The 57,273-nt window shown below is 54.1% G+C and carries 50 protein-coding genes and 1 pseudogene (1 of these 51 only partly in view); 20 read left to right on the top strand and 31 right to left on the bottom strand.

The window, feature by feature from the left end; translation table 11 throughout:
• From B3P58_RS06570 to B3P58_RS06555, 4 genes and pseudogenes are all read right to left on the bottom strand, one after another.
• A pseudogene (locus tag B3P58_RS06570) lies at window positions 1–584 on the bottom strand (nitrate ABC transporter substrate-binding protein); the annotation flags it as partial.
• Between the two features lie 270 nt (window positions 585–854).
• Window positions 855–1,313 carry a hypothetical protein gene (locus tag B3P58_RS06565; RefSeq protein ID WP_145469785.1) on the bottom strand — a complete coding sequence of 153 codons (459 nt, stop codon included), beginning with the start codon at window positions 1,311–1,313 and terminating at the stop codon, window positions 855–857.
• A gap of 23 nt (window positions 1,314–1,336) precedes the next feature.
• Window positions 1,337–2,422 (bottom strand): peptidase M42, encoded by a 1,086-nt coding sequence (locus B3P58_RS06560; protein ID WP_145469786.1) that lies wholly within the window; start codon window positions 2,420–2,422, stop codon window positions 1,337–1,339.
• A gap of 109 nt (window positions 2,423–2,531) precedes the next feature.
• Window positions 2,532–2,708: a PA3496 family putative envelope integrity protein gene (locus tag B3P58_RS06555; protein WP_186435965.1), complete on the bottom strand. Its 177-nt coding sequence runs from the start codon at window positions 2,706–2,708 to the stop codon at window positions 2,532–2,534.
• A gap of 392 nt (window positions 2,709–3,100) precedes the next feature.
• Between B3P58_RS06555 and B3P58_RS06550 the strand changes: the two genes are divergently transcribed.
• From B3P58_RS06550 to B3P58_RS06535, 4 genes are all read left to right on the top strand, one after another.
• Window positions 3,101–3,715 (top strand): TMEM165/GDT1 family protein, encoded by a 615-nt coding sequence (locus tag B3P58_RS06550; RefSeq protein ID WP_145469787.1) that lies wholly within the window; start codon window positions 3,101–3,103, stop codon window positions 3,713–3,715.
• Window positions 3,716–3,867: 152 nt separating this feature from the next.
• Window positions 3,868–4,518 (top strand): 2OG-Fe(II) oxygenase, encoded by a 651-nt coding sequence (locus tag B3P58_RS06545; protein WP_230332677.1) that lies wholly within the window; start codon window positions 3,868–3,870, stop codon window positions 4,516–4,518.
• Between the two features lie 134 nt (window positions 4,519–4,652).
• Window positions 4,653–6,386: an ABC transporter substrate binding protein gene (locus tag B3P58_RS06540; RefSeq protein WP_286716561.1), complete on the top strand. Its 1,734-nt coding sequence runs from the start codon at window positions 4,653–4,655 to the stop codon at window positions 6,384–6,386.
• A 184-nt stretch (window positions 6,387–6,570) separates the two neighbouring features.
• Window positions 6,571–8,199 (top strand): methyl-accepting chemotaxis protein, encoded by a 1,629-nt coding sequence (locus B3P58_RS06535; protein WP_145469789.1) that lies wholly within the window; start codon window positions 6,571–6,573, stop codon window positions 8,197–8,199.
• 73 nt (window positions 8,200–8,272) lie between these two features.
• Here B3P58_RS06535 and B3P58_RS06530 read toward each other — a convergent pair whose 3' ends face one another.
• From B3P58_RS06530 to B3P58_RS06500, 7 genes are all read right to left on the bottom strand, one after another.
• Window positions 8,273–11,419, bottom strand: a complete 3,147-nt coding sequence (locus tag B3P58_RS06530; protein WP_286716559.1) for an efflux RND transporter permease subunit — start codon at window positions 11,417–11,419, stop codon at window positions 8,273–8,275.
• The gene (locus tag B3P58_RS06525; RefSeq protein ID WP_286716558.1) at window positions 11,400–12,887 is read right to left on the bottom strand and encodes an efflux RND transporter periplasmic adaptor subunit; all 1,488 of its coding nucleotides are present in this window, start codon (window positions 12,885–12,887) and stop codon (window positions 11,400–11,402) included. The genes B3P58_RS06530 and B3P58_RS06525 overlap by 20 nt, the downstream gene beginning before the upstream one ends.
• Window positions 12,888–12,893: 6 nt before the next feature.
• Window positions 12,894–14,291, bottom strand: coding sequence for a TolC family protein (locus B3P58_RS06520; protein WP_286716557.1), 1,398 nt, complete (start codon window positions 14,289–14,291; stop codon window positions 12,894–12,896).
• An 86-nt stretch (window positions 14,292–14,377) separates the two neighbouring features.
• Entirely contained in the window at window positions 14,378–14,668 is a 291-nt protein-coding gene (locus tag B3P58_RS06515; protein WP_286716556.1) for a hypothetical protein, read from the bottom strand.
• Between the two features lie 196 nt (window positions 14,669–14,864).
• Window positions 14,865–15,239, bottom strand: a complete 375-nt coding sequence (locus B3P58_RS06510; RefSeq protein WP_145469794.1) for a SirB2 family protein — start codon at window positions 15,237–15,239, stop codon at window positions 14,865–14,867.
• Window positions 15,240–15,447: 208 nt separating this feature from the next.
• Window positions 15,448–15,882, bottom strand: a complete 435-nt coding sequence (dtd, locus tag B3P58_RS06505; protein WP_145469795.1) for a D-aminoacyl-tRNA deacylase — start codon at window positions 15,880–15,882, stop codon at window positions 15,448–15,450.
• Between the two features lie 75 nt (window positions 15,883–15,957).
• Window positions 15,958–17,928: a methyl-accepting chemotaxis protein gene (locus tag B3P58_RS06500; RefSeq protein ID WP_145469796.1), complete on the bottom strand. Its 1,971-nt coding sequence runs from the start codon at window positions 17,926–17,928 to the stop codon at window positions 15,958–15,960.
• Between the two features lie 86 nt (window positions 17,929–18,014).
• On the opposite strand from B3P58_RS06500, the gene B3P58_RS06495 reads away from it, so the two are divergent.
• From B3P58_RS06495 to ntrC, 3 genes are all read left to right on the top strand, one after another.
• On the top strand, window positions 18,015–18,545 hold the full coding sequence (locus B3P58_RS06495; RefSeq protein WP_286716553.1) for a DUF4124 domain-containing protein: 531 nt from the start codon (window positions 18,015–18,017) through the stop codon (window positions 18,543–18,545).
• A 325-nt stretch (window positions 18,546–18,870) separates the two neighbouring features.
• Window positions 18,871–19,947, top strand: coding sequence for a nitrogen regulation protein NR(II) (glnL, locus tag B3P58_RS06490; protein ID WP_186435967.1), 1,077 nt, complete (start codon window positions 18,871–18,873; stop codon window positions 19,945–19,947).
• Between the two features lie 2 nt (window positions 19,948–19,949).
• Complete coding sequence (ntrC, locus tag B3P58_RS06485) at window positions 19,950–21,380, top strand: nitrogen regulation protein NR(I) (RefSeq protein ID WP_145469798.1); 1,431 nt, start codon at window positions 19,950–19,952, stop codon at window positions 21,378–21,380.
• A 20-nt stretch (window positions 21,381–21,400) separates the two neighbouring features.
• On the opposite strand, the gene B3P58_RS06480 is transcribed toward ntrC, so the two are convergent.
• The 15 genes from B3P58_RS06480 to B3P58_RS06410 form a co-directional block, all read right to left on the bottom strand.
• A complete protein-coding gene (locus tag B3P58_RS06480; protein ID WP_286716551.1) occupies window positions 21,401–25,243 on the bottom strand; it encodes a DUF6701 domain-containing protein in 3,843 nt (1,280 codons plus the stop codon).
• 429 nt (window positions 25,244–25,672) lie between these two features.
• Entirely contained in the window at window positions 25,673–26,485 is an 813-nt protein-coding gene (locus B3P58_RS06475; RefSeq protein ID WP_145469801.1) for a type II secretion system protein, read from the bottom strand.
• Window positions 26,485–26,970, bottom strand: coding sequence for a type IV pilus modification PilV family protein (locus tag B3P58_RS06470; RefSeq protein ID WP_286716550.1), 486 nt, complete (start codon window positions 26,968–26,970; stop codon window positions 26,485–26,487). The genes B3P58_RS06475 and B3P58_RS06470 overlap by 1 nt, the downstream gene beginning before the upstream one ends.
• Window positions 26,971–27,031: 61 nt before the next feature.
• On the bottom strand, window positions 27,032–27,496 hold the full coding sequence (locus B3P58_RS06465; protein ID WP_286716549.1) for a prepilin-type N-terminal cleavage/methylation domain-containing protein: 465 nt from the start codon (window positions 27,494–27,496) through the stop codon (window positions 27,032–27,034).
• 12 nt (window positions 27,497–27,508) lie between these two features.
• On the bottom strand, window positions 27,509–28,003 hold the full coding sequence (locus B3P58_RS06460) for a type II secretion system protein (protein ID WP_145469804.1): 495 nt from the start codon (window positions 28,001–28,003) through the stop codon (window positions 27,509–27,511).
• Window positions 28,004–28,021: 18 nt separating this feature from the next.
• Window positions 28,022–28,636: a hypothetical protein gene (locus tag B3P58_RS06455; protein ID WP_286716548.1), complete on the bottom strand. Its 615-nt coding sequence runs from the start codon at window positions 28,634–28,636 to the stop codon at window positions 28,022–28,024.
• Between the two features lie 108 nt (window positions 28,637–28,744).
• Window positions 28,745–29,971: a type II secretion system F family protein gene (locus tag B3P58_RS06450; RefSeq protein WP_225692159.1), complete on the bottom strand. Its 1,227-nt coding sequence runs from the start codon at window positions 29,969–29,971 to the stop codon at window positions 28,745–28,747.
• Complete coding sequence (locus B3P58_RS06445; protein WP_145469807.1) at window positions 29,964–31,685, bottom strand: GspE/PulE family protein; 1,722 nt, start codon at window positions 31,683–31,685, stop codon at window positions 29,964–29,966. Before B3P58_RS06445 ends, B3P58_RS06450 begins: the two co-directional genes overlap by 8 nt.
• 3 nt (window positions 31,686–31,688) lie before the next feature.
• Window positions 31,689–32,645 (bottom strand): tetratricopeptide repeat protein, encoded by a 957-nt coding sequence (locus B3P58_RS06440; RefSeq protein ID WP_286716547.1) that lies wholly within the window; start codon window positions 32,643–32,645, stop codon window positions 31,689–31,691.
• Window positions 32,642–33,550 (bottom strand): ExeA family protein, encoded by a 909-nt coding sequence (locus tag B3P58_RS06435; RefSeq protein ID WP_225692157.1) that lies wholly within the window; start codon window positions 33,548–33,550, stop codon window positions 32,642–32,644. The genes B3P58_RS06440 and B3P58_RS06435 overlap by 4 nt, the downstream gene beginning before the upstream one ends.
• Before the next feature lie 2 nt (window positions 33,551–33,552).
• The gene (gene mshL, locus B3P58_RS06430; RefSeq protein WP_286716546.1) at window positions 33,553–35,175 is read right to left on the bottom strand and encodes a pilus (MSHA type) biogenesis protein MshL; all 1,623 of its coding nucleotides are present in this window, start codon (window positions 35,173–35,175) and stop codon (window positions 33,553–33,555) included.
• Between the two features lie 9 nt (window positions 35,176–35,184).
• Entirely contained in the window at window positions 35,185–35,529 is a 345-nt protein-coding gene (locus B3P58_RS06425) for a hypothetical protein (RefSeq protein WP_286716545.1), read from the bottom strand.
• On the bottom strand, window positions 35,522–36,199 hold the full coding sequence (gene gspM / locus B3P58_RS06420; RefSeq protein WP_230332660.1) for a type II secretion system protein GspM: 678 nt from the start codon (window positions 36,197–36,199) through the stop codon (window positions 35,522–35,524). The genes B3P58_RS06425 and gspM overlap by 8 nt, the downstream gene beginning before the upstream one ends.
• Window positions 36,196–36,882 carry a hypothetical protein gene (locus B3P58_RS06415; protein WP_286716544.1) on the bottom strand — a complete coding sequence of 229 codons (687 nt, stop codon included), beginning with the start codon at window positions 36,880–36,882 and terminating at the stop codon, window positions 36,196–36,198. Before B3P58_RS06415 ends, gspM begins: the two co-directional genes overlap by 4 nt.
• Window positions 36,882–37,847: a hypothetical protein gene (locus B3P58_RS06410; RefSeq protein WP_286716543.1), complete on the bottom strand. Its 966-nt coding sequence runs from the start codon at window positions 37,845–37,847 to the stop codon at window positions 36,882–36,884. Before B3P58_RS06410 ends, B3P58_RS06415 begins: the two co-directional genes overlap by 1 nt.
• A 129-nt stretch (window positions 37,848–37,976) precedes the next feature.
• On the opposite strand from B3P58_RS06410, the gene trmL reads away from it, so the two are divergent.
• Entirely contained in the window at window positions 37,977–38,441 is a 465-nt protein-coding gene (trmL, locus tag B3P58_RS06405; RefSeq protein WP_145469814.1) for a tRNA (uridine(34)/cytosine(34)/5-carboxymethylaminomethyluridine(34)-2'-O)-methyltransferase TrmL, read from the top strand.
• Window positions 38,442–38,457: 16 nt separating this feature from the next.
• Window positions 38,458–39,546 (top strand): PQQ-dependent sugar dehydrogenase, encoded by a 1,089-nt coding sequence (locus tag B3P58_RS06400; protein WP_286716541.1) that lies wholly within the window; start codon window positions 38,458–38,460, stop codon window positions 39,544–39,546.
• Between the two features lie 97 nt (window positions 39,547–39,643).
• Here B3P58_RS06400 and secB read toward each other — a convergent pair whose 3' ends face one another.
• A complete protein-coding gene (gene secB / locus B3P58_RS06395; protein WP_145469816.1) occupies window positions 39,644–40,117 on the bottom strand; it encodes a protein-export chaperone SecB in 474 nt (157 codons plus the stop codon).
• Window positions 40,118–40,156: 39 nt separating this feature from the next.
• The gene (locus tag B3P58_RS06390; RefSeq protein WP_145469817.1) at window positions 40,157–40,570 is read right to left on the bottom strand and encodes a rhodanese-like domain-containing protein; all 414 of its coding nucleotides are present in this window, start codon (window positions 40,568–40,570) and stop codon (window positions 40,157–40,159) included.
• Window positions 40,571–40,926: 356 nt separating this feature from the next.
• Here B3P58_RS06390 and gpmI point away from each other — a divergent pair, with 356 nt between their 5' ends.
• From gpmI to B3P58_RS06355, 7 genes are all read left to right on the top strand, one after another.
• Complete coding sequence (gene gpmI, locus B3P58_RS06385) at window positions 40,927–42,471, top strand: 2,3-bisphosphoglycerate-independent phosphoglycerate mutase (protein ID WP_286716540.1); 1,545 nt, start codon at window positions 40,927–40,929, stop codon at window positions 42,469–42,471.
• A 1-nt stretch (window position 42,472) separates the two neighbouring features.
• Window positions 42,473–43,597 carry a murein hydrolase activator EnvC family protein gene (locus tag B3P58_RS06380; protein WP_186435969.1) on the top strand — a complete coding sequence of 375 codons (1,125 nt, stop codon included), beginning with the start codon at window positions 42,473–42,475 and terminating at the stop codon, window positions 43,595–43,597.
• A gap of 81 nt (window positions 43,598–43,678) precedes the next feature.
• Entirely contained in the window at window positions 43,679–45,058 is a 1,380-nt protein-coding gene (locus tag B3P58_RS06375; RefSeq protein ID WP_286716539.1) for a S41 family peptidase, read from the top strand.
• Window positions 45,059–45,895: a divergent polysaccharide deacetylase family protein gene (locus B3P58_RS06370; RefSeq protein ID WP_286716538.1), complete on the top strand. Its 837-nt coding sequence runs from the start codon at window positions 45,059–45,061 to the stop codon at window positions 45,893–45,895.
• A 125-nt stretch (window positions 45,896–46,020) separates the two neighbouring features.
• The gene (locus B3P58_RS06365) at window positions 46,021–46,317 is read left to right on the top strand and encodes a c-type cytochrome (protein ID WP_145469820.1); all 297 of its coding nucleotides are present in this window, start codon (window positions 46,021–46,023) and stop codon (window positions 46,315–46,317) included.
• A gap of 2 nt (window positions 46,318–46,319) precedes the next feature.
• Window positions 46,320–47,741: a D-arabinono-1,4-lactone oxidase gene (locus B3P58_RS06360; protein ID WP_230332654.1), complete on the top strand. Its 1,422-nt coding sequence runs from the start codon at window positions 46,320–46,322 to the stop codon at window positions 47,739–47,741.
• A 269-nt stretch (window positions 47,742–48,010) separates the two neighbouring features.
• Entirely contained in the window at window positions 48,011–48,787 is a 777-nt protein-coding gene (locus B3P58_RS06355; RefSeq protein WP_286716537.1) for a substrate-binding periplasmic protein, read from the top strand.
• Between the two features lie 16 nt (window positions 48,788–48,803).
• On the opposite strand, the gene B3P58_RS06350 is transcribed toward B3P58_RS06355, so the two are convergent.
• The 3 genes from B3P58_RS06350 to B3P58_RS06340 all read right to left on the bottom strand — a co-directional run bounded on the left by B3P58_RS06350 (window position 48,804) and on the right by B3P58_RS06340 (window position 51,741).
• Window positions 48,804–49,535 (bottom strand): tRNA-uridine aminocarboxypropyltransferase, encoded by a 732-nt coding sequence (locus B3P58_RS06350; RefSeq protein ID WP_286716536.1) that lies wholly within the window; start codon window positions 49,533–49,535, stop codon window positions 48,804–48,806.
• A gap of 73 nt (window positions 49,536–49,608) precedes the next feature.
• Window positions 49,609–50,388 (bottom strand): TIGR01458 family HAD-type hydrolase, encoded by a 780-nt coding sequence (locus B3P58_RS06345; RefSeq protein ID WP_286716534.1) that lies wholly within the window; start codon window positions 50,386–50,388, stop codon window positions 49,609–49,611.
• Between the two features lie 132 nt (window positions 50,389–50,520).
• Window positions 50,521–51,741 (bottom strand): cytochrome-c peroxidase, encoded by a 1,221-nt coding sequence (locus B3P58_RS06340; RefSeq protein ID WP_286716533.1) that lies wholly within the window; start codon window positions 51,739–51,741, stop codon window positions 50,521–50,523.
• A 189-nt stretch (window positions 51,742–51,930) separates the two neighbouring features.
• Between B3P58_RS06340 and B3P58_RS06335 the strand changes: the two genes are divergently transcribed.
• The 4 genes in view from B3P58_RS06335 to B3P58_RS06320 are tightly spaced (at most 21 nt apart) and all read left to right on the top strand, a layout consistent with a single transcriptional unit that may run on beyond the window.
• Window positions 51,931–53,466, top strand: a complete 1,536-nt coding sequence (locus tag B3P58_RS06335; RefSeq protein WP_286716531.1) for an imelysin family protein — start codon at window positions 51,931–51,933, stop codon at window positions 53,464–53,466.
• Between the two features lie 21 nt (window positions 53,467–53,487).
• Window positions 53,488–55,023, top strand: a complete 1,536-nt coding sequence (locus B3P58_RS06330; protein WP_286716530.1) for a di-heme oxidoredictase family protein — start codon at window positions 53,488–53,490, stop codon at window positions 55,021–55,023.
• Complete coding sequence (locus B3P58_RS06325) at window positions 55,023–56,186, top strand: DUF1513 domain-containing protein (protein ID WP_286716529.1); 1,164 nt, start codon at window positions 55,023–55,025, stop codon at window positions 56,184–56,186. The genes B3P58_RS06330 and B3P58_RS06325 overlap by 1 nt, the downstream gene beginning before the upstream one ends.
• A 15-nt stretch (window positions 56,187–56,201) precedes the next feature.
• On the top strand, window positions 56,202–57,273 hold the 5' portion of the coding sequence (locus B3P58_RS06320; RefSeq protein ID WP_286716528.1) for an imelysin family protein. It continues 2 nt past the right edge of the window; the window shows 1,072 of its 1,074 coding nt (coding positions 1–1,072); its start codon is at window positions 56,202–56,204; only part of the stop codon is in view: it crosses the right edge, with 1 base visible at window position 57,273.

The raw sequence follows: 57,273 nt of genomic DNA, 5'->3' as shown, positions 1-57,273 counted from the left end.
TCCGGCATCCATTTCAGATTCACATCACTCATCTTCAGGCCGGCCTGGGTCAGCAACGTGGTCATAAAATCCACATGGGGACCATAAGCCTGAATAGCGATGGTTTTTCCTTTTAATTCACCAACGCGGACTATGCCGTTTTTAGCAACCAGGGTGTCGCCACCGCGCGACCAGGTGAGCTGATAAATCACCACCGGGCGGGTACGCGGATCTTTATTAATCAGATCCAGCGCCTGGTTGCACATACCAATGGTACAGCGCAGATAAGGGGAAGCGCCGGATAAATAATCCTGCAGCTGTTTATCAAAGTTATCCTGCAAGACAAATTCGTAATTCAATCCGGCCTTGGCTATGGCACTGCCAGGCTGAGTGCGGGTATTCATACCATTGGCCAGAATACTGATCATATCGCCGCCCCAGGTAATCATCGGCACCCGCAGTGGCTGAGTATTCTTTACCGGGCCCACTGCCGTATTAATACGCGCTGCCAGCGGTTCAGGCTCAATAAACTCGGGCTCCGCAAAGACACCCCGCGCGAACAGCAGGGCCAGAACGGCAGCAGAGAACAACAGTATTGAACGCACGATGGTATTTCCTATTAACTGATTAATGAACGTCACTGGGCTTTAGCAAACATGATGCCATTGCTAGTGATACGCCTCACATCAGCGCAAATTCGTGAGCAACTGCACAATTAGAAAGCAAAGGGAAAAATAAAGCGGAAATACCTACGAATAAAAGCACCACCATGATGCTGATATTTTTTACAGCGCACGGTAATAAGGCACAAATAATCATCTGACAAAGCAGAATAGGATTCCGGAAAAGCGGCTGAAATACTGCTGGCGAGTAGGTTATTCTGCCTGATGCAGAAACAGACGCAGCGCCTGACTGGCACTCTGACAATGATACAGCGTGGCTTTAAGCTGATATTCACGGCACAGAACTTCACAGCGACGGCCGGGAACGCTGAGTAAAAAATGGCACTGATCCTGACCCAAACCTGCGCCGGAATTAATTAACTGAAAACAGCCATGCTGCAGCATATTGCCTTCGGTATCGTAATCAATGCCGTCGTATTCCAGCACACTGTTCAGCTCCACTGCATCGGTATCAGCAGAGATCAGCGCCAGCACAACAAAGGCTCTGGGGGCCGATAAAAAATCCCGTGCCCGCTCATACACCAGAATATGCGGATCGGCTGCCGTGGCTGTGGCATAAAAAAATGCATAAGCGCCACCCGGCCCGCTGATGGAATCATCAGCCGGGGGTGGTAAATCGCTTAACAACTGCAGCTCAACAGGTTCGTTCATCAATCCATTACCGGCTAATGGCCTCAGGCCATCGGATCATAGGTCCAGAACGGGTAACGCAGACCAGCCATGGCACAGAGTACACGTAAAAATGCATCACAGGCTTCAACGCCCGCACTTTCGTCCATGGTGTGGTAACCCGTGGTCGGAATCTGCAGCGTGGTGCCATCCACCAGACCGTTAGAAGCCGCAATAATGCGGCCCATCTCGGTACTGCCCATGGATTTGGCAGCAATACCCTGACGGGCATTTTCTTCGTTCTGACGGCGGATATAGTCATCTTTAAAACTGTAACGGATGCCCAGTTTTTTACATTTTTCCGCCAGCCGGTTGGTTAACTCCGTATTAAAGGAAGCGTTGGCATCGCAATGACGTAACACCAGCAACTGCTCGTTAGCCGCCGGTACATCCGGATACGGGCTGGTATCCACCACCACCAGCTGGTTGGTGGAGCCACCAAAACGGCGGAACCATTCGAGCAGGTAACGCCAGCTGCGTCCGGCTTCTTCCTGAGCGGTAAAAAAGGCGGTGCCCTGAAAACCCAGTTCAAATAAATACACCAGCATGGCGGCGGTCAGTACGTTATCGAGCTGGCCCAGATAACGGCCATTTTCGATACGCAGCTGATCACGGAAAGCCACCGGCGTACCCGCCACCAGATGTTCCATACCGGACAGCTCAAAAATCAGGTTATTACGGTGCGGACAGATATAGGTACGCTCGATTTTGCCACGCCCACGGTAAGCACCGGACCAGGGTTCATAGGCAAACACGCCGACATCGCCGAAACGGTCGACGATCATTTTCATCAGTTCTTCCGACACCGAGTTACCCAGCAGGTCGGAACGGCCGCCGGAGACAAAGGCCGCGTACTGAAACTCGTTCGGGCCGGTACAGACCAGACCGTGACGGTCGATGTGGGCCGAAAACATCAGGCTCATCGGATCTTTGCCCTGCGCGACCAGCACGCCTTCGTACCAGGTTACCTGCGCCCCACGCTCTTCCAGTTCGCGCTGCAATACGCGGAAAAAGGAATGCTCCGCGCCAACCACCGAAGGGCTGCGCAGCAGACTTTTTAAAATATCGAGAAAGGCGGTACGGTCGCTCATGGATACCCCGCAGAGCTGCTACAGATTGAAAAGCCGATGAAAGCACGGTTAGAAAAAGGGGTGCAAGAGAAGTTACACCCCGGAGGAAGGAAATCGGCGCGTTGCGCGCTCAGTCCTGATAATCGATATCGAAGCCCAGCAAATCGCGCAGACGTGCCTGCTCCAGAATACGCTCGGCGCGACGACGTTTTTTATCGTAATCGACACTGCGTCCTTTGGGCTTGCTGCGGGATTGTGGCTGGTCGTCGAGATCGTCAAAATCTTCGTAGTCTTGTGGCTGACTCATACCCACCTCAGATGTTCAGATACTGCCCGCCCCTTACCGGCAAAGGCACCGGGGCGAAAACGGCGGCATAATTTCACCAGTTCCGGCTGTGGTAAATTGAAAAAAATTATTCTTCTGGATCAGTTTTTTTTGTTGTTTTGACAAAGAACACCATAACGTCTTACGGGGTGACGTGTGTCGCTTAAGCCGTTATAATCGCCGCGCTCTTGGGGGAGTAATCTGCCCTGACCCATAAAGTCAGCGGCGCCCGTGTCAACATAATTGAGCCTCATGCTCATGGCACCGGCGACCATCTCACGATGGTTTGATGAGACCTGAGACAAACAGCAGGATGACCAGGGCGGCATCGTGCCGTTTGTCTTTGGTTAACGATCTCCGCCCGGACTATAAACATGACTGATACCCTGATTAGCCTGCCGGCTCTGAACGACACCTTCGCTCATTCAGCCTTCCTGACCTCTTCCGTTGCAGTTGCCATTGCCGAAATCGGCGATAAAACCCAGCTGTTGTCTCTGCTGCTGGCAGCCCGTTTCCGTAACAAGAGTGCAATTGTGCTCGGCATTCTGCTGGCAACCCTGCTGAACCACGCAGCCTCGGCCTGGCTCGGCGCCTGGCTCGGCAATTCCCTGACCGAATGGCTGAATGGCAGCACCGGCCGCCTGCTGCTGGCCGCTGGCTTTGCTGCCATGGCGATCTGGGTGCTGGTGCCGGACAAAGAAGACGACAGCACTGACACCCATCAGGCCTGGGGCGCTTTTCTGGCCACCACGGTGCTGTTTTTCCTGGCTGAAATCGGCGACAAAACCCAGGTAGCCACCGTATTGCTGGCCGCCGAGTTTAACTCAGTGCTTTGGGTAACTCTGGGTACGACCTGCGGAATGCTGCTGGCCAACGTACCGGTGGTGATTTATGGCGAACGTCTGATGCGCCGTATGCCGCTGCATCTGGCCCGCTACGCTACCAGCCTGCTGTTTGCCATACTTGCACTGTGGACATTGCTCAGCTGAGCCGCTGTGCTGTCAGGGCCGTACCCGGTGCGGCCGCTGGCACTTATTTCCAGCAATAAACGGGATCGAAACGATCTGTATTTTTTGTTTTTACTGCCGCCGGGCTTTGGGTAAAACGCCAGTCCCTTTGTGTTTTGCTCCGGAGTACGTCCTTGCAGTTTGCTGAAGCCAGCCATGATGATCTGTTTGAAAGCATTGCCGCCGATCTGCAGACTCAGGGCTATGCCATCACCCATGATGCACTGCCTCTGCTGATGTCTTCCGGCCTGCTGAACCGTGTGGTGAGACTGCAGCACGATGATTTCAGTGCCGCAGGCACTGGTCGCCAGCAACAGCATCAGCTCAACCAGTTTGTCCGTCGTGACAAAATCCGCTGGCTCAGCAATGACGATCCGGCCGAAGCCGCGTGGCTGGATTATATGGCCGAACTGCAGCGCTATATGAACCGCCGTTTGTATCTGGGTCTGTTCAGCTACGAAGGCCATTTTGCCCATTACCAGCCCGGTGATTTTTACAAAAAGCATATGGATGCATTCAAAGGGCAGGCCAACCGCGTACTGACCACCGTGCTCTATCTGAACCCTAACTGGGAAGTTCAGGATGGCGGTGAACTGGTGATCTATCAGGCTGAAAACCATGAACAGGAACTGCTGCGCGTCAGTCCGCGTTTCGGCACGCTGGTTACCTTTCTCAGCGAAGACTACCCACACGAAGTGCTGCCCGCCAAACGCGACCGCTACAGCATTGCCGGCTGGTTCCGTCTGAACAGCTCAACCACTGTCCGGGCCGACCCTCCGCGCTGAGCCTCCACGCTTCCGCTGTACGATTAAAGAGCAACAGAAAGGCAAAGAAAAATACGCTATGCTCTGACTTCGGAGATGAGGAATCTCCGTTGTATAGCCACGGATATCCGGCTGCATAATTTGCGGGAGCAACCGTGCTGATCAGGCATATTTTATTCGTTATTTTTATTACTATCATTTATAGCCCGGTATTACAGGCCGATAGCCAGCGCGCGACATTCCTTCCCCAGCCTGACATATTAATTATCCACTCGTATCACCTGCAGTTTCCCTGGACCCGCCTTCTTAACGACAAGATACTCAGTAATCTTGAGCCGCTGCTGCCCGGTGAACAGATTCATGTCGAATTTATGGATGAACGGCGCTATAGCGACAACCCGCAGGTCCGTGCCGAATTACTGCGCCTGTATGATCTGAAATACGCAGAACAACCGCCGGATGTGGTGGTAGTCAGCGACGATGCGGCACTGAATCTGGTGCTCAATGCTGAACTGCCCTGGCTGAAGAATACGCCACTGGTATTTTTAGGGATCAATGTTCCCGAAGGTCACGATCTCAGCCGCCATCCGCAACATACCGGAGTACTGGAAGGTATGGCGATTGAAGAAAATATCGAATTTATCCGCACACTGCTGCCAGCCACCCGCGAAATTCTGTTAATTGCCGACCGCTCCGGACTGGGCGCCCTGATGGGCAACGAAGCCCGCCAGCTGATCCGCAGTCAGCGCTTTCACGATATAAAATTATCTGTTTACGACGATTTTACCTTCGCCGAACTGGAACAGCGCCTGAGTAATATGCCAGCCAACAGCGCGGTGTTGTTTCTTGCCATTCATAACGACCGTAATGGCGAATATTTTTCTTACGCCAAACATTTACCTGTGCTGAGCGCAAAAACACCGGTACCGATCTTCGGCATGTGGGGCGACCTGATGATGGGTCAGGGCAGCGCCGGTGGCATGATGCACAACGCCAGCAGTCAGGCGGAAATGGCCGCACAGATAGTGCGCAAGATTCTGAGTGGAGTTCCTGCCGCTGATATTCCCGTATTACCAAAAACCCGCTTTACGCCACAGCTGGATGAGCGCCAGCGCCTGCGTTTTAATATTCCGCTGAGCAACCTGCCCACCGGAACCGAGCTGCATTTCCGGCCACAAAGTTTTCTCGCGGCCCATGCCGTACTGATCGGTGTCAGCCTGAGCATTATCGTTTTTCTGTCGCTGATTATTTTAGTGCTGAGCCTGAATATTCGTCGCCGTCAGCATGCCGAGCAGCAATGGCAAAGCCTGCGTCTGACACTTGAACAACGTGTATCGCAACGCACCAATACGCTTAACCGCCAGAATCAGCAGCTGACCGAACTCAGCCAGCAGCTGGCCTTACAGGCCAATACCGATGTGCTTACCGGAATAAGCAACCGCCGCCATGGTGATATACAACTGCATAAGGCAATGGAGAACGCTCTGCAGCAGAAAACTCCGCTGAGTCTGGCTCTGATCGATGTGGATTATTTCAAGCGTATCAATGATCAGTACGGCCACGAACGCGGCGACCAGATATTAATTGAGCTGAGCGATTTACTGACTAAGCATATCCGCCCCCAGGATCTGCTTGTCCGCTGGGGCGGCGAAGAATTTATGCTGTTGCTGAACAACTGCACGCCAGAACAGGCAGCAGTACTGTGTGAGCGTCTGCGCCAGCAGGCACGCACTATCCGGATCAGCGCTGACAATACCCTCAGCATCAGCATAGGAATCAGCAGCAGCACCAACGCCGACAATACCGCACAGCTGTTGCGCCAGGCCGATCAGAATCTCTACGCCGCCAAAGCCGGTGGCCGCGACCGGGTTATCGGCGCTGATAATTAAATAACGCCGACATGCTGCACAGTTCACATAATGCGCCATCCTCCCGGGCCGGTTGTTACTGACATGGTAGATAACGGCCCCTGATCTACACTTCCCTGTAATGAAGGCCAGATATTCCGCCGGATAACTGAGCCATTTCGTATCAGGATCTGCCCATATTAAGCAGGCCTAACAGGAGAATAATATGAACTGGTCCGACCTTGGCCTTGCCAAAAAGCTGACATTACCGATTGCCGTTCTTGCGATTTTACTCGCCACACTGTCCGTTATTCAGATCTCGAACCTGAACACAATTACTGCCGAATACAGCCATATTAATGAGCAATATCTTCCGGCGCTGGAACTGACCCTGAACGCTGACCGCGATTTATATCAGGCACAAATTGCCGAACGTTCGATGGCCTTAGGTCTTACAGCAGACACATATAAGCAAATGCATAAGGAAAATCTCGATCAGGTTGCCACCCGCCTGAAAAAAATTCAGGTACTGGATATTTCTGCCGATGCGAAAAAACTGTCTCAATCTTTTCTGACGGCTTTTGAACGCTGGCGCCCGAAAAGTGAAGCGATGGTACAGCAGGTTCTCGGCGGTAGTCTGAGTACCCGCCAGGCAACAGAAATGAGCACAGGCTCGCTGGAAAATGAATTTGAGGGCATCCGCGAAACGCTCAACGTTCTCGGCGAAAAGCTTGGTGAAGAAGCCAAATCCTTACAGAAAAAAGCAGAACAGGCCAAAAATGCAGCACTGCGCAGCATTTTTATTCTGGTCGGTGTGGCCCTGCTGATTGCATTGCTGGTTGCCGTCTATTTCCCACGACTGATTACCCGCCCGGTTAACGAGCTGGCCAGAGTGCTTGGCCAGATGGCCGATGGTAAAGGCGATCTGAGTAAACGCATGCCGGATCTCGGGCGCGATGAAATTGGTTTGCTCAGCCATAACTTCAACCGTTTTCTCGGCGGCATGCAGCAGATGATCGGCACCATTCAACAGGTCGCACTGGATGTTGCTTCCACCACCAATACCCTGAAAAAAGGTGCCGGCGACAGCCAGCGCATCAGCGGCGAATATGCAGGTTCGATGGAGCTGGTTGCCACCGCCAATCATGAAATGGGACTGGCGATTCAGGAAGTATCATCCAACACCCAGCAGGTATCAGAAGAAGCCAAAGCGGCCGACCAATCGGCGCGGGCGGTATCAAAACAATTCCGTCAGGCCATGGAAGAGATTCAGGCACTGGCCGAAAATGTTGATAACTCAGGTGCCGTTATTCAGGAGCTGGTCGCCGAAACCACCAATATCGCCTCGGTGCTGGATGTGATTAAAGGCATTGCCGAGCAAACGAATCTGCTGGCGCTGAACGCAGCCATTGAAGCGGCCCGTGCCGGTGAGCAAGGCCGGGGGTTTGCCGTGGTGGCCGATGAAGTACGGACTCTGGCCAGCAAAACCCAGCAGTCGACCGGCGATATTAATGTCATGATTGAGAAGCTGCGCAGTGGTGTTAACCGTGCCGTCAGCAGCATGAAAGAGAGTCAGGAAAAAGCGGTCAGCACCGTCGAATATGCCAGCAAGTCGGAAGAAAATATCCGCAATATTTCCGGCTCACTGCTCAGTATCAGTGACCGTATTCTGCAGGTTGCCTCTGCTATTGAAGAGCAGACATCCGTTATCAATAACATTAATGAAAACCTCAGCAATGCCAAACATCTGAGTGATCAGGGTATGCAGAGTGCCAGCAGTATCCGCCAGGCCGTTGACGGGCTGAATCATCAGGCATCCAGTCTGCGTGATGAGGTGTCCAGCTTTTCACTTTAACCCGCGTAAAGCGGAAATAATAAAAGCCGGCGACTGTCGCAGTCGCCGGCTTTTATTTTATCGCGTTGATTAATTATGCGGTTTCACGCTTACGCCAGAGAAAATACAACACCGGAATCACCACCAGCGTCAGCAACAGAGCACTGGCAGTACCACCGACCATAGGTGCGGCAATACGGCTCATAATTTCCGAACCTGTGCCCTCTCCCAGCATGACCGGCAATAAGCCCACAGCAATAGTAGCCACCGTCATCGCTACCGGACGCAGACGTAAACCGGCACCATTAATAACCGCCTGACGTAATTCACTTTCCGTAACCCTGCGCTGCTGCTCCTGTGCCAAAGCCAGAGCAGCCTGATATGACTGATTTAAATACACCAGCATAATCACACCGATTTCTACGGCGACACCGGCAAGAGCAATAAAGCCCACACCGACAGCCACAGAAAAATTAAAACCCAGCGCCCACATCAGCCACAGGCTGCCAACCAGTGCCAGTGGCAGAGTCAGCAAAATCATCGCGACTTCGGTCAGCCGGCTGAAACTCAGATACAGCAGCAAAGCAATAATGGCGATGGTTAACGGCACCACATACTGCAGTTTTTCTTTCGCACGCTGCATATATTCATACTGCCCCGACCAGCGCAGCGAATAACCCGCTGGCAGCGTCAGTTCGCCGCTGTCCAGCGCCTGCTGTACCCGGCTCTGGGCAGAATCAACATAGTGGCCAACATCCACACCGTCGATATCAACAAACAGCCAGCCATTAATACGCGCATTTTCACTTTTAATGGCTGCAGGCCCCGCTTCACTGCGGATATCAACCACATCACCCAGCGTCACCAGCTGGCCATTCGGCGCGACAAAAAACAGCTGTTTTAAAGCTTCCGGTGAATCACGGTAAGCCTGTGGATAACGCAGATTAACGCCGTAACGCTCCAGTCCTTCGACGGTTTCAATAATATTTTTACCGCCAATGGTGGTGGTAATAATCTGTTGCAGCTGCGCCACGCTCAGGCCATAACGCGCGGCCTGCTCACGGCGGATATCCAGCGTTAAATAGCGGCCACCCGCTACCCGCTCAGCATAGGCTGATACCGTACCCGGTACTGTTTTAATAATGCCTTCAAGCTGCTGACCTATTGCCTGAATCTGCTGCAGATCCGGCCCCGCTATTTTCACCCCGACCGGGGTTTTAATACCGGTCGCCAGCATATCAATACGGGTCTTGATCGGCATAACCCAGGCATTACTCAGCCCCGGAAACTGTACTTTATTTTCCAGCTCCGCACGGATATCGGCGGTCGTAATTCCTTCACGCCACTGATCTCTGGGCTTCAGCTGAATAAAGGTTTCGATCATGGTTAATGGCGCCGGGTCGGTCGCCGTTTCCGCACGGCCGATTTTTCCCATAACAGTTTCCACTTCCGGAACACTGCGGATTAATTTATCGGTTTGCTGCAATATCTGCCGCGCTTCACCGATAGACAAACCCGGATAGGTGGTCGGCATATACATTAAATCGCCTTCATCCAGTGGCGGCATAAATTCGCTGCCGATTTTTGTCAGCGGATACAGGCTGGAAAGCGCCACCAGCAGCACCAGTGCCAGCAGTGTTTTCGGACGCGCAAGAACCCGTTGCAACAGCGGCAGATACAGTGCCTGCAGAGCACGGTTAAGCGGGTTTTTATCTTCCGGCTGAATATGGCCGCGAACAAAATAGCCCATTAATACCGGCACCAGGGTAATGGCCAGAATAGCAGCCGCCCCCATGGCATAGGTTTTGGTAAAGGCCAGCGGGGCAAACATCCGCCCTTCCTGCGCTTCGAGGGCAAACACCGGCAGAAAACTCAGGGTAATAATCAGCAGACTGAAAAACAGCGCCGGGCCAACTTCCTGCGCCGAGCGGCTGATCAGCGCCCAGCGTTCACTGCGTTCGGCGGGTGGCTTTTGTTCTTCGGCTTCCAGGTATTTGTGCAGGTTTTCAATCATCACAATGGCACCATCGACCATGGCACCAATGGCAATGGCGATACCGCCAAGGGACATAATATTGGCGTTAATTCCCTGCCATTTCATCAGTACAAAGGCGGCCAGAATACCCACCGGCAAACTCAGTACAATGACCAGCGACGAACGCAGATGAAATAAAAACAACGCACAGACAATGGCAACCACAACGAACTCTTCGCTGAGTTTTTGCCATAAATTATCGATAGCATTATCGATCAGCCGGGTACGGTCATACACCGTGGTAATTTCGATACCGGCCGGCAGTGAGCTCTTTAAACGCTCAATACGCTGTTTAACGCCGGCAATGGTCGCCTTGGCATTTTCGCCAAAGCGCATCACCACAATGCCGCCAACCACTTCGCCATCGCCATTCAGCTCGGCAATACCACGACGCATCTGCGGGCCGGTACTGATACTGGCAACATCTTTCAGTAATAACGGCACGCCGGCACTGTCGATACCCAGCGGAATATTTTCCAGATCGGTAATGCTGCGTATAAAGCCGGTGGCGCGCAGCATGGTTTCCGCTTCGGCCATTTCAATCACCGAGGCACCGCTTTCCTGATTCGATAACTGCAGCGCATTCACCACCAGCGACAGCGGAATTTTATGTGCCGCCAGCGCCACCGGATCGAGCTGAATCTGGTATTGCTTCACCATGCCGCCTAATGGCGCAATTTCGGCGACACCGGGCAGACTCTGTAATTCGAATTTTAAAAACCAGTCCTGATAAGCGCGCAGATCCGCCAGCGAATGCTGTCCCGTAGGGTCGCTCAGAGCATAAATAAATACCCAGCCGACACCGGTCGCGTCCGGGCCTAACTGCGGCCGTGCCGCTTCCGGCAGGCTGGGCGCAATCTGGCTTAAATACTCCAGCACACGCGAGCGCGCCCAGTACAGATCGGTGTCGTCATTAAAAATAACGTACACATAGGAATCGCCGAAAAAGGAAAAGCCGCGCACGGTTTCTGCACCCGGCACGGACATTAATGCCGAGGTCAGCGGATAGGTTACCTGCTCCTGCACAACCTCAGGTGCCTGGCCGGGGTAACTGGTTTTAACAATCACCTGCACGTCGGATAAATCGGGAATAGCATCCACCGGTGTACGCGATAAGGCGTAAAAACCGCCACCAACCAGCATCAGACTGAGCAGCAGCACCAGCAGGCGGTTGCGTACCGACCAATCAATGATGGCTGTGATCATGCATCACCTCCGCTGGCTGGTTATCGCTTTCCATCTGCTCATGATTCATCTGTGAATGATCCATGTTCGAATGATCCATATTCGAATGGTCCATCTGCGAGTGATCCATATTCGAGTGATCCATATTCGAGTGATCCATGTTCGAATGATCCATGTTCGAATGATCCATGTTCGAATGATCCATATTCGAATGATCCATATTCGAATGATCCATATTCGAATGATCCATATTCGAGTGATCCATCTGCGAATGATCCACTTCATCGTCAAAGCGGCTCAGGTCGGCACCGATGGCGGATTCCGAATCCAGCATAAACTGCGCACTGGTCACCACCTGCTGGCCTTCTTTCAGGCCACGCAGAATTTCGACGTTATCCTGTCCGGTGCGGCCAACCATAACCGCCTGAGAGCGGAAGCGGCCATCACCCAAAGCCAGCACAACCCGTGGCTGTACGCCGTCATCAATCAGGGCGTTACGCGGCACCTGCAGTACCGGTTCACTCTGTTTCTGCAGTTGTGCCTGGGCAAAATCCCCCGGGCGCCAGTTACCGCTCTGGTTATCCAGCTGCAGGCGTACCGTCTGGCTGCGCAGCTCGCTGTTCAGCAGTGGATACACACTGTCGGCCATAAGCTCGGCCGACACCCCGTCACGCCGTTGCAGCACAACCCGATCACCAGCGCTGAGCCAGCCGGCCAGCGACCCCGGCAAACGCACGTCCACCCACAGGCGGCTTAGATCCGCGATCCGTAATAACGCCTGCTCCGGCATTACCCGTGCTCCCGGCATCAGATTCAGCTGGGTAATCACGCCATCCTGCGGCGCCACGATCGCCACCTGCTGCCGCACCTTGCGATCGCGGCGCAACTGCTGCAGCCAGCCGGCATCCACACCCAGTGCTAACAGACGGCTCTCCGCCGCGCGGATCAGCGCTGGCTGACGGGCTTCCAGTGCGCCCAAAAGTTCTTCCTGTGCGCTGATAATGCGCGGGCTGTAAAACTCAAACAGCGTCTGTCCGGCGCTGACGCGCTCGCCCACGGCAAACACCTGCTGGCGGCTGATCCAGCCTTCGCTGCGCACCTGGATCTGCTGTTCGTACTGTGGATTCACCTGAATTTCCGCCAGCGCCAGCGCCTGCTGCACCAGCGGCACCCGCTCTGCTGCAGCGCTCTGTACGCCCAGATTCTGTTCTACCGCAGGACTGATGCGGATGGTGCCCGGCGCGTCTTCGGCACTGCTGTTGTCATCGGCGTAGACCGGCACCAGTTCCATCCCCATCGGCGACAGGCCGGGTTCAGGGCGGCGATAGTTAGGGTCCATAGGCGCAACCCAGTAAAGTGGCTGCGGCTCGGCACTGGCCTGTGTTTCTGCCGCTTCTGTTTGTGGTTGCTGTACCGACATCAGGCCGGCGCTGAGGCCGGTACCTACAGCCAGAGCCAGTAATAACGGCCATTGTTGTTTTATCGTCATATCGTTTTATTCCTGTTCAGTGCCACGCCCGGATTTGATGCCTGGCTGCGCAGCAGAGGCGGCAGGCGACGGTGCAGAAAATCCGGGGGCATAAAATTCAAGGCGGATTGCGGTTTTGTGCAGTTCACGCAAAAGGTTAAGGCGTTCGATATCGCCGTTGAGGCGCTCCATCACCGCACGGATCACATCGTTAAAGTCATCTCTGTCCTGGCCGTAGCTGTTCTTTACCGCCTGTAGCTGGCGGCTGATCTGCGGCAACAGAGTCTGATCGTAAAATTCCAGCCGCTGGCGCTGCAGCTGATACTGAGCCCATTCGTTGCGTACTGCGCTGAGCAGCTGGCGTAACAACAGCTGCTGCCGGGTTTGTTCGGCTTCGCGGCGGCGTACACTGGCGGCCACCTTGCGCTCGTTGCGTTCGCCGTTAAACAACGTCAGGTCGACGCTGACACCAACGGAAACAAAATCCGCACGGTCGTTACCCATCGCATCATCGCCGCGATAGCCGTAGCTGGCCTGAATGCCCCACTGCGCTTTGTCTTCCTGACGCGCCAGCTCGATATCAGCGGCGGCGCTGGCGACGCGGTTTTCAGTCTGGGCCCACAGCGGGTGCTGCATCAGCACGGCGGCTAACGCCTGATCGTCAGGCATTGCATTTACCAGCTCTGCTGCGGGCTCAAAGCGGGGAGCATCTTCCAGCGCCAGAGCCGTCATCGCCTCACCCGGCGGCAGCCATTCATTCAGACGCTGACGCGCAGCCTGATACTGTTGCTGCAGATTCAGCAGGCGCTCACGGATACGCTGGGTTTCCAGCTCAACGCGCAGCAAATCCTGTTGCTGTGGCCCGCTGTCAGCATTCAGCCCGCTGGCATTACGGTAACGGCGGTTCAGTACGGCGGCCTGCTGTTGCAAGTGCTGCAGGTGTTCGGCGGTCAGCTTTTCGGCCGCCTGAGCACGGGCGGCTTCCAGCCATAACAGTGATACTTCACGGCGTAACTCACGCGCACGCAGCGCCTGATTTTCACGGCTGAGGCCGGCCATCAGACTTTGCTTCTGCGCCTGCAGATCAAGGCTGTCACCGCGCGGCAGCATCTGGCTGATACCCAGCTGGATCTGGGTCATGGGTTCCTGCTCAAACGACCAGGAGTCGGTAGGAAGATTTTGCGCATTCAGCGCGATTTTCGGATTAGGCCAGTAGCGGCTGGCGGCGCTGTCCTGGCGATAGGCCTGCTCCAGCTGACGCTGACTGCGCAGTGCCGGGTCCGACTGCAGCGCGTAGCCGCGGGTCTGCTCCAGACCCAGACCCAGGCCCGGCTCCGTGGCCAGTACCCTGAGCGCAGGCCAGCACAGCAGCACAAACACAATGGCCTGCGCAGCGGGGTGGCGGCCGGTAAAAAACAACATCATGGAAATGCTCCACTTTCAGCAAATCAAAAAGACACAAAGATAGGGGGCTGTTACCACCAATACCTGTGCGGTTCTGTAGCAATGATTCAGCTGAAAATGGGGGGACGTTGCGGCAGGGCCAGCACCACGGCAGCAGCCGGGCGTGGGTCGTAGCGGGAAAAACTCTGCTGTTTGCTGCGTATCGCACGCGGCATGTCCAGCGTCATAGCAAAAGAAGAACAGGCACCGGCACAGCAGGGGCAGGATGCATCACAGTCGGCCATCGTGGCGCTACTATGTGTACCGGTGTGCATACTGCTGTTGTCTGAAACGTGCTGAGCGTCGCCGCTCATATCGTTCATCGGCATCATATCGTGACAGGCAGACATGGTATGCATTACTGCCGGCGCCTGAGAGTCTCCTCTGTACCTGCTCATTCTGCGCTGCCATTTGCCAGAGCATCAGAGCCTGACTGTTGGCACTCAGCACTACTCCAAACACCAACGACAGCACCAGCAGCCCCTGAAGAGGGCCGCGCAGCCGGCGGTTAATGGATGAAAGGCTCAGTGTCAGCAAGTTTCTGTCCTGTATTGATCAGAAATACGAAAACCAAGATACAACATTATGCGTTTTTGCCACGCCAAGAACATAGGCATAACTCAATAACGCCATAAAAAATGCACTGCGGCTGGCGCGCTTGATCGCGGCGGTGCCAAAACCGATGTACAGCAGCAGACCAATCACTTTACCGGTCAGCCAGGCATCAGTCAGCGGGTACTGAGCAATGCGGATACACAGCATAATGGCAAACACCAGCAGCAGGGTATCGAGCACATGAGGCAGTATTTTCAGCAGTTTGTTCCGGCGCCATACCGGCGCGAAATAAAACAGCATAAAGCGGCCGGCAAACAGCAGGACGGTTAAATAGGCCAGGCCTGCGTGCGAGTGTTTCAGTACAGAGTAATCCACGGCAATCTCCGTTATCGCAGCCGTTACCTGCCCGGAATCGGCAGAGGCTGGCAGCGGTCTGATAAAAAAGTGGCGGCGAGCATAGCAAGAAGTGTCCGACGATTCACCCGCACAGCCAAAGACAGAACCGATATGGCCCGATGGGCAACACAGAGCAAACAGAAATCGCGCGCGTCTAGCAGGCTGCTAGACACTAATTAAACAGGCCCTAGACCTCCAGCCAGAAGGTTACCGGGCCATCATTCGTGAGGGATACTTTCATATCGGCGCCAAAGCGGCCGCTGGCGGTGGTTACCTGTAACGCGGCCTGCTGCAGAAAATAGCGGTATAACTCATCCGCCAGCTCCGGCGCTGCGGCGCGGGAAAAACCAGGGCGGGTGCCTTTGCCGGTATCAGCCGCCAACGTGAACTGCGACACCACCAACAATTCATAACCACAATCGAGCAGGCTGCGGTTCATACGCCCCTGCTCGTCGGCAAAAATACGGTAGTTCAGTACTTTATTCAGCAGCTTATCGGCACTGGCGCTGCTGTCGTCACGCTGTACACCAAGCAATAACAGAATGCCTTCACCGATGGCACCAGTGGTTTCGCCATCCACCACCACGCTGGCGTTGCTGACGCGCTGAATCAATCCGATCATACAAACCCTGCCCTGCAAACAAAGGCGCAGAGAATAACCGCTCAGCCTGCGCGCGCAAACCTGCACGCGCTGGCGTCAGTGACGGCTGATGGCGTGCAGACGCTGCGCCACGGCGGTGTAATCACGGCTCATATCATTCAGATGACTGGCATCCTGTGCATTCTGCTCCGACAAATTGCGGATACGCTCGGCCAGCTGATGAATTTCCTGCGCAACCCGCGTCTGTTCATCCACGGCGGTGGCAATGGTCGCCGTGCGGCCCTCAATATTACTGAAAGCGCTGACAATATCGGCAAAGCTGTCGCGCGCTTCCTGCGCCCGTTCGATTGACTGACGCGACAGCTCACGGCTGTTTTCAATCACCTGCACACCAGAGCCTGCGGCCTGCTGCAGCTGGGTGATCATCTGTTCGATCTCGCTGGCGGAGGCCTGGGTTTTACCGGCCAGAGTACGTACCTCATCGGCCACCACGGCAAAACCGCGCCCCTGCTCGCCGGCCCGGGCCGCCTCAATAGCAGCGTTCAGCGCCAGCAGGTTGGTCTGTTCAGAAATAGCCTTAATCACCGCCAGTACGGCTCCGACCTGCTGCGAATCGGTGGCCAGACGTTCAATCACCTGCGAAGCATTGCTCAGCGCATCGGCCAGCCGGCCAATGGCTTCGCTGTTTTCGGTGACCACCCGCTGCCCCTGATCAACCACGGTGCGCGCTTCGCTGGCGGTCTGCGCGGCGGTGGCGGTGTTCTGGGCCACCTCTTTGGCGCTGGAAGCCATTTCGCTAACGGCGGTTGCCAGAGTGTTGTTTTCATCCAGCTGGGCATGGGCGCGGCGGGTCAGGGTATCGCTGAGACCGTTCAGACCATCGGCACCTGTGCGGATACCTTCGGCTTCGGTGCTGATGTTACGGAGGATGCCGCCCAGATAATCGGCGTAATCATTTACCGCCTGACGTAAGCGCCCGACTTCGTCATCACGGCTGACGGTAAGACGGGTACTGATCTGACCGTTAACCAGACTGCGGACCTGCGCCGTGGTTTCTTCCAGCCAGCCGATAATCTGCCGGCCAAAGACAATCATCACCAGCACAAACAGCAGAATCAGCGGAACCAGACTGGAATACAGCATCAGCGACAGTGCACTCATGGTCTGCAGAGCAACGCTCTGCGGCAACAGCATGCCCACCTGCCAATGCTGTTCCTCCAGACTGCTCAGAACCAGCAAAGCCTCGTCGTCCGGCACCACGCCGGCAGGTACAGCAACGCCACTGCGGCCGGCACTCAGCAGTGTTTTCAGCGGTGCCAGGCTGCGGTCTTTGGAGGCCAGTTCATCCAGTGTTTTCATGTCCAGAGACTGCGCGCGCAGACCCGGTGCAGCGACCACGGTACCGGTCTGATCAACCACAAAGGGATAAGCCTGAGCAATTTCGCGATGCCCCTGCAGTAATTTACCCAGACCGCTGAGCATCAGATCGACAGTGGCAACACCCCAGAATTCTCCCTGACGACGAATAGCCACGGTACAGGTGACCATTGGCGTGCCGGATACCGGATCGGCATAGGCTTCCGACCAGGCACACTGCCCCGGCGCCAGCGTGCGCCCGATGCTGTACCAGCCCTCGTTGTGATAACCCGACCCCGCCGGATCGTTATAATCGTTCAGCAGTTGCAGACGACCCTGACTGTCACGCGCCCAGAACAGCGAGGCACGCTCCCGCGCCGGGTCCAGACGTTGCGGCTCTGGCCAGATACCGCCACCGGCAATGGCACCATTACCAAATTCGTCCACCAGATCGCGTAAATGAGTAATAAATGTTGTCTCATCCAATGGCAGTGTTGCACCCAGTGCCGCCATACTGCGCGTCAGTGATGCTGTGGCCTGCAGTACGCCATGGATTTCGGCAGCAATGCCCTCGACCCGCAGCTGCGCACTATCCTGCGCTTGCTGATACAAACGTGGCTCGGCAAGATAGTGGGTAAGAAGGTAGATACAGAGAACAGCGCCCAGCAGCAAAGATGCACCGGCCAGCCAGAGTTGTTTACGAATTAACATAGAATACGCCCGGAAGGTGATTATTTTCAGTCTAGTGAGAATTCCTGACTCTTCCGGATAACCGCCCTCAGCACAGCAGGATTACCATGACAAAGAAGACACTGATGTCACTCATTCTTTTATTAACAGCCTGCACCAGTCTGGCGACCGAGGTGTACATCAGCCGCGACGCTAACGGTAACGTCATCTTCAGTGATAAGCCGGGACAGAACTCCGAAAAACATGCGGTTAAAGAGCTGCCGTCCATCCCCGCCTATGTGCCTCCCCCCAGTGCACACCAGCCGGCCAAGGTGAACGAACCCAGCTTTAACTACACCAGTCTGAGTATTATCACCCCAAGCAATGGTCAGGATATTCCGACCGGTTTCGCCGGTAATGTTGAGGTGTCCGGCGTACTCAGTCCCGGCCTGCGCGAGGCCGACACACTTTATCTGCTGGATAACGGCGAAGTGTTACGTCAGGGACGCCAGACATCCTTCCAGCTCACCAACCTCAGCCGTGGCGAGCATGGCCTGCAACTGGTCGTGCGTGATAAAGCCGGCAACACCATTATCAGCAGTAATCTGGTGACCATTTATGTTCAGCGCGCTTCGGTTCTGAACCGTTCAGGCCGCTAAGGCCTGTTAACGCGGCCGGCACTGGCCTTAAAACCAAAGCACCAAATTCGAGCACAAAAATACTGCTAAGCACTGTTTTTGTGCACTTAATTCTCCTGTATGTTCGTTCATGTTCGACTTAGCAACATGAATCGCCTACCCCGGCGCTAATATTGTGCATCCCTCCCATGACCTCTGATATATGGCTCAGTTTTTGCTGAAAGCCAGTTGCACAATGTTTTAGCGGCCTGACAGATGGCCACGACTGCCCTCTGGATAAGTACTGGTGGTGCGGTCTGACCCACGCCTCACGCGGCGTTTTTACAGGCAGCAAACGGAGACAAGCATGCTGGCCAGCCCGATCATCAATCAACGCTTACTGGAACACCTGAATACCGGTGTTCTGCTGCTGGACGCCGATCTGACCGTTCTTTATATGAACCCCGCAGCCGAAGCCCTGCTGGAAATGAGTGGCAAGCGCTGTCTGGGCGTGCCCTTTTTTGAACTGGCCATCGAATCTGAAGAAGCGACCAGCGCGCTGGAGCAGGCGATTATTACCGGCCACTCCTATACCAAACGTGAAGCCACTATTCAGCTGCACAATCAGCAACAAATGACGCTGGATTACAGTGTCAGCCCGGTATCCCATCCGGAAAGCCGCCTGCCTTCGCTGCTGATCGAGCTGCAGGGGCGTGACCGGCTGATGCGCATCAGCCGCGAAGAGCAGCTGATCGCCAAACAGGAAACCACCCGCTCGCTGGTACGCGGACTAGCCCACGAAATTAAGAACCCTCTCGGTGGTATCCGCGGTGCCGCGCAACTGCTGGAGCGTGAATTACCTTCGGCCGAGCTGAAGGAATACACCAACATCATTATCGAAGAAGCCGACCGCCTGCGTGATCTGGTCGACCGTCTGCTCGGCCCGCGCCAGATTCCGAAACAGGAACAGGTTAATATTCACGAAGTGCTGGAACGTGTCTGCCAGCTGATCGATGTTGAATCGGCCGGCCGCATCAATATTGAGCGCGATTATGATCCATCCATTCCGGAGCTTGAGGCCGACAAAGGTCAGCTGATTCAGGCCCTGCTGAATATCTGCCGCAACGCCATGCAGGCAATGCTCGAAGCACAGCCGCCACTGGCACAGCCACAACTGAGTTTACGCACCCGCACGGTGCGCCAGTTTACCATTGGCCATCATCGTCACCGTCTGGTCGCACAGATCGATATCAGCGACAACGGCCCGGGAATTCCCGAAGAATTACGCGAAAATCTTTTCTACCCGATGGTCAGCGGCCGCGCCGACGGCACCGGGCTGGGATTATCGATTTCGCAATCCATTATCAATCAGAAGAACGGCATCATTGAGTTTGTCAGTGATGCCAGTAAAACCGTCTTCTCTATTTATTTACCTCTGGAATAACTATGAGCACTGTCTGGATTATCGACGACGACAAATCAATCCGCTGGGTTCTGGAAAAAGCTCTGGAACAGGCCAATATCACCACCCGCGTCTTTGAACAGGCGGAGCCGGCACTGGCAGCGTTAAAGCGAGAACATCCGGATGCCATTATTTCCGATATCCGGATGCCCGGCATGGATGGTCTGGCGTTATTACGTCATGCTCATGAAGCTCACCCGGATTTACCGGTAATTATTATGACCGCCCATTCCGACCTGGAAAGCGCGGTATCGTCCTATCAGCAGGGTGCGTTTGAATACTTACCCAAGCCATTCGATGTGGATGAAGCAGTCAGCCTGATTCATCGTGCGATTGCACACTTCGCCGAATTAAATGCCAATGCGCCGCAAAGCGAAGAAGAAACCGAAGAGCATGAAATTATTGGCGAAGCGCCGGCCATGCAGGAAGTTTTCCGTGCCATTGGCCGCCTGTCGCAATCCAATATTACCGTATTAATTAACGGTGAATCCGGTACCGGTAAAGAACTGGTTGCCCATGCCCTGCATAAACACAGCCCACGTTCGGCGCAGCCGTTTATTGCCCTGAATATGGCGGCTATTCCCAAAGACCTGATCGAATCAGAATTATTCGGCCACGAAAAAGGCTCCTTTACCGGTGCCGGCGGTCAGCGTCGCGGACGCTTTGAACAGGCTAATGGCGGTACTTTATTTCTCGACGAAATCGGTGATATGCCGGCCGATACCCAGACCCGTTTATTGCGTGTTCTGGCCGACGGTGAATTTTACCGCGTAGGTGGCACCACGCCGGTCAAAGTGAATGTACGGATTATTGCCGCAACTCACCAGAACCTTGAAGGCCTGGTTAAAGAAGGACGTTTCCGCGAGGATTTATTCCACCGCCTAAACGTTATCCGTATTCATCTGCCACGTCTGGCGGATCGTCGTGAAGATATTCCGAAGTTACTGTCACACTTTTTAAAGCGTGCCGCCGAAGAGCTGGAAGTCGAAGCCAAAACCCTGCGCAGTGAAACCGAAGATTATTTAAGCTCGCTTGACTGGCCGGGTAACGTGCGTCAGCTGGAAAATACCTGCCGCTGGATTACCGTTATGGCGTCCGGCCGTGAAGTATTAATCAGCGATCTGCCTCCGGAGCTTTTGGAACAGCAGGGCAGTATTCATACCTCCGGCAACTGGGAACAGGCTTTACGCTACTGGGCAGATCAGCAACTGGCCAACGGTGTTACCAATCTGCTGGATACCGCCGTACCGGTGTTTGAACGCATTATGATTGAAACGGCACTTAAGCATACCGCCGGACGCCGTCGTGATGCCGCCAACCTGCTGGGCTGGGGACGCAATACGCTGACCCGTAAAATCAAAGAACTGAATATGGATGGCCACGGTTCTGATGATGACGATGACAGCGACGAATAACGTCGCTTTGCAGTCAGGCCTCAGGGCCTGACTTCGCGCCAGTAAATCACCCGGTCATGGCCACGGTAAATACCAAAGGTGGCCGTCGCCTGCGGATCGTCCAGCGAACCATTATTATCAAAATCATCCTGCAGCCATACAGGCACATTAAAGCCAACCGTTGCCGTGCCGGTATCCGGTGTACCGGCGTGTAAAACCGGTGCCTGCAGTAACACCGCATCCGTATTACGGCCACTGATTAACGTACGACTATTACCCAGCACACTGGTCAGCGTTGACGGCAAGACACTGGCATCAACGCTGCTGTCGTAACTCCAGCAGCTGTCATCGCTGTTCAGCACAAAGCGTCCGCCAGAAAAATATTCTGCCCGTGCCGGTATCCGCAGAGTTTGCGTTTCCGGGCCGTAGCTGTCTTCCAGCCATAAACGCCCGTAACGCAGCTCAAAACCAGAAGAAATATTAAGCGTTAATGAACCAGTCATATTAACCTCATCGGTATCTTTAAAATCGCTCAAGGTTAAAATCGGCTTCGGTTGAAAAGGGGACACTTTTGCTCTTAGTTCTTTACTGTAGGTAAAGGTATCATTCAGCACATCAAGGGTATAATTCAGAATACCTGCCGAAGCGGTAGTCAGGTTTCCGGCATTAATCACCGCTGACAGCGAAACAGGCAAACCATCATTGGCCAACGCACTACTGTCTGTGGCCGGCAGAGAAAATATGGCCGGGTTCAGCGGTAATTTCATAAACCCAGTCTGGGTATAATTCTGCGTCAGATTATTCAGCGCATTCCGGGCCTGAATTTCCAGCACTGGGGCAAGATCCCAGTGAATATCCTGGCCGCTGTAAGCAAAACCAGAAGCCGTACTGCAATAGGGCTGCAACTGTCCGGCGACCAGTTCAGTGACGTTAAAATGATGTGGATAAAAACGTCCGGTCGGAGTACTGACCGCCGCTGATAATGTTAGGCCATGATAATTACTGACCGGTGTTAAGCGGATATTAAATACACCGACTTCTGATACATTCGCTGCCAGAATGTTTTTATTATCCGTGGCGGCACTGTGATTATATTGCACCGGATTTAATACAGCATTAACGCCTGCCGAAGGGGCAACCAACTCCGTACTCAGAGTCATATTATTCATTGCAAAGCTTGGGGTTGGTGTATTGTTACAAAAATCAGAATCACTAGCCGTCTGCCAGCCGACGGCGGAAATATTCAAATTAAAATTATCTCCGGCTTTGACGAAGGCATCACAGTCACTATAGACAGGAAGACCACATTCACCATTGTTGCCATTATTGTCATCTGCCTGAATACAGAAGCCCGCCGGGTAACTGACAAAACGGTCGTTGCCACTCATGATTAATCCGCTTTCCGTACCCGTTCCGCTGTATTGCACATTCAGCTGCATCAGCCCGGCATCGGCATAGTTAATCGTCAGCGGAGTCTGTCCATTAGCATCAAAACTCAATGTTAAGGTTACTGCTGGTGCAGAAATATCGGCGATATTATTTCCGTTAACACTGACCGGCCAGGACACTACACGGGAAGTATTATCAGGATCAATATATTGTGAGCTGAAAGCGATATCGCGACTGACACTGGCAAATCCTGGCACACAGGCCCTGGTCACATCGTCTTTTTTAACGGCTTTCAGCAATACATCACTGGCGCCAAGCCCTGCAGGAAAATCCGGAATATCCAGCACAAAACCAGAGTCTGCAAAGGTCATACTGCAGGTGGTCGATAATGCCCCACCGTCACGCGAGCAAAGATTAGACGTAAACGCCTGCGATACCGGTACCGATGACAACACCTGAAGATTAACCGTTGCCGCCGTATTCTGGCGTAAAGAAAGTGTGGCAGAACCACCACTGAAGGTTTGTACATCGCCCCCTTCCCAGCCGGAAGGGCCAAGTGTAACGGCCACCGGATCGGTATATAAACTGGAACAGCTGGCATTGGCGCAGGCTTTAATCTCTACTTCCTGTGGAGAACAGGTCAATCCACTGCTGGCGTAGCTCATTTCAAAATGATGAACGATGGGGCCAATCGGATTAATGGTATTGGCACACACCCTTAGCAGATCTATTTCGTGATAATTACTGGAGGCTCCGGTTGATCCTGTAAATGAGAGTAATAAATTCTGTGGAATCGTCGCCTGGCCATTCAGGTTCGCAACATTAACCGGCGCGACCAGGGGTACAAAACCAGCACCACTGTCGCGCTCGACACTGACGATGGACTGCCCGGCGATACGGGAATCAATAACAAAACGATAACGGTGAGCCGGGCCACCAGCTGAGGATGTTGGCCGTTGATCCACTCCCGGAGATAAGCTGCTGGTGCCGGTCAGATAACGATAGCCACTGCTGCCACTGCCCGAACCACGAATGGTTACGCTGTCGGGTCTGGCACCCGGCCCCCCAATCCGGCCTTCGGTCGGATTGGAAAAGTTTCCGTACTCATCCAGACCAATCCCCAGCCAGCCACCGGCAAAACCGGGGTCACCATTATCCCGCTGGGCATACCCCAAAGAACCACCAAAACTACCAGACTGCGGGGTAATGGTGGCATCGGAGAAGACCACCGAAATACCGTCAGCACCGGTACCAAAAAAGGAAGTTGACCAGGCGTAATGGGTGAATTCAATCACCACTATATTATCTGCCGCCGGAAATAAACGCTGTAATGTCGATGCTGTGGATTGGTAGGTAACATCCTGCGTCAGACGCAGACGGTTATTCACTAATGAGGGGGTAAAACCACCGGCCACCGCTGATGTGATCCAGTCGCTACCATTGCCGGTGCGATCAAAATCATCATTAAAACAGGTTAAAGCAGCACTGTCTGAGGTGATACGCAGGTCATCCAGATGGAAGTAATCATTTCCTCCGCTGTTGCCGCCGGTCTGGCGAAAACGGAACTGAAAATTACTGCTCAGTGCCCCGGAAGGGAGAGCAAAAATACTGTTACCGCTCGCACCCGCGGTACCATTTCCGCTAATAGTTTCCAGTGGCGTCCAGCCTCCGGAACCGGTACGGAATTCTGCAACCAGATCCTCACCGATATCAGGATCTTCACTGAAAGAATCAGCTCCCCGCCGCCACCAGTACTCAAGAGTAACGCCACTGTACACACTTAAATCCAGGGTTTTTAGCTGTACATTGACCACACCACTGCTGGTATAGAGTGAGCGCGTCGGACTACTGGCTGTCGCAGAAGAAATTCCGGCATCACCACCAGAAGACGTCGTCACACTCCAGTCGCTACCAAGAAAATTGCGCTCAAAATCGTCGCAGAAAATAATATTACTGCCACCACAATAACCTGCAGTCTCCGTCAGTTTTACGTCATCAATATGCCAATAGTCGTTATCCGGACCATTTCCCCGGTCAAGCTGAAAGCGGACGCGTAAACCGGTATACATAGCCGCTTCGGGTAATTCGTATTCAGCCAGCCCTGATTCTCCGGGAGTACCATTACCGTCAAAGCGCTCAAGCTCTACCCAGGTAGTATTATTTAATAAAATCTGTACTGTCAGATCTTCATTACTGTCAGGGTCTTCACTGAAACTGTCATCGCCACGCCGCCACCAGAAGGATAACGTAGCACCGGCTTTACCCGCCAAATCAAACGCCAGCGTATCGACCGTTACCGTATCCCAACGCAGGAATAAACTGCGGGAAGGTGAATTTGCTGTTGCATTGCTGATGCCGGTGTTCGTGCCGCTGCTGGCAGCCCAATTGCCACCAAGATTGGTACGTTCAAAATCATCACTGAAAATAACATCGCCGGGAGCAGCATAAACCCCGGCACTGCACAGTAAAAAAAACAGCCGTAAAATAATCTGCATTATTTCACTCTCACTTCAGTGGTACGTTGTGCGCTGTCAGTGCCACTACCACAAGTTCCCGTCGAGGTCAGCGTAAAATATACCTCACTGTCAACCGTAACCGGCTGGCATTCAACACGAACACTGCAGTTGCTCAATCCGTACAAAGAATTCGTTGAAGAAAAATCATGAGCATAGAACGGTACTGATGCACAGCTTCTGCCTGCACTCCCATCCGGAGGCAGAAGTAAATTAAGGCTGAGCTGTAACCCGGATTCGGCCGCATAAAACGCACGCTGCGACTGTAACTGCAGGCTGCTGCCCTCACTGCTGCTTTGCTGTAATTGCGCCATAGCAGCGATAACCAATGCCAGCACCGTGATTACAAACACAGCCATTGGTAAGCCAAAACCCGACTGCCTGGCCGTTATTCGGGCATTTAATATTCGCTCAGGGCACATTACGGAGCTGTACCTCCTGTGTCTGTTGCAACTGGTCATCAGAGGATGGGTTTTCCAGAATATAAGAAAAGGTAACCAGACCATTGCGCCGCAGTGTCGGGGGTAAATAACGAAAATTCAGCGAGTTATTTTGCAGGGGATAGGCCAGAACATCCCGCCCGGCGGCCTGTGATGCTGGCAGCGACGACTCCAGCGAGGCGATATTGGCAATAAAACCGTAATTCCGGAAATGATAAAGAAAGCTGCCCTGCTGACAAACCGCTTCCGGCGTAGTAACCAGATAAAAGCGCCTGACAGGCGAATCCGATAAAAATTCGTGAGCTGACGACAGGCTTACCGTTACCGCAGCAGTGCCAGCCGGCAAGGTAGCAATGGCCTGCGTTAATGCACCACTGGCAGACGGACTGTAAAGTTCGTTCTGATTGATAGGATAAATAACTGCGTAGCCACTGTTAACTTCTGATGCCGAAACCGGCACGGCAGAAAAATCGGTAATTGCCATATTCAGGGCAAGACTTGTGTAAACGGAGGCAACCTTTACCGGAATAAACTCAATACAGCGGCCATTGGCTGTTACCCGGATACTCCCGGGCAACGCCGGGCGTAATAACCGGCTGATCTTTTCATTGATGACACTGCCTGTCGCAGCCAACTGCTGACGCGCGCCACTGTCGAGCAGCATGCGACCACTTTCGCTGATAAAACGTACAGAAATAATGGCCAGAACACTGCCGACAACAAGTACAATCAGCAATTCAATCAGAGTAAACGCCTGTAATCTTGATCTGGCCGGAAGCAGCATCAGAAATTACCTTTATAAGCGGTAAAACGGCTTACCTGCCCATTGGGCGCCATAACACTCAGATCAATTCTTTTTGCGCCTTCAGCATTAATGCCCAAAGAATTATCGCAATGAACCTCAATGCTGACGCTATAGCCGTTATACAAACCTGCCAGGCTCTGATCCATTAATGCCGGATCTTCGGTATTAATACCGTTGTAGTCATCCACATCATCGTATTGAGTACGGCTTTCGCCATCATCGGTGATACGGCATACGCCATTATAAGGTGGTACACCGGCAGGCCCGGTTGTTTCGTCAAACTGGCGGGCGAGTATTTCGTCCAGATAAATTTGCGCCAGATTGGTTACACGGCTTTGCAACAGCGCATCAGCACTACGGCCGGATAGCAGCGAAAATACCCGCAAGCTACCCACCAGTGCCACGCTGATAATAATCAGCATGATCACCAGCTCGACCAATGTCAGTCCCTGTTGCCTGTTCATATTATCGCGCCTGAAATATTAGGGCCTGTTAACACTGAAACTACCTTCTAAGTTTAGCTGATCAGGGCTGACAGGTTGCCGGATAAGCAAAACCACTGGCAGCCAGGCACAATGGATGAGTCGTTTCGGAGGAGAAGACAAACTGATAGTTGCTGCCTACAGAGGTATCGCTGGCAAAGGTAAAGTTGCTGGTCTGACCATTGCTGAAGGCCGAGCCATTAAGGCTGAGAGTAGCGTTATGACGGGGAGCCTGACGCTCCTTAAATGACACCGTTCCCTGACTGAGATTAAACCGCCAGTTCGCATTGTCCTGCATCACGCTAAGAACAACTGCAGAATTACTGGTATTGGCCAGTGCACGCTGCTGGGCCAGTAAAATCATAGCCTGTAATTGATCACGCGCACTTAACGCAGAAAAACTATCCGGGCGGGCAAAAAGACTGCTGCCAATCGCACTGAGCACCCCCAGCAGAACCAGTACCATCACCAGTTCTACCAGGGTAAAGCCCGAGACATGCGGCTTCATTGCAGAAGCGGATTAGCAACCACTGGCAGTAACCACGACTACCGGAGAGGCGGTAATCGGGGCGGTATTATCGGTTGCTGCAGTTGCTGCGGTATAGGCAGCGGTGCAGTTTGCACGCAAAGTATATGTCAGGGTACTGCCACCTGTTGCACCACCACCGCTGACCACATAATCCACAGTGCCAGCATCAAAAGCAGCCTGAAGACCCGCCGAAACCTGAGCAGCTACCGTAATACCGGCGGCATCGGCAGTCGGATAACCGTTCACCATAGTAATGGCACTGCCTTCCAGTGTAACGCTGGCGCCCAGCGCTGCCCCATTCGCCAGTTGCTGAGCGTGGGCAATATTTGCTGCCGAGCGCAGTGCACCTGCCAGCGCATTAACACTGGCCGTACGCGCGTCACCGCCAAAATCTGCAAAGCGGGGCAAAGCAAAAGCCGACAGCACGCCGAGAATCACAATTACCATGATCAGTTCGATCAGTGTAAAACCTGCTTGTTTCTTCATATTCCGACTCCTGCTTGCTTATCGGATAAACCAAGTGACCCGGCCATTGGCCGCGTTATATTCAATGTAAGACTGACTTCCGTTTTCTTCCTGCCCGCCGGCGTCTTTGCCTGCAGTTTTCCCACTGTTTGCCGCCGTTACTTTTACGTAGCGACAAACACCGGAGATCCAATACACACGATAGCTGTCTGCCGGCGCGTGCTCATAAGCGGTATACAACGGTGGTACCGGGTCCTGCAGCAGTGCCCGCCAAAGGCGGATACAAGGTGCTGTTGCGGCCACCACATCTGACGATACCGGCGTATTCTGCTGTTCATCAAAACCCGCATCCGCTGAGGTTACTGCTGCATCCACCGGCCAGCCGGAAACCGATACGGCAATATCATTACGTCCAAAACCGCTCAGCTGTTCGACAGCTCCGGGCTGACCATCCAGAAACCAACGTTCATGCACTTTCATGACGGCGGCTTTTAAGCTACTTCCCTGGGCAATAACTTCTGCCTTTCTGGCATCATCCAGCAAACGGTTATAACGCGGTAACAACAGTGCAGGCAGTAGTGCCAACAGAGCGACCGCCGCCGCAAATTCCAGTTTGGTATAAGCATGTAAAGAACAGATGCGGCCATCATTCATAAGCCTACTGAAACCTTAGCTCAGTGATTTTTTTTTGCCGTTTATATTTACGAAACAAAACATAAATCCGCCTGTTTTCAGTGATTTAATGCGCCGGATCAAAGAATCCTAACGCCCTGTCGCCACACGGCTGAGATCCCAGATAGGCAGGAAAACCCCCAACGCCAGAACCAGTACCATTAAGCCGAGAAAAACCAGCAGAACCGGCTCAATCGCATCAGCCAGGCGCTTCAGATCGTAATCAATTTCCTGCTCATAAAAATCCGCAACCTCATCGAGCAAACTATCAACCGAACCGGTTTCTTCTCCCACCGACATCATCTGTAAAACCAGTGGGGTAAACAGCCCGGTCGCAATTGCTGTATTCGTCAGGCGATCGCCGCGCTCAATACCATGCTGCATACTCTTAACCGCTGCACCGATAAAGCGATTACCGACACTCTCGGCAACAATAGAAAGTCCCTGCAGAATTGGCACCCCCGCCGCCATCAGCATGGCGAAAGAGCGGGAAAACCGCGCCAGAGCAATACGCTCGAAGATTCCGCCCAATATCGGAATTTTCAGCTTTTTCTCATCCCAGAACAGGGCACCCTGCGGTGTTCTTACGTAGCCCCGGAATGCCCAAAAGGAAACGCTCAGCATCACCAGTAAGAACAACCAGTAATCCTGCATAAATTGTGATGTGCCCATTAATACGCGGGTAGCCCAGGGAAGCTGGGCGCCAAGATTATTAAACACCCCACTGAAGCTGGGTATCACAAACATCGTGATCACGACCATCGCAATACTGATACTGCCAACAACCATGGTTGGGTAGCGTAATGCGGCTTTAATCCGCTTACGGGTTTCACGCTCCATTTCCAGGTGCGAAATCAGTTTCAGTAATGCATCCGCCAAATGCCCCGTAGTTTCACCGATATGCACCATGCTGATAAAAATGGGAGAGAAGTACTGCGGGTATTGACGGAAAGCAGTCACCAGATCCGACCCGGATACCAGAGAACGATTGATACCATTCAGTGTATTTTTTATGGCGGGGTTTACCGATGACTCTGCCAGCCCGGTTAAGGCACGGATAATAGGAACACCTGCTTTAGTCAGCGAGTAAAGCTGCCGTGTCAGCAGAATTAATTCGTCCGCACTGATACGCTCGCGCGCCCACAGCTTCATGTTTAAGCCGGATGATTCCCGGACCTCTTCGGCCTCATCCAGCGCAAGTACAATGATCTGCTGTTGCTGCAACTGATCCAGCGCCGACTGGCTGCTGCCGGCGGCAATAATTCCATTCACCGCCTGGCCACGGTTATCACGGCCACGGTAAATAAATTCAGCCATTGGCCAGATCCTCTTCCAGAGTTGCTGACACCCTGAACACCTCTTCCAGCGAAGTTACTCCGGCACGGGCATAATCCAGTGCGCACAAAGCCAGGGAACGGAATCCGCTCTGGGCGGCAGCTTGTTCAGCAAACAACTGCGCATCATCATGACGCAATGATGCAACCAGCTCGGGAGTCATTTCCAACAGCTCGTAAATACCAATACGTCCCTGATAACCGGTATTGTGACAGTGATGACAACCACGGCCACTGAGGTAATTGTGAGCCGAAGATCCCGGTTCCAGTACATCCAGCCAGGCCTTTTCTTGTGCGTCCATAACATGCGGCTGCTGGCAATGGCGGCATAGCTTTTTGACCAGACGCTGAGCCACCACCGCGCGCAGCGATGATGCCACCAGATAGCGGTCAACCCCCATATCCATTAAGCGTGCGACCGTTGATACCGCATCATTGGTATGCAACGTTGATAACACCATATGGCCGGTCATGGCTGCACGCAGACCAATTTCAGCCGTTTCGTGGTCACGAATCTCCCCGACCAATACAATATCCGGGTCCTGGCGTAATGCGGCACGTAATACCGTAGAAAACTCCAGGCCGACTTTACTGTTCACCTGCACCTGATTTACCCGCGGCAAGCGGTATTCAATCGGGTCTTCGGCGGTAATGATCTTTTTTTCCGGCTGATTCAGCACACTGAGAGCAGCATAGAGGGTAGTGGTTTTACCACTACCGGTCGGACCTGTGACCAGTATCAGGCCATGAGGCCTGTGAATCAGATATTCAAAACGCTTCTGTAGTTTTTCCGGCATCCCCAGTGTTTCCATACTGAGAATTCCGGCACTCTGATCCAGCAAACGCATCACCACCGATTCACCGAACTGCACAGGCATGGTCGAGACCCGCACATCAATATTTTTATTCGACACGCGGATATTAAAACGCCCATCCTGTGGTAAACGTTTCTCAGAAATATCAAGACCAGACATAATTTTCAGGCGTGATACTAATGCCGAAGCAACACGCTTTTCTTTCATAACCTGTTCCTGAAGTTCACCATCGACGCGCAGACGAATACGCAGCTGGTTTTCTTCCGGTTCGATATGAATATCCGATGCTTTAATCTGTACCGCATCTTCAAACAGGCTTTGCAGTAAGCGTACAACCGGCGCTTCATTAACATCGGATGACTGTGCCATCTGATCAATATCAAATTCACTGCCACGCAGCTCGCCTTCCAGCTCACCGGCGATGGTCGCCATCTGCTCCTGACGGCGGTAAACCGTATCCAGAATAGAGAGGAGCTCCTGCTCACGGATAAACGCAGGGAAGATCGCTGTCTTGAGGATTCGCTGCAGATCATCAATCACCATCAGATCGGTAGGGTCTGCCATACCGATCAGTAAGCCATTATTTTCCTCAGACAAAACCAGACAGCGATAACGCCGGGCATGGGTTTCCGGCAGACGCTGTACCAGATGATTATGAATACGGAAACGGGCCAGATCGATAAACGGATAATTAAAAAAATCGGCCAGCGTCCTCAGCAGTTCATCTTCTTTAACAAAACCCAGATCAGTAATCGCCCGGCCCAGCTTTTTCCCGGTTTTTTTCTGCTCTGCCAGAGCCTGATGCAGCTGATCTTCGCTGATCAGGCTCTTTTCCAGCAGCAGATCTCCGACACGGACACGTTTACGACTCGGCGTTTCCATAACTCACCTTAAACTCTTTAATCTTTGCTCAACCCAGCGCTGCTGATCAGGGGTCAGACGATTCTGCTCATAAAGACTCTCCAGCACGCTACGTGCCTGCTGATTTCGCCCGGCAGAATGCAAAGCCTGAGCTAACGCCAGTGGCCAGTTAACAACATCCGGCTGCGCAAGGATCAGCTGCTGGTAAACCCGGACAGCATCGTCATAACGGCCAAACAAATGCAGACCCGGTGCTGCAACAGCAAGCCAGTAAGAATGGAGAACAGAGGCATGCTGCGCATAAAACTGCAGAAATTGCTCCCGTTCCTTTTGTTCAAGGTAAATACGCAGTTTGATGGCGAGATAGTCTTCCCGCCCGGCCAGAGCCAGTGCCTGATTTATATGCTCCAGTGCCATGGAAAACTGCTGACTGGCAAGATCATCCAGCGCCTGCAAATAATGTTGTTGCGCTTCCTGATCGCTGCGCACCACCGAGGCAGCACCTGCTGACGCAGCCGGTTCTGCTTTCTCTTTTACAGGTTTTTCTGCAGCAGTGAGGACTGACAGCTGAGGCTGAGTTTCCTCTGCAAAAGTATTCTGCGCTCCGGCCCGAATCTCATTATTTGAAGTAATGACAGCCGTAATCTCTTCTGCTGCGGCCGGCTGAGTATTTTCAGTATTGGAATCCGCCGGAATATCTGCATTTTCCGGAATATCTGCGTTTTGTATTGCAGCAGGCGCTGCAGCCTCTGTTATAACCTTTTCAGGGCCGTTTTCTGTTAACCGCTCAGACAGATAAAAAAAGACCGGAATTAAAATCAGCAACAGCCAGAACACAGGCTGATAACGGCGAAAACGTAATTGCGCCGGGAAATAGGCTGCAGCAGGTGTTTCATGATCCAGCTGCAAAGAAGGTGGTAACACCGGCTGTACGGCGTCACGTTTATCGATATCCTGCAGAACCTGATGCAGCAAGCTCATATAAGCACCAGAACCACAGCAGCAAACAGAGTAGAAAGGCGCAGCCATGACCAGTCCGGCGCAGATGGGTAAGCACCTTCGGTATCGGCCACCGCTTTTGCCACATGACGGGATTCCAGCTGATGGCTGCCATTGCCATACCCCACCAGCAATGTTTTTGCCGCAAGAATATTAACCAGTCGCGGAATTCCGCGGCTGGCCTGCCACAGATGCTTAAGCGCCGATGCCTGAAACAGCGGCATGCCACGATACCCGGCAATACTCAGGCGTTGTTGCAGATACACCGCCAGAGCTTCGCTGTTATTTAACGGCCGCAGATCTGCACTGTAAGTAATACGCTGTAATAATTGGCGAAAGCGGGGTTGAGCAAGCGTCAGATTAAGCTCAGGCTGGCCGAATAAAACAATCTGAACCAGCTTCTGCCGTTCGGTTTCCAGATTGGAGATCAGCCGCAGTGCTTCCAGCGTATCCTCCGGCATGCACTGCGCTTCATCAATAATCAGCACGACCGGCTGAGCGTTCAGTGCAAACTGCAGCAGACACTGCTGAATATCTTCCTGCACCTGAAGATCGCTTTTATTTTCCGTGTTTAATCCAAGCTCACGGGCAATGGCGCGCCATAACCCTTCTGCGCCTAATGCCGGATTGGGAATATAAGCAGTGCGCACGCCATCAACACTGAGAGCATTGAGCAGACGGCGGCACAATAATGTTTTGCCGGTTCCGACTTCACCGGTAACTTTTATAAACCCTTCACCGGACGACAATGCAAACAACAGCAGTTCGAAGGCCTGCTTCTGACTGGGCAATTCCACATAAAATTCGGTATTGGGCGTCAAGCCAAAGGGTGGCTGTTTAAGGCCATAAAATTGCTCACAGGCCTGGGTCAGCTGAGTCATATCCATACTCACCTCCGGGCGGGCATCAGCCGTGAATAGCGCCGGTTAAGCTCATCCACCTGCTCACGACTCAGTGCGGAATCAATGACCTTGGGCTGAATCAGGATGACCAGTTCGCTCTGCACAATTTCTTCCCGGGTCTGACGGAAGAACCAACCCAGAACAGGAATGCTCCCCAACCAGGGAACGCTGGCATCTGTACGCACTTTGCGGTTCTGCATCAGGCCACCAATAACCACCACCTGACCGGAGCGGGCACGGACAATTGAATCGGTTTCGCGCACGGTACTGTACGCCAGAGGCAGAGTGTAATCGTCGTTATTCAGCTGCACTGTTTTTACTTTTTCTTCTACCTCGGTCACGGTGGGGTGAACGTGCAGAGTCACTTCCTGATCGGAACCGATCTGCGGTGTAACGTCCAGAGCAATACCGGAGAAGAATGGCGTCAACTCAATATCCGGTGTATTGGAACTGCCGGTTGTTGTTGACGTTGTTGTGTTGCTGACGTTGGTAACAAAAAACTCGTCTGATCCTACTTTAATGACCGCTTTCTGATTATTAACAGTGGCAATGCGCGGGCTGGACAAAACTTTTACATCACCCTGTGTTTTTAATAACTGCAGCGCTGCAGTAAAGTCGGTTGCAGTAATATTGAGCGAGAAAATACCATCAATTAAATCGGGGTTGGTTAATGCGGTCGCAGACTGAGTCGCATTGTAGGTATAGCGGCTTCCCTGCTTACCAAAGGCTCCCCAGTCAATACCCGACTGAAAGCCATCACTCAGTGTCACTTCAACAATTTTTGCTTCAATCAAAACCTGTTTCTGTACGCTTAGCTCCGCTTTTTCCAGATAGCTGGCAATATGATTTAACGTTCCCGGCATGGCTTTTACCACCACGATACCGGCATGAGCATCAACCACCACCTGTGCATCGGTTTCCTGAGCCAGCATCAGTTGCAGGGTATTTTTTAATCCCTGCCAGAAATCAGTATTGGACTCGGTATCAACTTCACTGCTGTTAATGGTTTGCGAACTGCTGCCCGAGGTGGTGGTGTTGGTCTGAGTGCTGCTTTGACGCGAGTCGGTCGATGTCACCTGGCCGCTGCTGACATGCATGCCGGAACGTCCGGCACGTTTTACGTTAAGGTAATTAATCGGAAAAATACGCGTTTGCTGCTGACGCGGTAAAATCTGCACCCCATAGGCTGACTGCACAAAATCAAAGCCGTAGATATCACGCACGGCCTGCAGAGTTTCCAGCAAAGTTACGCTTTTTAAATTCAGACTGATATCGCCGCTGACTTCGGGATGAACCACCAGGTTATAACCCGTTCCATCCACCAGGCTGTTAAAAAAGGCGGTGGCCGGTGTACGGTCGGCCAATACGTCAAAATGCTGCGGTGGCGAAGACGGCTGCTGATTCAGCGGTGGCAGCAGTTGCTGCAGATCGAGATCAGCCTGCACAGGTTCCGCTTCAGTCTGCAGCAGCAGATTATCAGCCGTTTCTTTATCCTGTTGGGTTTTAGGCGCAGACGCAGCGCAGCCACTCAGCCACGGCATAAATAAAGCCAGAGTCAGCAGAGAAAGAATGCGCAATGGTGCAGAACGACTGGCAATGACAACAGACAAAATAAATACCTATTCAGAAATACGTCGTGTATTAACAAGTAAAGACAGTTCATGCCGTTTCTGCCGGATTTTCACCACAACCTTATCCGCATAAATCGCCATAACCTGAGCTCCGTCAACAACATCGCCGGCTTGCACCAGACGGTTATTAATAACAGCGCGGTTATCGCCTTTACGGATCAGGATCTGCTGTACCCGCAGAGGCACATCCGCTGCTGCTGCCGAAACCGGCGCCCGCTGCAGCCAGGGCGGTGGCTGCGTCGGATCGGCGGCAAAGACGGCAGCTGCAAGCCCCAGCCAAAGCATCGGTAACAGACGAAACTGCTTTTTCAGCATGAAAGAATATTCAGCCACCCAGTACCTCCTCACGCATACTCAGGGTATATACCTCAAGCGTCAGTTCGCCACGGGGATGCTGATCAACGGTAAAATTCAGCTCTTGCCAGAACAATCGCCAGGGCATGGCATCCAGCCGTTGCAGATACGCCAGCAAGCCATCGTAGCTGGCATCAAGAGTCAGGCGCAGGCCGTGACGGTAGAGTTGTACATCGGCAAATTCTTCCCCCAGGCCGAGCCGTTCACGCGGCAGATTGACCAGGCTTTTCAGTTGCAGGCGCTTGTCCTGCTTCAGCATTTGCTCCAGCAGGGGCACCATCTGCGCCGGAGATACCAGGGCATCGGTCAGGGTAGCGATACGCCGGTTCATATCAGCCTGCTGCACCTGCAAACGGGCAAGCTCATCCCGTAAAGGCTGGTTGGGATCGGTCATCACCTGCAGCTGCAGCTGTGCCAGCTGCTCCTGTAATTGTTGATTCTGTTGCTGCTGGCTGGCGGTTGTTTGCTGCAGCACTTCGCTGCGCTGCCACAAAGGTTGCAGCAGGAATAAGGAAAACAGAGCAAGAATGACGGCATGCAGAATAATCTGCAGCAACAGCTGCTCACGCGGGAGCAGTTTTTTATAAGCAGTAATAAGCTTTTGCGCGAGCGGATGACGCCACCAGTACACTTTGTTGCGGGAGCTCATAAACGCCCCCCGCTACTTATCTGTTGCTGATTGCGTGTGAGATTCTGTCTGGTTGTTAACTCTGCAGTGCCCTGCTCTGCTGCGGGAGCTTCTGTATCCAGCACAAAGCTGAGCCAGCGCTGTTCGCTGCGCTGTATATCAATCTGACTGAATGATTTACCCGCATAGGCGCTGCGCTGAAGCAGCTCAACCACATAACGGGACAGTTTCTCTGGTTCATCAACAAACCCCCGCAGCTGTACCTGCTGACCGCCTCCGCGCACGCTGAAGCCCTGCAGCCAGACACCGCGAACCTGCTGCTCTCCCAGCTGAGCAATCAACGGGGTAAACGACTGGCTTTGCTGCAATTGCTCGCGCCCCAGATAAAGCAAAATTTTCTGACTGTCAGCCAGCTGTCGCCTTGCCTGTTCAAGCTGCTGCTGCAAACCGTTATCGACCACCAGTGGCGGGTGACGTGCCATTTCGTCTTCCAGCTGCCGGGTCAGATTCTGCGCAAACTGGTTTATCTGCTGCTGTTCGTGCTGCAGCCACCGGGAGTAGCCCAGCAGCACAAGTGCAGCCACCAGCAGCAGTACAGCAGTCAGCCCGAGCTGCAGTAACAGCTGCCTGACATCACGCGGCAAAGCCGGTGGACGGAATTCTTCAAGGTAAAAATTAACCCGCTGCCGAATCTGCCAGGTCATCAGGCCACCTTTCCGGCAACAGGCAATGCCGCGTCGTTCTGTTCAAAAGAAAGAGCATTACCCAGAGCAATAGCGAGTGAAGCGGTCAGTGTTTCCTGGCCGCTGTTACTGAATGCCGACTCCAGCAACAGGCTGCGTACCGGAATATTCACGCTGCGCTCCAGCTCCGGTAATAACTCACTGACATCAGCATTATCAGGCACCAGAACCCAAAGCTGGCCAACGACACCCATGCCCAGTTGGCTGTCGAAATAATCCAGAGAGCGTTGAATATCCAGTGCCAGAGCATCAACCCGGCTGTCGGTTTCCAGGCTGAGTTCACCTTCACCAGCAGAGGCTAAACCCAGCGCGCGGGTGCCGGTATTCAGCCTCCGGGAAAGATACAGTCCGCCATCGCGGTAGAGATAAATCATGCCGTCGTCAGCATCCAGACGCAGTACACCAACGGCGGTTTCCGGCTCCATTTCAGCCACCAGATGCAGCAGACTGAGCTCCGGAATGATAATGCTGTGCAACTGTAACTGCTGATGTTTGCACCAACGCACAAGTTCTTTAATCCGGCGATGATCGACCACCACCGCAAAGGCCATCTCCAGCCGCCGGCGATAAGCATCAGCGGGCATACGGAAACCCTGAATGATTTTTTGTTCTGAGCCTTGCGGCAGAAGATCGCGCATGCGGAAACGCAGAGCATCGCCGAGTTCGTCATCGCTCACTGCCGGCGCCTCGACCAGATGCAGTTCATAATCCAGAGCATCCAGTGACAACACCACCGGAACCCCCTGCAACTGCTGACGGCCAACCCAGGCTGCCAGACCATCCAGCCCCTGCTCTGTATCTGCAGGACGGTAACACTCCCGCACGACATCCGCTTCACGCAACACAGCAAAGCCTCTGCCCTGATGCAATTCGATGCCCAGACAGCGTGAATCCTGAAGACTTTTTTTCTGCCAGGGCCAGCGCATCGCCACCTCTTTAAAACAAAATAATCTAAAGAGAGTGTAGACCATGATTCTGGCGCAGGATGGCCAATGTCTGTATTCAGTCAGAGCCGGGGAATCTATAATGCCCGACTGTTTTTAAGGCCAGGTACTATGTTTAATATTGTTCTGTTCGAACCCGAAATTCCGCCTAATACCGGCAATATCATCCGCCTGTGTGCCAACACAGGCTGCCGCCTGCATCTGATTGAGCCTCTGGGCTTCAATATGGAAGAAAAGAGCCTGCGCCGTGCCGGACTGGATTACAGCGAGTGGGCCAGCGTAAAAATCCACCCCAACTATGACGCCTTTCTCGAAGCCGAACAGCCACAGCGTTTGTTTGCCCTGACCACCAAGGGCCGCCGCACCCATTCCGACGTCGCCTTCAGCGCCGGCGATTATCTGATGTTTGGCCCGGAAACCCGCGGCTTACCGGAAGATGTGCGCATGAGCCTGCCGTTTGAACACTGGCTACGACTGCCGATGATGCCCGACAGCCGCAGCATGAACCTGTCCAACGCGGTGGCGGTGATGGTTTATGAAGCCTGGCGACAACTTGGGTATACTGGCGGCTCCTGATCCGGGGAGTAAGTCCATGAAATTCCTGCTGCTGATCGCCACCCTCCTTACCCCGCTGCTGCATGCAGCAAGCCCCCACGAAGTACTCACCGACAAACTCAGCCGCCCCTGGGGCATGGCCTTTGTCGCCCCCGGCCAGCTGTTAATCAGTGAACGCAGCGGCCAGCTTAAATTATTCGACACCGGGCAACGGCAATTACATGCGGTACAGGGCGCCCCCAGGGTGTGGTTCGATGGTCAGGGAGGGCTTTTGGACGTTGCCACTGCCGCCGACTATCAGCCCGGCGGCTGGATTTATTTCACCTGGAGTGCCCCGCTGCCAGAGAATCGGGCCGCCACCGCTCTGGGGCGGGCCCGTCTTGATGTCAGCCAGCGCCCTCTGCACCTCAGCGACTGGCAGACACTGCTGATCAGCCAGTCGGCGAGCAGCAGCGGCCAGCACTTCGGCAGCCGCATTGCCTTCGATGCACAACACGTATTTTTCAGCATCGGCGACAGAGGCGAGCGCGACAACGGCCAGCGCCTGGACACACACGCCGGAAAAATTCTGCACCTGACCCGTAACGGCAATATCCCCGCCGACAATCCCTTCATCAATAAACCCGGAGCCCTGGCAGAGATCTGGAGTTACGGACACCGCAATCCGCAGGGCCTGGCATACGATGCTGCCAACCAGCGTCTGTGGGCGATTGAGCACGGGCCGCGCGGCGGGGATGAAATCAATCTCATCATAAAAGGCCACAACTACGGCTGGCCGGTTGTGTCGTGGGGAAAGGAATACTGGAACCCAATGTATGTCGGCGAGGCCCGCAGCCGCCCGGATATGACCGATCCGGTCAAGATGTATGACCCCTCGATCGCGCCCGGCTCGCTGCTGTTTTATCAGGGAAAAGCTCACCCGCAATGGCGGGGCAATCTGTTAGCCGGAGCGCTTAAATTAACCCACCTGAACCGCATCACCCTGGGCGGCACTCAGAATAAGCCACAGGCCGTGGCCGAAGAGCGGCTGCTGACCGATCTGAACGAACGCCTGAGAGCACTGGCAACCGACAGCAGCGGCAAGCTCTATATCGCCACCGACAGCGGCCGCCTGCTGCGCTATTAAGGCGGCCGCGTCCATAAACAACAAAGGCCGCACCCTGACGGGTTGCGGCCTTTATTTATGCTGCGCAGCATTATCTGCGCAAGGGAAAACACTCAGCTCAGTGAGTGGTTTCCTGCTCGGCAGACTCTGCCTGAGCCTGCTGAGCTTCCTGCTGCATACGCTGCTGGAACAGGGCATCGAAGTTAATCGGTGCCAGCATCAGTGCCGGGAAGCCACCTTTAACCACCAGGCTGTCGATGCTTTCACGCAGGTAAGGGAACAGGATGTTCGGGCACATGGCACCCAGCATCGGCTTCAGCTGTTGCTCAGGAATGTTCACCATGGCAAACAGACCGGCCTGTACCAGCTCTACCAGGAAAGCGGTTTCGCCATCATTGGTCGCGGTAACGGTGACCTTAACAGACACTTCGTAGTGGTTATCATCGAGCTTACGCGCACCGCTGTTCAGATCCAGTTTGATCTCCGGCTTCCACTCTTTGGTGAAGGCCTGTGGTGCATTAGGAGCCTCGAAAGAAGCATCTTTGATGTAAATACGTTGCAGAGCGAACTGCGGCTGTTGATTGTCGGCCATGTCGTAACGTCCTTCTGATTATTATGCGCCGGAGCAGCCTCAGCTGCGTACCACCGGCAGGTTCTGATTAGTCCACTCCATCATGCCGCCACTCAGGCGTACAGCGTTGAAGCCCTTTTCGCGCAGCATCTTGCCCGCCACACCGACAGTCTGGCCGGTCTTGCACACCAGAATGATCGGGCGCTCTTTGTGAGCATCCAGTTCATTCAGGCGGCTGGCCAGATTGCTGTACGGAATGTTCATGGCATTGGCCAGATGACCAGCGCTGAAGTCTTTCTTGTCGCGGATATCCAGCACGACGGCGTTTTCTTTATTGATCATTAATGTGGCCTGAGCGGTCGATACCGTCTGGCCGCTGCGCCGGCTGTTGTCCCACAGCAGAGCCGCCAGAAATGCGCCCCAGATAGCCACCAGCTCGATGTGGTTGCCCACAAATTCAAATAGACGATCCATAACTACTCATCATCACCCGAAAAAAGAAGGCGGCAGTATAGCGTCTGCCTGCCCGCGGAACCACCGGACTGTTCAGGTAAGTAAAGAAGGTCAGAACATAGCCTCTGCCCGCCTGCGGAACCACCGGACTGTTCAGGTAAGTAAAGAAGGTCAGAAAACAGCACCTGCCCGCCCGCGGAACCACCGCCCAGACCAGCCATTGCACACAGACCGGCTCTGCCTGCCGCCGGCACTATCGCAGCGAGAGATAAAATCAATGGCTGAGCACGATTTTTGCCTGCTCAGCAGGGCGACGAGCGCCGTGTTTTTTGGGTACAATGGCGGACTTTCGTGGCAACGTAACCGAGTCTGTTTTAATGAAATCGCGTCCTGTACCTACTGCTCTGATCATTCTCGATGGCTGGGGCTATCGTGAAGAAACCGCCAACAACGCCATTGCCAACGCCAATACCCCAACCTGGGACCGTCTGCTCAAGCAGTACCCTAACGTACTGATCCAGACCTCCGGTGAAGCCGTGGGCCTGCCCGACGGCCAGATGGGTAACTCCGAAGTGGGCCATATGAATCTGGGTGCCGGACGCATCGTTTATCAGAATTTCACCCGCATCAACAAAGCCATCAAAGACAACGAACTGGCGCAGAACGAAGCGCTCTGTGCCGCCATCGATAAAGCCGTTGCCAAAGGCGGTGCCGTACACTTTACCGGCCTGCTGTCACCGGGCGGTGTGCACAGTCATGAAGACCATCTGGTAGCCCTGCTGGAAATGGCCAAAGCCCGTGGCGCTGAGCGCGCTTATGTACACGCCATTCTTGATGGCCGTGATATGCCACCACGCTCTGCCGCGCCTTCCATTAAAAAGATTGAAGACACCTTTGCCCGTCTGGGTAATGGCCAGATCGCAACGGTGATCGGCCGCTTCTTCTCGATGGACCGCGATAACCGCTGGGAACGGGTACAGGCTGGTTACGATGCCATGACCCTGGGCAGTGCCGAATTCCGCGCCGCCTCGGCCAGCGAAGCCCTGGCCAACGCTTATAGCCGTGACGAAAACGACGAGTTCGTGAAAGCCACCGTTATTGAGGGTGCCGACGGCCGTGTACAGGATAACGATGCGGTGATCTTCTTTAACTTCCGCCCTGACCGTGCACGCGAACTGACCCGCGCCTTTGTCTCCGGCGATGAATTCAAAGGCTTTGAACGCGCTGCCCGTCCGCAGTTAACCGACTTTGTCATGCTGACCGAATACGCCGCCGATATTAAAGCCAGCTGTGCCTTCCCGCCGGCCACGCTGAGCAACGGCATTGGCGAATACGTATCCAATCTGGGCCTGACCCAGCTGCGCATTGCCGAAACCGAAAAATACGCCCACGTTACCTTCTTCTTCTCCGGTGGCCGCGAAGAAGAATACGCCGGCGAAACCCGCATTCTGGTGAAATCCCCGGATGTAGCCACCTATGATCTGCAGCCTGAGATGAGCGCCCCGGAAGTGACCGACAAACTGGTCGCTGCCATTAAAAACCGCGAATTCGATCTGATCGTCTGCAACTACGCCAACGGCGATATGGTTGGTCATACCGGCGTTTACGACGCAGCGGTAAAAGCCGCCGAGTGCATCGATGAATGCATCAGACGCGTGACCGACGCCCTGCTGGAAGTGGGTGGCGAATGCCTGATCACCGCCGACCACGGCAACGCCGAACAGATGCTGGATGACAATGGCGAAGCCATGACCCAGCACACCACAGGTCCGGTTAACCTGATCTACGTGCACGACCGTGCCGAAGCCGTACAGCTGAATGCGGGTCGTCTGTGTGACGTGTCGCCAACCCTGCTGAGCATGATGGGTCTGGAGCAGCCGGCAGAAATGGACGGCAACAGTCTGGTCAGCTACGGCAACTGATATGAAATCACTGTTGCTGAGCGGCTTCTGCCTGGCGCTGTTGTGTCTGCCGGCGCAGGCCGACGACGAAGCGAAACTGGATGCGCTGAAAACCGAAATTGCCAAGCTCGAACAGTGGCTGAACTCAGCAAAAGATGAGTACAGCCAACTGAACGATGCGCTGCGTAAATCGGATAAAGACATTGCTGAGCTGAGCAAGCAGATCGAGCAGACCCGTGCCCGCCTGCAGGAGGAGAAAGACCGCCTAAAAAAGCTCAGACAGGAGCAGGGACAGCTCCGTCAGCTACAGGACAAACACCGTCTGCACCTCGCTGAGCAGCTGCGCGCCGCCCAGCGTATCGGTTCAGAAGGGCCGCTCAAACTCCTGCTTAATCAGGATGATCCGCAACAGGCGCAGCGTATGCTGCGCTACTTCAGTTATTTCAATAACGCCCGCATTGAGCATATCAACCAGATTCTGGCCGAACTTGAACGGTTGGATAATCTCGCCGAGCTGATTGCACAGCAGGAACAGCAACTGCTGAGCACCGAAAAAAAGCTGCTGGATAAAAACCGCGAAATGGCAGCCAGTAAGCAGGAACAGCAACAATTACTGGCTAAACTCGCCGGGCAGATGAAAACCGAACAACAGCGTCTGAGCCAGAAACAGGCCGACCGCAAACGTCTGGAAGCCCTGCTTAACGAAGTTCAGACCCTGCTGGTCAACAGCCCGCGTAAAGAAGATGCCCGGCCGATTACCGCTCTTAAAGGCAAGCTGCCGCGCCCGGTCGATGGCCGCGTACTGCATGCCTTTGGCAACCGCAACAATGACAGCATGACGCGCTGGGAAGGCTGGGTGATGAGTGCCCCGGAAGGACTGCCGGTGCGTGCCATTCATCATGGCCGGGTGGTGTATTCCGACTGGCTGCGCGGTTTTGGTTTAATCACCATTATTGATCACGGCCAGGGCTATCTGAGCCTGTATGCCCATAACCAGACACTGCTGCGCGATGTCGGAGCCTGGGTCAATCAGGGTGACAACATTGCCACCATCGGCCGCAGTGGTGGCAGTACGGAACCGAATCTGTATTTTGAGATCCGTTATAAGGGCCGCCCGCAAGACCCGGCTGCCTGGCTGAAACGATGATGTCAGCGGCGCTGCAGCCGCCTTAACAGGTTCTGACTTTTGTGCCATTCTTCAACGCATTGACCTGAATTGAGTATCCCCATGTCGTTATCTTCTGTTCTGCCCCGCCGTATTTTTCCCTGGTTTGGTTGTACTGCGGTCTGCGTACTCGCACTGGGGCTGACGCCGGTTAATGCTCAACCCGCCGAAGACAGCGCCGCCACGCCTGCTGGCAGCGAGCAGGTACAGCGTCCACAGGGCCAGCTGCCATTGCAGGAACTGCGTAATTTCACCGAAATTTTTGAGCGTATCCGCACCGCCTATGTTGAAGAGGTGGATGATAAAACCCTGCTCGAGTACGCCATCAACGGCATGCTTACCTCCCTTGATCCGCATTCGGCCTATCTGCAGCCTGAGGCTTTTTCGGATCTGCAGGAAAATACCTCAGGTAAATTCGGTGGCCTCGGTATTGAGGTGGGCCTTGAAGATGGCCTGATTCTGGTGGTCACCCCGATTGACGACACGCCCGCACAAAAAGCCGGAATCCGTGCCGGTGATTTAATTGTTTCGCTGGATGGCGAAGCCGTGATGGGCATGAGTCTGAACGATGCTGTGGAACGTATGCGCGGCGCACCGGGTTCTGAGATTACCCTGGAAATCCGCCGTAAAAATGAAAAAGAACTGCTGACCTTTACCCTCGCCCGAGCCGAAATTAAAGTCGCCAGCGTACGCACCGATATGCTCAGCGGTAACGTCGGCTATGTGCGTATTACCCAATTTCAGGAGCACACCGGCAGTGAGCTGGCCGCCGCTATCGAAGACTGGCGCTCCAAAGGCAATCTGAACGGCATTATTCTCGACCTGCGCAATAACCCGGGTGGTGTTCTCGATGCTGCCGTAGAAGTGGTCGACAGCTTCGTCAGCAAAGGTCTGATTGTGTACACCAAAGGCCGCACGCCAAGCGCCGAAGTCAGCTATTCCGCCACCAATCACACAGCTGCAGGCGACGTGCCGGTGGTGGTACTGATTAACGGTGGTTCGGCATCCGCTTCAGAAATTGTTGCCGGTGCACTGCAGGACCATCAGCGTGCCGTGATCGTCGGTACTCAGTCGTTTGGTAAGGGCTCAGTACAGAGTGTGCTGCCAATCACCGAAGACCGTGCCGTTAAGCTGACCACCGCGCGTTATTTCACCCCCAATGGCCGCTCGATTCAGGCACAGGGCATCAAGCCGGATATCTGGGTGGAACAAAGCGAAGTAACCCCTTACGAACAGCGCTTTTATAAAGAGGCCGATCTTCCCGGCCACCTGAGCAACCCGACACGTAAAGAAGAAAAAACTCAGGATAAAAACGCTAAAACCGCCGATACAGCGACCAGTGCAGACGCCAGCGGCGAGTTGCTGAAAAAAGATTTCCAGCTGTACGAAGCTCACACCCTGCTGCGCGGCGTTACCATTCTCAGTCCCCGTCCGGAGGCCTGATTGCTGCAACGCTGCTCCCGGCTGGCTACGGCCAGCCTGTTCACCCTGCTCAGCCTGATTTCAGCCTCTGCAACCATGGCCGCTCCCCCACAGGCCAGCGCCGAGTTATTGCTGATTATCGACGATATCGGCAATAACCACCGCCTGGGTAAGCGCACGGTCGGACTGCCCGGACCGCTGAATCTCGCGTTTCTGCCACATACGCCTTATGCCGCAGCACTGGCCGAGGATGCCTTCAGTGCGGGCCATGGCATTCTGCTGCATGCCCCGATGGCCAATGAAAAAGGCGCCCGCCTTGGCCCTGGTGCCCTGACCAGCGGTATGGATCAGGCCAGTCTGCAACAAACCCTGACCGACAATCTGGCGGCCATCCCCCATGTCCAGGGGATGAATAACCATATGGGCAGTCTGCTCACCCAGCAGTCCGATGCTATGCGCTGGGTGATGCAGATCGCCCAGCAACAGGGACTGTTTTTTGTCGACAGTCTGACCAGTCCGAAAAGTGTGGCTCTGGAACAGGCCAAAGCGGCTGGCATTCCCGCTCTGGAGCGCGACGTTTTTCTCGATAATGACATCCGCCCACAGGCACTGCATCGTCAGTTCGGGCAAGCTCTGCATCTCGCCAAGCGTCGCGGTTATGCCGTTCTGATCGGCCACCCTTATCCCGAGACACTGGACTTTCTTGCCCGCGAGCTGCCGGCTCTGGGCATCCGGAATATCCGCCTGACCCGTATTGATGAGTTTTTGCAGCAGCGTCTGTGGCAACCACTGGAAAGCCCGGCTCTGGCTCCGTCACGCTACCTGCTGCGTACCAACGGCAGCAGCCTGCAGCCCTGATAATCTTCTCCCGGCAAGACTTCCGACCGTAAAAGACTGTAAATAGCCGTGTTTTGGTACGCCACGATACTTGTACGTTAGTTTTGTTTTGGATAATCTGGGCAGGATTTTGTGAGGGGCAAATAATGATAAAAAAACTCAGCACCGGCCTGCTGCTTGTAATCGCCTGCAGTGCCAATGCCACCGATGACTACAGCAAAGAGCTGTATGATATTTATTGCACGGCCTGTCATGCCGTCGCCGCCTCCGGCGCACCACAAGCATTTACCTCCGAATGGGACGACCGGCTCGACAAGGGCATCACCACCCTGGTCAATAACGCCATTAATGGTATCGGCAATATGCCACCCATGGGGACCTGTGCAGAGTGCAGTGCCGAAGATCTGGAAGACATCATCCGTTATATGGCACAGGAGCAATAGCCGTGAATTTTGACCGTATTCAACTTAACCGTCGCAACCTGCTGAAAGCCGCCGGCGCAGGTCTGGTTGCCGCCGGTACTGCTGGCTGCAGCTCCAGCGTAAAACCTCAGGAAAACCCAGGCATCATCGGCAAAGACGGCAAGCGGGTGCTGCCATGGAGTAACTGGTCCGGTAATCAGCACTGCCAGCCGAACGAGCGCCTGGTACCACGTAACGAAGACGAACTGCTGAACATTCTGCGTAATGCCACCCAGCCTATCCGCAGTGTTGGCTCTGGTCACAGCTTCAGTGCACTGGTACCAACCGATCAGACCCTGCTGTCTCTGGCACGCCTGCGTGGTGTCGAAAACATCGACAGCGACGCGATGGAAGCCGACGTCTGGGCCGGTACGCGCTTGTCGCAGATCGGCGACAAGCTGTGGGAACACGGCTTATCCACCATCAATATGTCTGACATCGACACCCAGGCCTTTGGTGGTGCACTGGCAACCTCGACTCACGGTACGGGTAAAGAACTCGGCACCCTGTCGACCCATGTTAAAACCCTGCGCATCGCCAATGCCGCCGGTGAAATGCTGGAATGCAGCGCCAGCCAGAATGCTGACCTGTTTAATGCCGCCCGTAACAACCTGGGTGCTCTGGGCGTTGTAACCAAAGCCCGTATTCATGCCGACAAAGCCTATTATCTGAAAGAACACAGCTGGATGATGTCGGAAGACGAAGGCCTGGAACGCGCCGAAGAATTGCGTGATGCACACCGCCATTACGAAATGTATGCGCTGCCGCACAGCGACTATATGCTCGGTATTGCCATCGATAAAATTGATCCGTCCGAAATTCCGGCCGATCAGCCTGAACCCAGCGGCGATGCTTATGAAGCCTTCCGCATGATGTCGAACCTGATCGACTATATGCCATTCGCCCGCAGCTGGCTGGTGAACTTTGGCGCCGGTGGTGTGGAACCTGAAACCCGTTACGGTAAATCGCACGAGATTTTCGGCAACCTGCGCGATATCCGCTTTAACGAAATGGAATACACCGTACCGGCTGAAGTGGGGCCACAGTGTCTGCGCGAAATTCTGCAGACCATTAAAAAGCAGAATATTCCGGTGATTTTCCCGATCGAAGCCCGCTACATTAAAGGCGACGATGTCTGGCTGAGCCCGTTTTATAAGCGCGATGGTTTTGCCATCAGCTGCCATAATTTCCACGACAAGGACTACAAAAAGTACTTTGCCGCGATCGAACCGATTTTCTGGAAGTACGATGGCCGTCCACACTGGGGTAAAATTCATACGCTGAAAGCCGCTGAATTTGCCGCCCGTTATGAACGTTTCAATGACTTCCTGCGCGTACGTAAAGAAATGGACCCACAGGGACTGTTCCTGAACGACCATCTGCGTTCAACGCTGGGGATTAGCTGATTTAATAATTGCAGTAATTAATCATCCGATAACAAATAAAGCCGGCAACTGCCGGCTTTATTGTTTATCCCATCAGAAACAGATAATCCCCAGCCGAATGCGGATTTATATTCATCAATCACCCCAAGGCTGCTATACAGGCTCGCCACTTCTTATCTCCGGCACACTTCTGGTAAGCTTGGCCGATGAAATTCGTGCTATTCCGTTTATTATCAAAAATCTTTTTACCAGCGTTCAGGCTGTTATGCCCTGTTGCGCTTTTACTCACCTTGTCATCGTTAACGGTTGCGGCTGAAGTTAATCAGGAGACAGGGCAAGCCATTCCGCTGGTCGTGACGTCAACGGTTCAGCCCTGGGGATTTTCTGATACAGAGAAAGCCAATAAAGGCATTCTGGTGGATTTTCAGAACTCGCTGTTTGCCCGCGCCAATATTAAGTTCAACAACCAGCTGGAGCCCTACCCTCGGGTAATTCAGGATATTGAAAAAGGCGACGCCGACATTGCTGTTATGTTTGTCAGTCCACAGGCTGAGCGTATTGCTCACTCACTGGGGTTCGTGCTCAACGAACGCATCGTTATCGTGGTAAAAGCCGGCAGTAAAAAATACCGCTCGCTGGATGATTTTAATGGCCAGAACATTGGTCAGGTACGCGGCTCAAAATATGGCCAGGCCTTTGATACTCATCCGGGCATTACCCGGGTCGCTCTGACCGATGTTGAACAGGGATTAAAAATGCTGCTGGCCGGGCGTCTGGATGCCATGGCCAGCACTGAGCATTCGCTGCTGTTTGCCATGTACAGCGCCGGTATCGATGCCGCCGCCGTTCAGCTGGCGTTGCCATTATTTACCGCCCGCGCCGACCTCTATGTCGCCCATCATGCGCTGCAGGCAGAGTGGGTCAAGCCATTGCGGCAGACACTGGAGGCGATGCGCCGTGATGGCAGTCTGACAAAAGCGCTGTATCAGCATAAATACTGGCCTTACGACAGCTACTGTTTCAGCGACGGTGACTGCCTCAGCGGCCATCAGGTCAGTGGCGACTGAAACGCCCGCCAGCCTTTCAGCGGCCGTCGTACTCCTCACCAAACAACGTGCTCATCTGCCGCTGTGGTTTCTCATTAATATTGGCTTTACCGGCTAAATAGCGCTCACGGAAAACTGCAAAATACTCTGCCAGCGCCTGCGCAGCAGCGTGGTCTTCGGCCAGTTTTAATATCTCCACACCGACCTCAGCCGTGCATAACTGATGCAGATGTGCGGCTTCGCGCAGCTGATATTCCGAACCTTTTTCCGGCTGAATGCCGAGCACCGGCAGAGTCTGCAGATAGGGGCTGCGGAACATTTTTTTCGCTTCACGCCAGGTGCCGTCGAGCATCACAAACAACGGAATTTTGCCCTGCTGCACGGCTGGTAATTGCGCCGGAGAATGAATACAGCGTTCGGGCTGCGCATACTGATGCGGAAACACCACAATCGGGGCATAACGCTCATCCTGCAGCAGCGCCAGTAACTCAGGGTCATGCACCGTCCGCTGCCACTGGTAGGCGTAATTATCGGCCACCACATCGGCAATCAGCCGCCCGGTATTACTCGGTTTAAATACTTCACCGTGATACATGATAAAAACAAACGCGCTGCGGCTGCTGACTTCCGGTCGCTCAGCACAGATGCAATGGCTGACGCCCAGCAGACACTGCGGACAACGCACGGTTTTGCTGCCGCGCGCCAGGAAAGCACGGCGGGATTTCGCCAGTTCCTGCAGGCGCAGGTCAGCGACAGAGTTACGATGCATTGGCGTTGTTACCCACAGGCGAATAAAGAAAAGGCGCGCATTCTACCCTGCACAGGGGCTAACGCGAAGATGGCTACAGGCTGCGCCAGAGCTCGGGTAAACCCGCTACAGAATCCAGCAGGTATTGCGGCTGCAATCCGGCACTGTCGGCGTCTTCGTCACCCGGCCGGTATTTGCCGGTACGCACCAGTGCGCCGTGAATACCACAGGCCTGAGCGCCCAGCACATCACCGAGGCGGTCATCACCGATCATCAGGGTTTGCTCTGCCGTAACATTAAGCGCCGCCAGCGCCTGCTGAAAAAACGAGGCCGCCGGTTTCCCCATCACCAGCGCCTGCCGCCCAGTCGCGTATTCCAGTGCCTTAACAAAGGGGCCGACATCCAGCTGCAGCCCATCGGCGGCAGCGAAATAGCGCGTCATTCCTAATGCCAGCAAGGGAATATCAGGATCAGCCATCAGCACCCGGAACGCCTGATTCAGCACCTCAAAGGTAAAACCGGTACCCATATCACCGATCACCAGCGCCTCGGTATCGTCACCACCGCTCAGATCAAACATGCCGAACTCGCTGCACACCGCCTGCGGTAACAGCACATGCAGACGCTGCTTACGCTGTTGCTGCAGCCACAGCCGCGCGGCAATCGGCGGGGTAAGAATATCGGCTTCGGCAGCGGCAATGCCCGCAGCCTGCAGATCGGCTGCAATACGGCTGGCGGGTTTGGAGGTGGTATTGGTTAAAAACCGGTAAGGAATGCCCTGCTGCTGCACCCAACTCAGGGTTTGCGCAGCACCGGGCAGTGCTGCGCCTTTAAATAACAGGACACCATCGATATCAAAGAGAACCGCCTGCATAACGCCTCCTCTGCTGTTCTGTCTACCCGTTCTGTCTGCCCGTTCATCTGCGACAGAATCATCACCTGAATAAACAGACTACTACAAGCTGCAGCAGCCAGCAGAAAACTGCGTTGATCTGCTCAGCGCTTCTCAGTCACACAGACCATCGTCCGGTAACAAATGCTCGTAACGGGCGTCGGTCAGGGTGCGCAGGAAGCAGACGATGGCCTCGGCATCGGCTTGCGTCATCTGATCGCCAGTATTCAGCTCGGTGAAACTGATATTGGCATTCACTTCCGGTGCAGCCCAGGCGACACCGGTTTCCGGGTTAATGGCATTGGCCGGATTGTTAAAGTGATCGTAGAACAGCACAACGGTTGTCAGATCCTGAAAAATACCGTTATGCATATAAGGCCCGGTAACGGCAACGTTGCGTAACGTCGGTACCTTGAATTTGCCATTCTGCGCGCTTTCAGCCAATACACCACCCAGGCCCAGATCAGGCTGGTTCACACCATTACGGCTGCGCACCGCGGTATTCTCCGGCACGCCAATATTGTGATACTCAAAACCGGTGAACAGTTCGCCACTACGGCCCTGACTGAGACGCATATGACAGGCCGAACAGTTGGTATCGGTTTCAGAGAAAAACAACGCCTTACCGGTGGCCGCTTTGCTGCCCGGTTCATAGGTGTAAGCACCGGTCAAGGAGCGGTCATAGGCGGAATCGAACGGGTAAAACGTATCGCTGAATTCAAAGGCCTGAATGGCTTCCGTCATTGCGGTATAGGCAGCATCGGTATCGTTAAACACATCACTGCCGTACAGAAATTCAAACGCCGCCACATAGTCTGCATTTTCACGCAGACGATCGACCACGCTGGCTTTATCGGGCATGCCCATTTCCAGCGGGTTTAACGGCGGACCACCGGCCTGAGCAGACAGAGTGGCGGCACGGCCATCGTGGAATTGTCCGCCCAGATAGCCGCTGTAATCAGCCAGTTTGGTATTAAAGCGGGCTCTGCTGCCGTTTTTGAAAGCCGGTGAAAATGCGGCGTACATTGCCGTCGGGGCATTACGATCCCCCAGAGAAACACCATCAGCGCCGGTAGAGACTGCAACAACCTTGTCACCGGCATTCTTCCGGCTGTCGATAAAGGCATTGCCCGGGTTATGGCAACTGGCGCAGGATTGCTGACGATTGAACGACAGGTTTTTATCTGAAAACAGCGATTTTCCCAAAGCGATCAGGGTTGGATCATCAATCGCCGGGGTGGTCGGAGCCGCCTCTTTGTCGCCGCTGTCACTGCTGCCACCGCAGCCCGTCAATACCATCACCAGGGCAAGAATCGCCCAATTTTTTACTGCCATAACAACGCCGCTCACCGCAGAAACTTATCAGAAGGCCGGAGTTTACTACGAGCGGGTTGATATAAAAAAGGTATCTATGTCAATCTAATGGCTCTTGCAAATCATTAGCATTTACATTACTTTGCGTTCCACTCTGAAGAACCGGCGTTTCTGCGCCACGCTTACTCTGCACTCATAAGGAATTATGTCATGCGCCTTTTGCCTCTTGTTACCTGTATTACAGCCGCGTCCATACTGTCAGCCTGTGGCGGCTCCTCCAGCTCTGACTCTGACAGCACCCTGGATAATGCGCGCAAAGTGCTGAACACCAATGCTGAGATTGCATACGCTGTGTACAGCGATTCGGTTGACACCGCCAAAGCGCTGCAAACAGCCATCAACGAACTGGCAACTGCGGCAGCCAATGCTACTGACGCAAGCGATACAACACTGATCGCAGCCCACAAAGCAGCGAAAAAAGCCTGGCTGGTTGCCCGCGAACCTTATGGTCAGAGTGAAGTTTACCGCTTCCGTAACAGCCCGATTGATTCAACCGACTACAGCAGCGAAGACGGCCCGGAAGGTGCAATCAACGCCTGGCCATTAGGCGAAGCACTGATCGACTACGTTGAAATCGGCGGTGACTTTGATAACGGCCAGATCGATGCTGCGACCACACTGACCAGCGTCGGCACAAGCACCACAGTGACCGTCGATGGTGTTGATCGCACGCTGAACGTAATCGACGCAGCGCAGGCCCAGTCCGACAAACGCAACAACATTATTGGCCGCCTGAGCGTTGCACAGATCGAAGCTGACGCAGACGATGATGGTATTGCCGATATCCTCAGTGCCTCAGAAGAAGGGGATGGCCGTGACGTGATCTCCGGTTACCACGCCATTGAATTTATGCTGTGGGGTCAGGACCTGAATGATGACGGCGACGTGACCACCGGTAATGACCGCGATAGCGCCGTAAAAACCCACGATGCAGCCAATCTGGCCAGCGGTGGTCTGCGCGGTGCTTTTGACTTCGTTGAACCGACCTACGGTGACCGCCGTCTGGCTTTCCTGAAAGTCGTAACGGCCAAACTGGTGGCCGATCTGGAAAGCGTACAGGCAGGTTGGGCGCCAGGTGCCAGCTACCGTACAGCTTTTACCAGCGTCAGCAATGAAGCGGCGGCGAAAGGTAAAATTACCGAAATTCTGACCGGTATGGCGACTCTGTCTCAGGGTGAGCTGGCTGGCGAGCGTATGCAGATTTCTTTCGCGGATAACTCTCAGGAAGACGAACACTCCTGCTTCTCTGACAACACTCACCGCGATATCTGGCTAGATGCCGAAGGTGTGTCTAACTCGTTCTATGGTCAATACGCCGGTTACGACTCCACCCTGAACGGTACTGACGATGTGACCACCCGTGCTGTTAACGGTTACGGTCTGGATGATTTCCTGAAAGACGAAGGTAAATCAGAGCTGGCCAACGAACTGAGCGCGCTGCTGGCAACAACCGAAGTTGCCTACAAATCCATTGATACCAAAGCCCGTGCCGGTGAGCCGGTCGACGTTCAGATCATGGAAGCCAACAACAATACAGGGACGCCCATGGCCAACACCATTCTGGCGCTGACCGCTCAGGCGAACAAAATTGCTGAAGTGGCCACCCAGTTGGATATCAACGATCCGGTACTGGATCCGGACGGTACTGCCTGCAATACCACCAATCCAACCTCCAGCTGTGACTGATCAGAGGGAATACTTCAGAGCATGAGCCGTATATTGCCTGAAGCCGTAACACGCAGAAGCCAGGCGGGATTTTCCCGACTGGCTTCTGCATTATTGACGGCCCTGTGTTTCGCCCTGCCGCTCACGGCCTGTTCACCGGACAGCGGCATCAATCCACAACTGCCCGGCGGGAATGGCAGTACCCGCTCAATCCGCTTTGCCGATCTGGAGCTCCCTCTCAGCACCCTGACTCAGGAACAGCTGCCGCAGTTTCATGCGGGTAAAGCACTGGCACACCAACCCTGGGTGAAAGCGCCAACCATTACCGATGCCCGTGACGGACTCGGTCCGCTGTACAACGCCAACACCTGCCTGGCCTGCCATATGGGCGGCGGGCGCGGCATTCTGCCAGCCTCTTCCAGCGTACCGGTGTTCAGTGCGTTATTACGCCTGAGCGTAGCCGCGGACAACACCAGCAACAGCACGACGGCAACCGTCCTGCAGCAGGAAGGAGTTATCCCCCATCCGCTCTATGGTGACCAGCTGCAGGTTCAGTCCACCGCGCTCAGCCACGAATTGCGTCATAAAAAACCGGACGCCATGAACGCAGCAGATGAAACAGCCCCCGAAGCCTATCTGTACATCAACTGGCAGCCGCAATTATTCCGCTACTCCGATGGCACTCAGGTAAACCTGCGCCGCCCCGAACCGGTGGTGAAATATCTGGCCTATGGTCCGCTGGGCGAGGCGACTCATGTCAGCCTGCGGATTGCTCCGGCGATTCACGGTATGGGGCTGATTGAGCAGGTACCGCAGCAGGCTATTGATGCACTGGCCGACCCGGATGACCAAAACGGCGATGGTATTTCCGGCCGTGTGAACCGGGTCTGGGATGCCCGCAGTCAGTCAACACAACCCGGACGCTTCGGCCTGAAAGCCAATAAGCCAACGCTGGAAATGACGGTTGCCGGAGCCTTTGCCAACGACATCGGTATCAGTAATCCGTTATTCCCGTCGCAGCCATGCACCACCGCCCAGCAACGCTGCCAGCAACAGCTCAGCGGCAATAACGCCGATGGTTTTGAATTACCGGACGCCCTTCTCTCTCTGGTGGTCGATTTCAACCGTGCTCTGGGTGTACCGGCACGTTCTGCACAACAGGTCAGTGCAACAGACGCGGGGGCCATACTGTTCAGCGACAGCGGTTGCAGTCTGTGCCATCAGCCGTCTTTTACGACCGCCGGCGACGGACGTTTTCCGCAGTTAGCCGGGCAGAAAATCTGGCCATTTTCCGACTTTTTATTACATGATATGGGCCCGGATCTGGCCGATAACCGCAGCGATTTTCTCGCCAGTGGCCGTGAATGGCGCACCGCGCCGTTATGGGGAATGGCCTCTGTTCTGTCCATCAGCCAGCGCTTTCATAAACAAGCCGGACTACTGCACGATGGCCGTGCCACCAGCGTCGAAGAAGCCATTCTCTGGCATGGTGGCGAAGCTGAAGGTTCCCGTCAGAAATTTATTGAGTTATCTCAGACTGAGCGTAAGGCTCTGTTATCGTTTGTGGAGTCTCTTTAATGAATCACCGTTTTTTAGCGGACGCATTAATTACCCGCCGGACAACATTAAAAGCCCTCGCCGGCCTCAGTGCCGCCGCACTGGCCGGATGTGAAAAATCATCCGCAACCGCACCGGGTGAAATGTATTTATCGGCACAGGGACGGGATGATGCTCATTTCGCTCTGAGCTGGATTAATCAGCAGCACAACGCGGCTTCTGTTTTATCCGGTTTCCGCGGACACGGCGCAGCGCAGCATCCTCTTGAGCCGTGGCGCGTCGTGATGTACTCCCGTCACCCCGGTATTTATGCCATGGAAGTGGATATCCGTTCCGGGCAGATAACACACAGAATTGAAAGCCCGGAAGGCCATTGCATGCACGGCCACGGAGCCTTCTCTGCCGATGGCCTGTGGATGTACAGTACAGAGTCAGATTACCGCAGCGGTGAAGGTAAAATACTGGTCAGAGACAGCCGTAATTATCAGCTGGCCGGTGAATTTTCCACCCATGGTATGGGGCCACATCAGATGCTGATGATGCCCGATCAGCGCACTCTGGTAATTGCCAACGGAGGGTTACGCACCCACCCCGATGCAGGCGGTGCCATTCTCAACCTCGACACCATGGATTCATCACTGGTGTATATCGACTCTGCCAGCGGTGAGCTGACCGGCCAGTACCGGCTGGATGAGAACAAAGCCAGCATACGTCATCTGGATGTTGCCGCAGACGGCACCGTTGCCGTTGCCACTCAGGTACAGCGCAGTGCCATGACAGATAATCATCTGGTATTTCTGGCGGCGCTGCACAAACCGGGCAGCGGCGCATTAATGCCACTGCATGCGCCAGACAGCCTGATGTCCAAATTCAATGATTACATGGGCAGCGTTGCAATCAGCCAACACGAACGCATCGCCGGTTTCACCAGCCCGCGCGGAAATCTGGCGGCATTCTGGCATCTGGATTCCGGCGAGCTGGCCGGATTTCATGCTTTTCATGATGTGTGCGGCCTGACTACAGCAGAGCAAGGACGTTATTTTGTGTTATCGAACTCCGCCGGTGAAGTCCGCTACATCAACGCGTTATCCCTGCAGGAAGAACGCAACCGCCGCCAGCAATTCGCCGGCATGCACTGGGACAACCACATGTTTACCTTTAATATTCGCGACCTTAACGCCTGACACAGCAGATTGATGATGAGAAATACTATTCGCATAAGTGCAGCACTGGTATTACCACTGCTGATCAGCAGCTGCGGAGGTGACCGCAGCAATGCTCCGTTAACGGTTTCTCCTGGCTCCATTCAGAAAGCCATTACCGAATTTACCGATCAAAGCCTGATACCGGTTATCGAAGATTTTAAACAGCAGACGACCCTGCTCAACACTCAGGCACAGAGCTTCTGCACCACGAGCCCGGATTTAAGCACGCTCACCACTCTGCAAAATCAATGGCAGGCGACAACCGCCGCCTGGTACAAAGTGCTGCCATTTAAATTCGGTCCGCTGGACGATAACCTGCTTGATCCCCGTTACCGCTATATCGACTATTTCCGCGAACGCGGCCGTGATCGCAGCGATGCTGTGCGCACCAAAATGGCGACATTTCTGGCTGGCAGCAGTGAATTTTCAGCCGAATTTTCTCTGGCCTATGAAGTCGGTCTGATGCCACTGGAACTGGCATTATTTGAAACCAGCGCCACGCAAAGCACAGACAACAGCGATATTCTCAGTGAGTATGGAGCCGGCAACCGCAAATGCACGGTACTGACCGGGCTGACCTCCCGTCTGGTGGCCGATGCCAATTATCTGCTGCAGGGCTGGCAGAACAGCTATCTGAGCAGCGATACATCCTACCGCGACCTGTTTACCGGCAATCAATTAAGCGACGGCAGTCAGGCCATCGATACGTTGCTGGTTTCTGTGCAGGAATATCTGGATTATCTGCCCAAGCGGGATGTGATCAGTGCCGCTTCGCTGATCGCTGACAATGGCTGGGACAATGCCCGCAGCAGCATCGATATGATCACCCAGATGCTGCAGGGCAAAGACAATACTGAGCTCAGTATTTTCGGCCTGATGAATGCTTCCGGGTACGACGTTGCCGCCAACAACATCAAAGGGACATTAATTCAGGCCAGGTTGCATCTTAACCAACAGGATGCCGTTTCCTTTTACGCGGATTCAGCCACTCTGGATGGATATTTTAAACGCGATATTCCCGATGCGCTGAAAATTCAGCTGGGCATCAACTTTACCGACGGCGATT

Source organism: Thalassolituus sp. UBA2009 (genome assembly GCF_002335285.1).
GTDB lineage: Bacteria > Pseudomonadota > Gammaproteobacteria > Pseudomonadales > Oceanobacteraceae > Venatoribacter > Venatoribacter alkanivorans.
This window is presented reverse-complemented; position numbering and strand designations above follow the sequence as displayed.

Coding starts and splice junctions, on each gene's coding strand:
- B3P58_RS06450 (WP_225692159.1), bottom strand. CDS start 29,971: ATGGCTGAATTTATTTACCGTGGCCGTGATAACCGTGGCCAGGCGGTG.
- gpmI (WP_286716540.1), top strand. CDS start 40,927: ATGAAATCGCGTCCTGTACCTACTGCTCTGATCATTCTCGATGGCTGG.
- B3P58_RS06535 (WP_145469789.1), top strand. CDS start 6,571: ATGAACTGGTCCGACCTTGGCCTTGCCAAAAAGCTGACATTACCGATT.
- B3P58_RS06475 (WP_145469801.1), bottom strand. CDS start 26,485: ATGCTGCTTCCGGCCAGATCAAGATTACAGGCGTTTACTCTGATTGAA.
- B3P58_RS06555 (WP_186435965.1), bottom strand. CDS start 2,708: ATGAGTCAGCCACAAGACTACGAAGATTTTGACGATCTCGACGACCAG.
- B3P58_RS06345 (WP_286716534.1), bottom strand. CDS start 50,388: ATGCAGGCGGTTCTCTTTGATATCGATGGTGTCCTGTTATTTAAAGGC.
- B3P58_RS06480 (WP_286716551.1), bottom strand. CDS start 25,243: ATGCAGATTATTTTACGGCTGTTTTTTTTACTGTGCAGTGCCGGGGTT.
- B3P58_RS06495 (WP_286716553.1), top strand. CDS start 18,015: ATGACAAAGAAGACACTGATGTCACTCATTCTTTTATTAACAGCCTGC.
- B3P58_RS06350 (WP_286716536.1), bottom strand. CDS start 49,535: ATGCATCGTAACTCTGTCGCTGACCTGCGCCTGCAGGAACTGGCGAAA.
- B3P58_RS06525 (WP_286716558.1), bottom strand. CDS start 12,887: ATGACGATAAAACAACAATGGCCGTTATTACTGGCTCTGGCTGTAGGT.
- B3P58_RS06530 (WP_286716559.1), bottom strand. CDS start 11,419: ATGATCACAGCCATCATTGATTGGTCGGTACGCAACCGCCTGCTGGTG.
- trmL (WP_145469814.1), top strand. CDS start 37,977: ATGTTTAATATTGTTCTGTTCGAACCCGAAATTCCGCCTAATACCGGC.
- B3P58_RS06560 (WP_145469786.1), bottom strand. CDS start 2,422: ATGAGCGACCGTACCGCCTTTCTCGATATTTTAAAAAGTCTGCTGCGC.
- B3P58_RS06400 (WP_286716541.1), top strand. CDS start 38,458: ATGAAATTCCTGCTGCTGATCGCCACCCTCCTTACCCCGCTGCTGCAT.
- secB (WP_145469816.1), bottom strand. CDS start 40,117: ATGGCCGACAATCAACAGCCGCAGTTCGCTCTGCAACGTATTTACATC.
- B3P58_RS06520 (WP_286716557.1), bottom strand. CDS start 14,291: ATGATGTTGTTTTTTACCGGCCGCCACCCCGCTGCGCAGGCCATTGTG.
- B3P58_RS06440 (WP_286716547.1), bottom strand. CDS start 32,645: ATGAGCTTGCTGCATCAGGTTCTGCAGGATATCGATAAACGTGACGCC.
- B3P58_RS06455 (WP_286716548.1), bottom strand. CDS start 28,636: ATGAATGATGGCCGCATCTGTTCTTTACATGCTTATACCAAACTGGAA.
- B3P58_RS06375 (WP_286716539.1), top strand. CDS start 43,679: ATGTCGTTATCTTCTGTTCTGCCCCGCCGTATTTTTCCCTGGTTTGGT.
- B3P58_RS06390 (WP_145469817.1), bottom strand. CDS start 40,570: ATGGATCGTCTATTTGAATTTGTGGGCAACCACATCGAGCTGGTGGCT.
- glnL (WP_186435967.1), top strand. CDS start 18,871: ATGCTGGCCAGCCCGATCATCAATCAACGCTTACTGGAACACCTGAAT.
- B3P58_RS06335 (WP_286716531.1), top strand. CDS start 51,931: ATGCGCCTTTTGCCTCTTGTTACCTGTATTACAGCCGCGTCCATACTG.
- B3P58_RS06380 (WP_186435969.1), top strand. CDS start 42,473: ATGAAATCACTGTTGCTGAGCGGCTTCTGCCTGGCGCTGTTGTGTCTG.
- B3P58_RS06470 (WP_286716550.1), bottom strand. CDS start 26,970: ATGAACAGGCAACAGGGACTGACATTGGTCGAGCTGGTGATCATGCTG.
- B3P58_RS06445 (WP_145469807.1), bottom strand. CDS start 31,685: ATGGAAACGCCGAGTCGTAAACGTGTCCGTGTCGGAGATCTGCTGCTG.
- B3P58_RS06550 (WP_145469787.1), top strand. CDS start 3,101: ATGACTGATACCCTGATTAGCCTGCCGGCTCTGAACGACACCTTCGCT.
- B3P58_RS06330 (WP_286716530.1), top strand. CDS start 53,488: ATGAGCCGTATATTGCCTGAAGCCGTAACACGCAGAAGCCAGGCGGGA.
- B3P58_RS06325 (WP_286716529.1), top strand. CDS start 55,023: ATGAATCACCGTTTTTTAGCGGACGCATTAATTACCCGCCGGACAACA.
- B3P58_RS06565 (WP_145469785.1), bottom strand. CDS start 1,313: ATGAACGAACCTGTTGAGCTGCAGTTGTTAAGCGATTTACCACCCCCG.
- B3P58_RS06465 (WP_286716549.1), bottom strand. CDS start 27,496: ATGAAGCCGCATGTCTCGGGCTTTACCCTGGTAGAACTGGTGATGGTA.
- B3P58_RS06515 (WP_286716556.1), bottom strand. CDS start 14,668: ATGCATACCATGTCTGCCTGTCACGATATGATGCCGATGAACGATATG.
- B3P58_RS06435 (WP_225692157.1), bottom strand. CDS start 33,550: ATGGATATGACTCAGCTGACCCAGGCCTGTGAGCAATTTTATGGCCTT.
- B3P58_RS06340 (WP_286716533.1), bottom strand. CDS start 51,741: ATGGCAGTAAAAAATTGGGCGATTCTTGCCCTGGTGATGGTATTGACG.
- B3P58_RS06410 (WP_286716543.1), bottom strand. CDS start 37,847: ATGCGCTGGCCCTGGCAGAAAAAAAGTCTTCAGGATTCACGCTGTCTG.
- B3P58_RS06500 (WP_145469796.1), bottom strand. CDS start 17,928: ATGTTAATTCGTAAACAACTCTGGCTGGCCGGTGCATCTTTGCTGCTG.
- B3P58_RS06415 (WP_286716544.1), bottom strand. CDS start 36,882: ATGACCTGGCAGATTCGGCAGCGGGTTAATTTTTACCTTGAAGAATTC.
- dtd (WP_145469795.1), bottom strand. CDS start 15,882: ATGATCGGATTGATTCAGCGCGTCAGCAACGCCAGCGTGGTGGTGGAT.
- gspM (WP_230332660.1), bottom strand. CDS start 36,199: ATGAGCTCCCGCAACAAAGTGTACTGGTGGCGTCATCCGCTCGCGCAA.
- ntrC (WP_145469798.1), top strand. CDS start 19,950: ATGAGCACTGTCTGGATTATCGACGACGACAAATCAATCCGCTGGGTT.
- B3P58_RS06460 (WP_145469804.1), bottom strand. CDS start 28,003: ATGAAGAAACAAGCAGGTTTTACACTGATCGAACTGATCATGGTAATT.
- B3P58_RS06365 (WP_145469820.1), top strand. CDS start 46,021: ATGATAAAAAAACTCAGCACCGGCCTGCTGCTTGTAATCGCCTGCAGT.